Raw genomic sequence first — 41,151 nt, 5'->3', positions numbered from 1 at the left:
GGGTTGGGGGCGTGGAACGGGCGCCGCCCGGCCAGCGCCTCGTAGAGCGTCACGCCCAGCGCGTACACGTCCGCCGCGGGACCGGCGGGGCGCCCGGCGACCGCCTCCGGCGCGATGTAGGCGGGGGTGCCGACGAGCTGCGACGCCCGGGTCAGGACGGCGCCGTCCGCGATCCCGGCCAGCCCGAAGTCGGTCAGCAGCGCGAACGGCTCGGCGCCGCGCCGGGTGACGAGGACGTTCTCCGGCTTGATGTCGCGGTGCGTCACCCCGGCCGCGTGGACGGCGGCGAGCGCGCCCGCGGCCTGGCCGAGGACGGTGAGGAACTGGTCGGGGCGCAGCGTCCCGGCGGCCAGGACGCGGCGCAGGTCGTCGCCGTCCACCAGGTCCATCACGATCGCGAGGACGTCCCCCTCGGCCACCAGGTCCCGCACCCGGACCAGATGGGGGTGGGCGAGGCCGCGCAGGACGGTCTTCTGCCGCAGGAAGCGGGTGACCGCGTCCATGTCGTCGGCGAACTCGCCGCGCAGCACCTTCACCGCGAGCAGGGCGTCGTCGGCGCGGCGGCGGCCCTGCCAGACCCGCCCGGTGGCGCCGCTGCCGATCACGTGTTCCAGGAGGTAGAGGCTGCCCAGCGGGCTGGCGGACGAGGCCGCCGCGGTGGGCGGCAGGGTGTCGATCCGCTCCGGATCGGTGCTGAAGGCCCCGGCCTCGGCATCGGACAATGTGGCGACCTTCCCGGTGTCAGAGGGTGCCCATTTCGCTGCCGTACGATAGCCGCGCAGGCTCGGCACCTTGTGGCGCTTTGCGGAATTAGCCATACGTCGCGGTCCCCTTTCCCGACCCGGGGACGTCCGGAATGCCGCCCGCGTCGCGGACGCCGGGGACGGGTGCGTCGGGGACGGGCACCTGGACGGCGGTGAGCCCGCCCCGCCAGGCCAGCAGCCCCCGTCCCGGCGGCCAGCCGCCGCAGGTCGAGCGGGGTAGCCGGGCGTCCAGGATCTCGCCGTCCAGGTGGGAGACGGGGTTGAGCAGGATCCCGCAGCGCCCGCGCCGGATCCGGGCGAGCCAGCCCCGGTAGCGGTGGGGGGCGAGGTCCTCGGTGGTCCCGGCGGCGATGACGAGGGCGCCGCCGTCCCTGGCGGCCGCGGTCAGCCCGTCCAGCGGGCCCGCGAGGCGGTCGTCGGCGAGCAGCTCCGCGTCGTCCACGAGGACGGCGACGGGACGGCCGTCCAGCGCGTCCAAAGCGTCGGAAAGGTCCCGGGCGGGTTCGGCGGCGGTGATGACCGCCGACACCCCGGGCAGGTCCGCGATGCCGCGCAGCGGGGAGCGGCGCGGGCAGACGGCGACGACCGCGAGGGTGCCGTCGCGGCGGCCCGCGAGGGAGGTGGCGATTGCCACGAGCGCCGCGCTCCGGCCCGAGCGGGGCGGCCCGCTGACCAGCAGGGTCCCGCCCGCGTCGGCGATGTCCACGTCCACGGGGGCGAGGTGGTCGCCGCCCGCGCCGACCGTGCAGACCGCCGGTCCCGGCGGGGGCGCGGACGAGCGCAGCGCGGCCAGTTCCGCCGTCGTGATCGACTCGGGCAGCGGGTCCACGCGGTGCGGTCCCGCGGCCGGGTCCAGGCCGTCCCACCGGCGTTCCAGGGCGGTGCGGAGCCGTTCCAGCGCGGCCGTCTGCGCCGCCCCGCTCGGATCGGGGTCGAGCAGGGCGATCTGCAGTTCGACGGGGCCGGGCAGCGCCAGCGCGCGGCCGTCGGGCATCGTGGTGGGCACCTCGCGGGGGTGCAGGCCGAACGCGGTGGCCTGCTCGGCGTCGGTCTGCCGCAGCACCAGCCGGGTGGCGACGGCGCTGCCCAGCCGGTGCCCGAACCCGGCCCGGTCGGTGGACACCACGGGCAGGATCCCCACGGCCGGGCCGCGGCGCAGCAGGCCCTCCAGCGCCTCGACCAGGCGGCCGCCGTCGACGTCGGAGTAGCGGGCGGCGAACGTGTCGTACTGGTCCACGAGCAGGACGAGGTAGGCGGGGCGTTCGGCGGACGGCACGGCGGCGCGCATCTCGCCGAGCGAGCCGTACCCGCCCGCGCTGAGCATCCGCCGCCGCCGCGCCTCCTCGGCGGTCAGCAGGGCGACGAGCCGTTCGGCGCGGTCGGGCTCGTCGGCGTCCACGCGGGCACCGCAGTGCGGCAGCCCGGCCAGCGGCGCGAGGGTCCGGCCGCCGTAGTCCAGCGCGTACAGGTGCACGTCGGCGGGGCTCGCCCCGGCGGCGAGGGCGGCGGCGAGGGTCCGCAGCGCGGTGGAGCGGCCGCTGCGCGCCATGCCCGCGACGGCCACCGGGCACGACCGCTCCAGGTCCAGGACGAAGGTGCGGCGCCGCTGCCGTCCGGGTTCGTCGGCGAGCCCGATCGGGACGGCCACGGGCGAGCCGGCGGGGGCGTGCTCCAGCTCGGCGAGCGTGACCTGGGCGGGCAGCGGCGGCGGCCACGGCCCGGGCGGCGCGGCGATGCCGAGGTCGGCGGCGGCGCCCCGGACGGCGGCGACCAGCGCGGTGAGGTCGGTGGCGCCGTCGTGGCCCTGGTCGCCGGGGTCTTCGGCGGCGGGCCTGGCCGCGCCGAGGTCGGTGACGTGCCGCCGCCGGACGGCCACCGTGCCGTCCTCGCCGGGGCCGGTGGGCTCCTCGGTGCGGGGGCGGCCGATGCGGGCGCACTGCATGGTCTCCAGGTCGGCGTGGCCGGTCCGCATGTACGCGCGGCCGGGGTGGTGGCGGGACAGCCGCGCGGCGTCCGGCACCTCGATGACGTCGGTGCTGTCGGCCGGGCTGGTGACCCGCAGGCAGATCCGCAGGTTCACGTTCGCGCGCAGCTCGGCGGTCACCGCGCCGCCCGGCCGCTGCGTCGCCAGCACCACGTGCACGCCCAGGCTGCGCCCGCGCATCCCGATCCCGACGACGCCCTGGACGAACTCCGGCACCTCCTCCACCAGCGAGGCGAACTCGTCGATCACGATGACCAGGCGCGGCAGCCGCCCGCCGGTCAGCGCCCAGTAGTCCTCGATGTCCTTGGCGTCCGCCTCGGCCAGGATCGCCTCCCGGCGGCGCAGCTCGGCCGACAGCGAGGCCAGCGCGCGGTCCACCATGTGGCCGTCCAGGTCGGTGACCATCCCGACGCAGTGGGGCAGGTCGCGGCATTCGGCGAACGCGCTGCCGCCCTTGTAGTCGACGAGCACGAAGTTGAGGGCGTCCGGGGCGTTGCCGAGCGCCAGCGACGCCACCAGCGTCTGGAGCAGCTCGGACTTGCCCGCGCCGCTCGTCCCGGCGATCAGGGCGTGCGGTCCGTCGCGGCGCAGGTCGGCCACGACGGGGCCGGACGGTCCCACGCCGAGCGGCATCCGCGTGCTGCGGCCGTCCGGCATGGCCGCCCAGCGCGCGGCGATGTCGTCCGGGCCGGGATCGGGGCCCAGCCCGGTGAGGTCGAGGTGGCGGACGGCCTTCGGCATGCCGTCGTCGTCGCCGAACCGCGCGCCCAGCACCCGCAGCGGCGCGAGCGCGCGGGCCAGCTCGCCGGCCGCGGCGGCGCCGAGGCCGTCCGCGAGGACCTGTTCCGCGGGTTCCCGGTCCGGCCTGCTGACGGTGACCCGGGTCCCGGACGGGCCGGCGACCACGATCGTGGCGGCGCACTCGCCGGGCAGGTCGTTCTCGGCGCCGTCCAGGCACAGCGCGTACACCCCGGCGCCCGGGCCCTCGGCGAGCAGGTCGGCGAGCCCCGCCAGGTCGCGCAGCCGCCGCGCCCCGTCCAGGACCAGCAGGATCCGCCGCCCGGCGGGGACGCCGTCGCGCAGCCCGGCGCGCTGCTCGCCGCGCCGCTCGGCCACCAGGCGGCCCAGCTCGGCGATCCGCGCCTCCGCCTGCGCCAGGTCGGTGGCGAGCATGCGGCGGCACGCCTGCCCGGGACGGTCCGGCAGGGTGTGCGGGAGCCAGCTCGCCCATTCCCAGTCCGCGGCCGTGTCCGTCCCGGTGATCACGGTGATGCCGAGGTCGTGCGGGGCGTGCAGGACGGCGGCCTGCGCCAGCACGGCGCGGGCGCAGGCCAGCGCGGACGGGCGCGGACCGGCGATCCCCAGCACCCCGGCGGCGGCCAGGTCGATCGGGACGGGAACGGCGTGGACGGTCGGCGGCGCGGCCGCGTCCGCGCCCGGCCCGGTCAGCCTGATCGAGGCCGGACGGTCGGCCAGGCCGGCGCGGAGCCGCAGGAAGTCGGGGTCGGACGGGAGGCGCTCGAACAGCCGCCCGCCGGGCCCGGTCGCGATCCTGACCAGCGCGGCCGGATCGGGCAGCGCCGCGCGGACGGCGTGTTCCTCGGCGGCGGCCAGCTCGGCCATGCGCGCGTGGGCGGCGGCCAGGTCGGCGCGGTACGCGCGCGTCTTGTCCCGGTGGTCCTTGCGCCCGCCCCGCCGCTCGGTGGCGAAGTGGGCGACCGCCATCAGCGGCGACAGGGCCAGGAACAGCAGGTAGAAGCGCGAACCCGGCATGAACAGGTACAGGGCCCCGGCGGCGGCCAGCGGCACCAGCACCATCGCGAGCGGGAACCGCAGCCCGCGCGGCCGGTCCGGCTCGGCGGGGATCGCCACCTCCGCGCGCACGGCGGGCGGCAGGATCCGCGGCGGCCGGTTGAACCGCCGCACGCCGTGCCCGGGATCGGCGGACAGCTGCGCGTCGGCGGCCGGGACCGGGCGGGGGGCCAGCACCGTCTCCCCGATCTGGAACGTCTCGCCCAGCTTCAGCGTCGCGGCCTCGTCGATCCGGAATCCGCGCCGCACCGTCCCGTTGCGGGAGCCTGCGTCGGTGAGGGTGAACGCGCCGCTGCCGTCGGTGCGGAGCTCGGCGTGGCGGCGGCTCACCTCCGGGTCGTCCAGGCGGAGATCGCAGGCGGAGGACCGGCCGAGCAGCACGGTGCCCGAGGCGGGCAGCGCGATGCCCGCCCCGGCGGCGGGCCCGCCGATCACGGCCAGCTCCCGGTCGCCGGGCCTCCCGCCGGGCCGCACGGACGCGGCGGGGAGCGGGCCGCCGAAGCAGAGCACGGCACCGTCCCCCCAGCCCTCGCCCACCAGATCGGCCAGCGGCTCGGCGTCGTCCAGCGGTCGCGCGCCGAGGTACGGCGGGCCGTCCGTGCGCGGCGGGTGCCCGTCCGCGCCGGACGGGCCCGCCAGGACTCCGCCCGGCGAGCCCGCCAGAATCCCGCCGGACGCATCGGACGCGTCGGCCAGGGCCCGGCACAGCGCCCCGACCGTCGCGGCCGGGCCGGCCTCGACGACGACGGGCATGGACCGGCCCCACCGGTCCGCGACCGTGATCTCCCATTCCATGCCGGACGGCTCCCGGGTCTCGACTGCCGGAGGTCTAGATCTGTCCGTCCGCTGCGGCGACACGGCCGGCGAAGGCCCGCATGGCGGGCGACAGGTCGTGTTCGAGGGAGTCGCGCATGCGCTCCAGCATCGGCCGGTACTCGGCGTGCCACGCCTCGTCGAACCGGCTCGCGCTCCGTCCCTCCCAGTCCATGCTGGACACCGCCGAGGCCAGCACCCCGACCAGCCCGCCGATGACCGCGCCCTGCTCGTCCACCTTCCGCGCCAGCGCCTCGACCTGCGCCGGATCCGCCTTGACCCTGCTCATCACGTGCTCCTCTGTCTCGGGTGCAGGGCGAACGTAGGCGAGGCGGCGGGCCCCGGGGAATCGGAAGCCCTTCCCATACCGGACGGGACGCGCGCCGCCCTAGCGTCGGGCCCGTGCCGACATCGGAAGCACGCCTACGGGACCTGCACCGCACCCTCGTCCAGGCCGCGGAACGCCTGGAGCATGTGCGCGAGGAGCTGCGCCGCGAGGCCGGCGGCTCGCACGCCTACTGGCGGGGCAACGCCGCCGACACCTTCCGCGACCACATCGGCGGGCACTACCGGCTCCACCACCTCGCCGCCGCCCGCCGCCACCTGCTCGACGCCGCCGCGCTCGCGCAGGCCGCCGCGGACAGGGCCGCCGGCGGGACCGCCAACGGCGGCGCCGCGGCGCCGCGAGGGGTGATCGCATGATCGTCACGATCGACGAGCTGAGAGCGCTGCGGCGGATCGCGTACCTGAGCCTGCCGTCCTTCGTCACGGCGGGCGACACCGGGGACCTGGCCGTGGACGCGGCGGCGATCCGCGGCCTGGCCGCCCGCGACCTCGTCGCGCTGCCCGAGGCCGAACCCCTTGACGGCGTCCGGGTCGCGGGCGGCCTCCGCCGCCTGCTCGGCCCGTGCGCGTCGCCGCGGACGCTGGCCGAGATCGTGATCGAGCGGGAGCCGGGAGGCCGGACGGCCCGGTACTCGGTGGCCGCCGGAGACGCCCCGCCCGTGACCCTGCTGACCGCGCTGCCTGCCGGGCTCGGCTCCGTCGAGCTTCTCGACACCGACGCCGGGACGCTGCTGCCCCGCCTGTGCGGCCTGGACGAGGGGGCCGCCGCGACGCCGTCCAGGGTCACGCTGAGCGTGGCGCACCGGCTCGGCGAGGGCGGCCCGGACGGCCGTTTCGCGGCGGGCGAGCTGCGCTGGCTGATCGCGTGCGACGGCACCACGGCCCTGCTCACCGAGCCCGCCGGGGTCGCTGAGTCCGCCACGGCCGTCGGCGAGGCGGACGGGGCGACCGTCCCGGTGGACGTCGGCTCCCTGCGCCGGGACGTGCGCGAGCTGATCGAGGGCAAGGCGGTGGAGCTGTGACGGCCATGAGCCCAGGCGAGATCGCGGACGTCGCGGCCAAGGCCGGGTTCCGGGGACGCGACCTGGAGGTGGCCGTCGCCGTGGCGCTGGCCGAGTCCAGCGGGCGGCCCGGGAGCAACGCGGCGGGCCCGGAGGACTCGCGCGGCCTCTGGCAGATCAACAGCGCCCACTTCGGCGGCCTGGACGAGGACCGGCTGTACGAGCCGCTCTACAACGCCAAGGCCGCCCACCGGGTGTGGGAGGAGTCGAAGTCGTTCCGGCCGGACCCGTGGAACGCCTGGTCCACGTACCAGAACGGCCTGCACAAGCCGTTCCTGGACGACGCGCGGCGCGCGATCGTCCGGCACGGGCAGGCGCACGGCAAGCCGTCGCACGGCGGCGGTCCCGGCGCGGGCGGCGGGGAGAAGGCGGGGCTGCGTCCGTGGCGGGTCCCGGCGCGGCCCTTCGGCGGAGGGATGCGGAAGGTCCTGGTGGACGGCGAGCAACTGCACGCGCTGACCCGCCGCCTCACCGAGCTGCTCGCCACCGTCGAGACGACCTACCACCGCTGCCGCCGCGAGCGCGACGACCTCGGGACCCTCGACCTGGGGGACGACCTTCTGGAGAACAAGCTCCGCCATCGGCTCGACGAGGCCCTGGACGACTGGGACGGGCTGCGGCGCCTGCCCTACCTGATGAGCCGCGACATCGGCTACGTCGTCGAGGCATGGCGCAGGTTCTCGGGCGCCGACCGGGGCGAGGCCCGCACCACGGTGGAGTCGCTGATCCGGTCGCTGCGCGAGGAGCACGGCTCCAAGGGGTCCGCCGCGCATGTCGCCGCGCTGCTCCGTGCCCTGTACGGCCCGGACCGCGGCCCCGGCGTCCGCCACCACCTACCGCCGTCCGGCCCGAAACACGGCCCGAAGCACGGCCCGAGACACGGCTCGGATCGCGGCTCGGATCGCGGGGGCGGGCACAAGCCCGGCCACGGGCCAGGGCATGCGCGGCCTCACACGCCCGAGCGGATCTCGCTGCGTGGGCTCGCCGAGATCGGGCAGCGTCGTTTCAACCTGACCATCCGCGAGATGGAGCCGTTCGACAAGGTCGACCCGGTGCACGCCCAAGGGTCCTGGCACTACCGCAACCGGGCGTTCGACGCCAGCGGCTCGCCCCAGGAGATGTCCCGCTTCGCCGACTGGGTGTCCGACCACTACGGCAGGCAGCTCAAGGAGCTGTTCTGGAACGGCCCGGGCGCCCGCAACATCAAGAACGGCGAGCAGGTGGGCAAGGGCTTCGTCTCCGGCCACACCGACCACGTGCACGTGGCCATGTGACCCCAGCTCACCGCCATGTGACCCGAGCTCACCACGGCGCCACGCCGTCCCAGGGGGTCGCCTTGTCCGCGCCCTTCGCGACCTCTCCCGCAGCGTCCCCGACCTTGCCCGCCGTCCAGAGGGCGCCATCGGCGACCTTGGGGGTGAGGTTGAACTTGGCGTCCGCGATCGTCCAGGCGAGGCCGAGAGTGATCCCGGCCGGGCCGCCCGCCAGCATGACCACGCGCCCGGACACCAGCTTCGCCGCCGCCCTGGCCGCCAGCCGGGTCCCGCCGCGCTCCAGCTCCCTGGCCGCCGCGCGCCGGCCCGCCGCCGCGCCGAGGGCCTGGGCCGCCTTGGCTCCGCCGACGTCCGCACCGGCCACGGCGGTGACGCGCACGGCGCCCCTCGCCACCTTCCGGTCAGTCCCGAGATAGGGATTGGAGAGGTCCGAGATAAGGGACGGCACTTCGGCGGCATAGCCGAAAACCTTGAGGCCGGTGACCCATTTCGACAGGCCGATGACTTCCAGCTGGTATTTCAGCGGCTCCGCGATTTTCGCGCCCAAAGCGATGCCGTTGGCGATCTGGGCGAAGCGGGCGCAGGAGGCCATGCCGCGGTCCAGGCCGTCGACGCGCGCGGCGGCGCGGCCCGTCTCAGCGGCGGCGGCGTGGACGGCGGCGCGCACCCTGGCCCCCACGTCCGGCGGCATGTCCGCGCCGACGTCCAGGCCCGCCAGCCGGGCGGACGCCCTGGCGAGCACGTGGTGCAGATCCGCGACCTCGGGCGCGGCCTTGGCCAGCTCGTCGAAGTCGATGGTGATCGGACCGGCGGCGGGCGGCTTGGTCATGGCGGGGCCTCCCCGGTGAGGTCGGTGTAGCGGCGCGCCCAGCGTCCCCGGGCGGCGACGAGCTCGGCGGCCTCCTGGTCCAGCAGGCGGGCGGCCCGTCCGAGGTCATGGGAGACGTCCGACGCCGTGCGGGCGGCCCCGGCGATCCTGGCCTTGGCCTCCCGGGCGCGGCCGGAGTCCCAGTGCTCGATCCGGATCCGCTGGACGGAGCCCAGCTCCCGGGCGATCCGGCGGAGGTCGTCGGCCAGGCGCCGCATCCCCTCCGGGTCCCCCGGCGGGCGCGCGCCGATGCCGGCGACGGCCTCGGCATGGCTCATGGTCTCCATGGGCCCGACCGTACGGAACGGCCCGTCCCGGCTGAATGGGAAGCCCTTCCCAGCGCCGGGGTCAGCGGTCGCGGCGGACGCGGCGCAGGTCGTCCTTGGTGATCAGGCCGCGGGACAGCGCGTACTCGGCCAGGTTCGTCAGCGCGTTCCAGCCGGTCATGTTGGGCACGCCGGCCTCGTCCAGGCGGGTGCGCAGGTACTCGATGCGCTTGACCAGCGTCGTGCGCGGCCAGCCGAGGCGGGCAGCGGCGGCGGCATAGGTCCTCGGGTGCGGGTCGTGGCGCGGCGGCTCCTCCAGGTAGCCGGCGAACAGCGCCAGCATCGCGTCCCGGTCGGCCTGGCTGATCAGCACGTTCTCGCCGACCGCGGTGGGGTCTCCGGCGGGCGTGGCGGACTCGGCCGCCCGGTCGGCGGCGGCCTCCGGCACCTCGACCCGCAGCGTGTGGCTGCCGCGCGCCCCGGCGACGACGATCCGCGTGACGGCGTCGAGCGCCGTGCGGCGGCCGGGCACGAGCACGCTGCGCAGCCCCACCTCGTCGATGACGGAGAGCGGGTGCGCGGAGGACCGGTTGACCAGCCACCAGGCGCCGCGCTCGTGCACGATCTCGCCGGCCCGCCGGGAAATGGCGGTGTCCTCGGCGTCGAGGCAGATCGTGCATTCCGCGGACCGTCCGAAAAAGAGTCGTTCCGCCGGGTCCACGCAATAGATCCGTTCGCCGGAGAACACGGTCGCCGCCGTCATCGCCTCTCCCCCATTCCGTCCAGCCGAAAGGCCGCAGGCTCGCCCGCGAACCGGCCCCGGGATTGGGGAGCCCTTCCCACGCACTCGGCTGCGGATTTCGCCTCGGCCGTCCTATTGTCGTCCGTGGCGGCGCCGACCCGCCACCGAATCCCCTATGCCGCTCCGCCGTTCCACCGTTTTCCGCCCGCAGCCGGAAAGGATGAACGATGACCGCGTCCACCCGGGAGAGGCTCCTGCGCGGGCTGCTCGTCGTGGCCCTGCTCGCGGGCGTGGTCGCGGTCACCTTCGGCGGCGGCTACCGCGCCTCGCACGCCATGCTCGACGACGCCAGCGCCCACGTGCAGAAGAAGGGCACCGTGGTGCGCGTCAACGCCGAGGCCAAGAGCGTGGACGCGCGGGCGGTGCGCAGGCTGGCCAAGGGCGGGCAGCGCCTTGAGGTCGTCCAGATGTCCCCGGGCGTGCTGTACGTGGTGAACAACGTGACGGGCGCGGTGTGGCGGCTGCCGACCGACTCCCTCGACCCGCAGCTGGTCAGGGCCGCCCAGCGGAAGGAGGGGCCGAGGCCGCGGGTGGCGGCGGGCGGCGGCAACGCCTACGTGCTGGACCCGGACGGCCGCGTGACCCTCCTCGAAGGACCGTCCGGCAACCGCGGGGCGCAGGCCTCGCTGCCCGCCCCGGCCACCCAGCTCGTGGTGGACGGCCGGGGCACGGCTTGGGCGCTGTCCGGCCACACCGGCGAGCTCTTCGCGGTGTCCGGGGGCCGGTTCGTGTCCGGGCACCGGGTGTCGGCGGGAGGCGAGGTGGTCGCGCTGGTCCTCGCGGGCGGGCGGCCGGTCGTCTACCGGCCGGAGCGCGGCGAGGCCACCATGATGAAGGCCGACGGCACCCCGGAGCGCACCATCGGCCTGCCGCGGCAGGACCCGTCCGATGTGAAGGCGGCCGCGCCGGGCGCCGACAGCCCCGTCCTGGTCGTCGTCACGCGGCGGCTGGCCACCCTGATCAAGGCGGACTTCGGCACCGGCGCCGTCCGGACGAGCCGCCTGGCCGGACGCGAGCGCCACCGTTTCGGGCCGCCCGTGGTGTCGCGGGGCCGCGTGTACGTCCCCGACTACCGGAGCCGCCACGTAGTGGTGCACGACCTGCGCTCGATGCGCCCGACGGGCGAGCCCCGGCACGTCCAAGGGAAGGGCGGTGACGATTTCGAGTTGTTCGCCAGGGACGGCCGCGTCTGGGTGAACGACCCGGACCAGAAGGAGCTGATGTCGTTCGACCGTGAGGGCAAGGTGGTGACCTTCGCCCCGGACGACCTGAGCAACGGGCCGGAGGGCGGCCGCTCGCAGCGTCCGGCCACGGGCGTGCCCCCTGTCACGCGCCGCCCGTCCCCTGGCACCGACATCGGCGACCCGACCGGGCGCCCGAACACTACCCGCAACGGCGGCGATGACGGCGGCAGCACCGGTCAGCGCGGCGGTGACGGCCAGCGCGGCACCGGTGAGGGTGAGGGCGGGACCCCGGCCCGCGAGCCGGACGACCCGCCCCGGCCGCTGGTCGTGGTGCCGCCGGTGGTCGGGCAACCGGCCGCCCAGGCCGAGGCGGAGATCAGGCGGGCGAGGCTGCGTGCGCGGTCGGTATCGCTCCCCGGCAACTGCGTGTCGGGGACGGTCACCGCGTCCGATCCCGGTGCGGGGACGCGGGTCAAGCGGGACTCCCTGGTCGTGCTCCGAGTCTGCGGCCCGGCGCGGGTCCCGCCCGTCACCGGCCTGACGATCGACCAGGCCCACCAGACCCTGCAGAACGCGCGGTTCCAATGGCGGGACGTGCCGGGCGGCGTCGCGCAGAACCCCGCCGACATCGGACGGGTGATCGCGCAGGACCCGCGCGCGCCGCGTGAGGCGAACACCGGCACCACGATCACGCTGACGTACATCGATCCGGCGCGGGGCAGCGGGGTCGTCGTGCCGTCCGTGCAGAGCATGAACCCCGACCAGGCGTGCCAGACCCTTCAGGCCCTCTCCCTCGCCTGCGCCGGGAAGCCGGACGAGGTCACCTGGCAGACCAATGTCGTGCACGGCCAGAGTCCGAACGCGGGAACGCAGGTGCCCGCCGGAACCGGCGTCGAATACATCTACGAGACCGTCGCGCCCAGCGGGCTGAGGCGGTACAAGGCGCGCGGCAACGAAGCCCGCCATCTGAGCGTCAACGGTGCTCATCCAGGCGAGGACAAATGGGCCGACATGCAGGTCATCGGCGGCGCCTACAGCGCGGGCGAGCGCGGCGTCCCCGGCCTCGTCGACATCTACCAGTTCGTCTGCGACAGCAATTGCGGCGACCCCAAGCGCGACATCGGCCGCTACTACTCGCGCAACGCGGCACCGCCCAATGCCCGGTGGCAGGCGACCGGCCCCGCCTTCGCCTGCCTGACGGATCCGGTCCCGGGCACCAAGCCGCTGGTGACCATGCGGAGCGAGCAGCTGAACAGCTGGGCGTTCGCACCGAAGGACAGCGAGGAGTACAACTGGCACGCCGATCCCAACCACGGCGCGTACACGGAGGTAAGCACTCTGTGCCACATCTGGTTCGGTGTCGGAGGGTTCCGCGGCTAAGGGGGGTCCGGTCCTGGCCACTGCCTCGTCAGGAGGTGCGCTCCGCGCGATCGGGCGTGTCGGCGCTCCAGCTCGTCAGGAAGTTGAGCGCCTCCTCCGAGGGTGACCCCGCCTCGGCGGTGTAGGTGACCAGGACCTGGTCGGGGTCGGACGGCAGGCGCAGCGTCTCGAAGTCGAGCACGAGGTCGCCGGCGACCGGGTGGCGCAGGTGCTTGCGGCCGTGGGCTTTGTCGTGGACCTCGTGGCTCGCCCACCAGTGGCGGAAGTCCCCGCTCTTCACCGACAGCTCCCCGACCAGCGCGGCCAGCTCGGTGTCGTCGGGCCGGCTGCCCGCCTGCATGCGCAGGTAGGACACCGTCTCGCGCGCCTTGACCGTCCAGTCGTCGAACAGGTCCCGGATCTCCTGCTCCAGGAAGATCATGCGGGCCCAGTTGCGGCCTCCGGGCGGGCGCGCGGCGAAGTCGGTGAACAGCGCGCAGGCCGCGCGGTTCCAGGCGAGCACGTCCACCCGGCGTCCGACCACGTACGCCGGGACGCTCGCGCTCATGTCGAGCAGCCGCTGCAGCCCGGGGCGCACCCGCTCGGGGCGGGCGGGCCGCCGCCGCGCGGGCACGGGCTTGGCGATGTTGCGCAGGTAGGCGTACTCGTCCTCGTTCAGCCGCAGCGCCTGGGCGACGGCGTCGAGCACGGTGGCCGAGGCGTTGCGGGCCCGGCCCTGTTCGAGCCTGACGTAGTAGTCGACGCTGACGCCCGCGAGCTGCGCCAGTTCCTCCCTGCGCAGCCCGGGCACCCGGCGCTTCCCGAGGGCCGCGGGGAGGCCGACGTCCTCGGGCCGCAGGCGGGCGCGCCTGGACCGGAGGAACTCGCCGAGTTCGGTTCGCTGGTCCATTGGTCCAGTGTCACCTCTTTCCCGTCTCGGTGCCTGTCCCTGCTGAACCTAGGTAACAGAGTCCTAGGGACGTCAGGACACTGGGCAACATCTCGCCCAAGGAGGATGATTCGAGCCATGCACCGGCGGGATGATGATGAAACGCACCGATCCCGGCGGTGTCCCCGGCAATGTCCCGGCGCCAGGACCGGTGACGCAGACGCTGTGCGGGGTGTCGGCCTCTCCCCGGCATCCCGCACGGCTTTCTCCTTCGTCAGCGCGCCTTCTTGGGGCCGGCGGCCACCTCGGTCAGAACGCCGGAGCAGCGGCCGAGGTATTCGATCAGCTGGTCCGCCTCCTGTGGCTTGAACTTCGCGCTCAGCCGCAGTTCGACCTTCACCGCCTCGGCGTCCGCCTCGGCCAGCACCGACTTCGCTTTCCGCGTCAACCGGACTTCGAGGATGTGGGTGTGGATCGGATGCGGCGTCCGCTCCACCAGCCGGCGCGATTCGAGCGTGGTCAGGACGGAGGACATCGTCTGCGGGGTGACCAGGCAACGCCGCGCCAGCGCCGCCCCGGAGAGGCCGGGTTCATGCGCGAGGACGAGGAGGACCGTGTACTGCGGGACGTTGAGGCCGTACGGCCGCAGAGCCACGGTCTTGGCGGCGATGAGCTCCTGCTCGACCCGTTTGAGATGGTGGCCGAGCCGCTGCTCGATCGGAAGTGCACTCATTGTGCCATCATAGACAAGATACTACTACGGTGTCTGATTCTGATAAGAGGCATGAGCGTCCGTTCCGGCGAGCGTCGCACACAACTCCGCTCGCAATCGGTCGAGATCCCCCTCGTGGCCGTGGGCCGCGAGGTGCCCGTCCGGCCGTACGAGGAAGTAGGATGGCCGTGCACACGCCCACGCGCGCGCGCCGGACCGTTCGTCGAGATGAACCTGGGGCCACGGCGCCACGACTTCCTCCAACGCGCCACGCCACGCCGAGTCGCCCCGCGAGACCGCGACCAGCGTCCACCCTGCCGGCTCCGTCGCCGCGTCCTCGCGAGGGAAGACCCCGCCGATGCGCAGGCCGCCTCCCGGCAGGCATCCGCGCGCCAACCGGCAGCCCGACCGCTCTGACGGCTCCTGCCCGGCGCGCGCCTGCGGATAGGCGAGCCGGCGTCCGGCCATGACGGGGACGTAGTGCCGCGCCATCACGCCGGATCGGTCCAGCAGGCGGAACGCGGTGTCGCGCGCGGCGACCTGGAGCGGGTGCTTGAGCATCCAGCCGCGCGTCTGGATGTCGGTGTCCCGGACGACGCGGCGCGCCACCGCCTTGCGTTCGGGCTCGTAGGTGGAGAGCAGGCCGGGCGGGGCCTCGCCGTGGAGCACCGCCGCGATCTTCCATGCGAGGTTGTGCGCGTCCTGGAGACCGGTGTTGAGCCCCTGCCCGCCCGCCGGGCTGTGCACGTGCGCGGCGTCACCGGCGATGAACACGCGGCCGAGCTGGAAGTCGGCGGCGTGCCGCCGGTGGACCCGGAAGACCGCCTCCCATACCGGATCGACCAGCTTCACGCCCGACGGCCCCTGCTCGTCGACGATGCGCTGCAGCAGCGGAACGCTCACCCGCTGCCCCGGCGGAAGGCTGGAGAAGAAGCGGTACACCCCCTTGGGCAGCGCGACCACGACCAGCGCCCCGGCGGGCGACTGGTAGTACAGGGCCCGGTCCGGCGGAAGCTCGCCTTCGATATGCGCGTCGACGAGCGCGAACGCGTTCTCGTAGGTGGCGCCGGTGAAGGCCGTGCCCATCTGCGCGCGGACGGCGCTCCCGGCTCCGTCCGCCCCGATGACGAACCGGTGCCGGACACGTTCGACCCGGCCGTCCGCGGGGTGTTCGAGGATCGAGGTGACCGACTCGGTCGCGGTCACCTCGCCCGAGTAGTCCAGCCCGTCGAAGGCGAGCAGCCGCACGCCGCGTTCGATGGTCCCGCCCAGCGCGTGGAGGGCGCCGGTCAGCACCCGCTCGGTCTCGCTCTGCGGGAGGCAGAGCGGGGCGAGATCGCCCGGGAAGTCGAACGTCGCGAGCGGCCGGCCCGCGGAGTAGTAGTCGAAGGCGTTGATCTGAAGGCCCGCCTCGCGGGCGGCGCCGAGCGCGCCCAGGTCGGCCAGCAGATCCAGGCTGCGCGGCCAGAGCAGCAGTGCCTTGGGAAAGGGCGAGGCGGCGGGCGCCCGGTCGATCAGCCGCACCCGGACGCCGCGCCGCAGCAATTCGCAGGCGGCCATCAGCCCGGTCGGCCCCGCGCCGACCACGAGCACGTCGCCGGGCTCGTCCGCGCCGGGCACGGAAGTCATCGAAGTCACAGAACTCGTCTCGGATCTCAAAGAGCCGAACCTCCCTGCGCGGGCCATGCCCCGAACGCCAGAACTTTATGATCATACGTCCACGGATGGGCATAAGGTCTCGAATAGTCGCCTTAGTCTAAACATCGTCGCGGCGCGGCGACAAGAATCCGCACGCCCGGAAGGTGGTCACGCCAGTCCTAGGAAGCGGGAACCCAGGAAAAGCAGAACCCTGGGCACCCGTCACCGCGGCCCACATGATGGAAATGGTCAGGCGGCATCGCGCCGCTTCCCCTCACCGGCGCCGAGGAGAGGTACGGCGATGAACTCCAAGATCAGCGTCGCGGGCGCGATCGGCGTGTCGCTGTGCGCCATCGCCCTGGTCGCGTCCAGTTGCGCCGGGACACCGGACGGCGCGGGGACGCACGGCCACGGGACGGGCGGCGGTGCGGTCACGCTCGGGCCCGAGGGCGCGGGCGACCCGGCCGCCGCGGCCGGCGCGCCGGTGTTCCGGCTCGCCGCGCGGAGCGACGGCTCGCACGCCTTCGACCACGACCGGCACACCGCCTCCGGCGGCAAGATCCTGCTGGCCTTCCAGAACGACTCGGGGATCCCGCACGACATGGTGCTCGAACGCGACGGCCGGGTGGTCGGCCGCACCCGCGTGATCACCAAGGGCGAGACCCGCGCGCTGGTCACCGGGCTCACCCCCGGCCGTTACACGTTCTTCTGCTCGGTCGGAGGGCACCGGAGCGACGGCATGGAGGGGCTCCTGGAGATGACCGGCGGCTGACCTGAACCCATCGAAAAGGAGACCGACGTGTCCAGGAACCTCTCTCTCGGCGCCGGTGCCGGCGCCGCGCTCGTCACCGCCTTACTCGCCACCGCGGCGTGTTCGAGCGATGGGGACGATGCCCGGGCGGCGGCCCCGTCCGCCGTGTCCTCATCGGCCGCGCCCTCGGCGACGGCCTCCGCCGGGGGCGCGAAGCCCGCGGCGCCGAGCGTGGTGGGCACCTGGGCGAGCGACGACGGCGGGCTGCGCCTGGTGCTCAACGCCGACGGCACGTTCGTCGAGGACTACAACGGCCAGAAGGCCGCCTACGCCGGCAAGTACACCGTCAGCGGCTCGACGCTGACGCTCAATGACAAGACCGGCGTCACCGCCAACGGGACGATCAATGGCGGCTCCATCTCACTCAGCGGATCGACGCTCGCCAAGAAGGGATGACCAACCGTGCAGCAGAGGACTCTCGGATCGACCGGACTGGCCGTAGGGGCCATCGGCCTCGGGTGCATGGGGATGAGCTTCGCCTACAGTCCGGCCAAGCGCGATGACGAGGAGTCGATCCGCGTCATCGGCGCGGCCATCGACAAGGGCGTCACGCTCATCGACACCGCCGACGTCTACGGCCCGTTCACCAACGAGAAGCTGGTCGGCCGCGCCCTGCGCGCCCGCCGCGACGAGGTGGTGCTCGCCAGCAAGTGCGGGCTGGTGGTGCGGGACGGCGCGATCGTGCCGAGCGGCCGCCCCGACCACATCCGGGCCGCCGCGGAGCATTCGCTCCAGCGGCTCGGCACCGAGGTCATCGACCTCTACCAGCTCCACCGGGTGGACCCGGACGTCCCCGTCGAGGACAGCTGGGGCGCCATGGCCGAGCTCGTCACCGCGGGCATGGTGCGCCACATCGGCATGTCCGAGGCGACGGTGGACCAGCTCGCCGCCGCGCACGCCGTCCACCCGGTCGCCACCGTGCAGAGCGAGTTGTCACTGTGGAGCCGGGACCAGCTGGACAAGGTGGTGCCCTGGTGCCGGGAGCACAACGCGGCGTTCATCGCCTACTCGCCACTCGGCCGCGGCTACCTCACCGGCGCGCTGACCAAGGCCGACCAGCTGGAGGCCGATGACTGGCGCCGGGGCAACCCGCGTTTCCAGGCCGAGACGATCGCGCGGAACCAGCGCATCCTCGCGGCCATCGACGACGTCGCCCGGGCGCGGAGCGCCACGAAGGCCCAGGTGGCGCTGGCCTGGGTGCTCGCGCTCAGCGAGGACATCGTGCCGATTCCGGGCACCAGGCGCCTGATCCATCTGGAGGAGAACCTCGCCGCGGCCGACCTGCGTCTCACCGACGCGGATCTCAGGGCACTGGACCCGATCGCCGACCACGTCGTCGGCGACCGCTACTGAGCCCCGGGCCGCCTGCCCGGCCTGCGGCGAGCCGTTCGCTCATACCCCGGAGTGAACGGCTCGCCGCGACCCGGCACGAGGTTCCGCGTTGACGGCCCGGGGCGGCACCGGAGTGAGCCGGTGCCGCCCCGGTGCCCTTCACACGGATCGCGCTCCCTCTCCCGGAACGCCATCCGCCGGAACCGCGCGTCAGCGGCACGCCGCGACCCGCCTCCCGTGACCGGCCCTCACGATACGAGGCCATATCTCGATCAGGCAACTTATCATTTAGCGCGACTCGGCGGTCCGAATACCGCATGAACTTGAGCTCGTTCACATACGGCTGAAGGCTATCCCCACATCGGGTATTCACCCTGCGCTGGCTTGCACCCCGACTGTAAGAGAGCTTATAGTCTGTCGGCAACTGATGGTAGTTCGTCCTCATAGAGAGGCGCTCTGGCCGTATGTCTGCCGGCACGGAAACTGAAATTCTCAAACCCAGACCGCAGGAACGGGTGCACGCCGTTCCCACCCTGGCCGCCATCGCCCTCGCGAGCATCACGCTCCCGCTCACCGTGACGGGCCCGGCCGTCGCCCTTTCGGACATGGCCGCCGACCTCGGCTCCAGCGTGGCCGCGGCCCAATGGGTCCAGAACGCCTACGGCGTCACCTTCGCCGCCTGCCTGCTGGCCGCGGGCGGGCTCGCCGACCGCTTCGGACGCCGCCGGGTGCTGCTGAGCGGCCTGATGGTCTTCTGCCTCATGTCGGTGGTCTGCACGGTGGCGTCGAGCATGCTGCTCATCGACATCGCGCGGGCCGTCCAGGGCATCGGCGCGGCGGGCGTGCTGACCAGCGGCGCCGCGATCCTGGCCGCCTCGTTCCAGGGGCCCGCCAGGGCACAGGCGTTCGGCGTGCTCGGCGGCTCGTTCGGCTGCGGGCTGGCGCTCGGACCGCTCACGGCGGGCGCCCTGGTGAGCGCGGGGAGCTGGCGCGCGGTCTTCTTCGTCAACGTGGTGATCGGCCTGGTCGTGCTCGCGCTGGCCCGCTTCATCCCCGAGTCCCGCAACCCCGCCGCCACCAAGGTCGACTGGGGCGGCGCGGCCACCTTCAGCGGCAGCCTGGGCCTGCTCGCCCTGACGTTCGTGGAGGGGCCCGAAAGCGGCTGGGTCACCCTGCCCACGCTCGGCGCGCTGGCGGGCTCGGTCGCGCTGATGGCCGCGTTCGCGGTCGTCGAGCTGCGGGTGGCGCACCCGATGTTCGACCTGTCGCTGTTCCGCCGTCCGACGTTCATCGTCGTGGTGTGCCAGCCGTTCACGATCACCTTCGGCTTCGTGGTGCTGCTGGTGTACCTGCCGCCCTACTTCCAGGGCGCCGGCGGGCACTCGGCGACCGAGGCCGGGGCGCTGCTGCTCCCGCTGACCGTGCCGGTCTTCCTCGTGCCCCTGGTGGCCGGGCGTATCGCCGCCAAGGTCCCGCTGCGCGTGATGCTCGCCGCCTCCTCGACGCTGATCGCCGCCGGCTCCCTCTGGCTGATGACCCTGCGGCCCGACTCGTCGTGGGCGGAGCTCGCCGGTCCGCTGCTGGTCTTCGGCATCGGCGTGGGCAGCGCGTTCGGCGTCATGGACAACGCGGCGGTGAGCGTCGCGCCGGTCGAACGCGCCGGCATGGCCTCCGGGATCTTCAACACGATGCGCATCACCGGCGAGTCGGTCGCCATCGCGGGCGCCGCCGCCCTGCTGGCGAGCCTCACCCTGCGTGACCTGAACGACCGCGCTCCCGCGCTTTCGGGGAACGCGCGGGCCCTGGCCGGAGAGGCCACCCAGGGCCGCATCGAGGGAGCGCTCGACGCCGTGCCCGCCGACCGGCGGGAATTCGCGCTGGACGCCGCCGCGCACGGCCTCACCTCCGCGATGCACACCGTGTTCCTGGTGCTGGCCGTGCTCGCCCTGCTGGGCGCCATCACGACCTACGCGGTGATCCGCGACCGAGAGCTGGACGACTCCGCATCCACGGATCCGCAACAAGGGAAGGAACCGCAATGAGGTACCGCTACATGGGCGACACCGGCCTGATGGTGTCAGAGCTCTGCTACGGCTCATTCAACTTCGGCGGCAACGCCCCGTTCCTAGGGGCCCCCGACAGGGACTGGGCCGAGTTCGGAACGGTCGAGGAGCAAGAGGTCTTCCGGCTGGTGAACACCGCGCTCGACGCGGGCGTCAACTTCTTCGACACCGCCGACGTCTACAAGAACGGGATGGGCGAGCAGTTCCTCGGCGTCGCGCTGAAGAACGTGCGGGACCGGGTCGTCATCGGGACGAAGGGGCGCTGGCGGATCACCGACGACCCGAATGACCTCGGCTCGTCGCGGCACCACCTCTTCGCCGCGGTGGACAGCAGCCTGCGCCGCCTGAACACCGACTACATCGACATCTACCACCTGCACGGCTTCGACCCGCGCACCTCGCTGGAGGAGACCCTGCGGGCGCTGGACGACCTGGTCAGGTCGGGCAAGGTCCGCTACCTCGGCGTGTCCAACTTCGCGGCCTGGCACCTGATGAAGGCGCTGTCGGTGTCCGAACGCCGCAACTTGGCCCGGGTCGTGTGCTACCAGGGCTACTACAATCTCGCCGCCCGCGAGCTGGAGCGCGAGATCGTCCCGTTGGGCGTGGACCAGAACGTCGGCATCACGGTCTGGTCGCCGCTGGCCGGCGGCTTCCTCACCGGCAAGTACAAGCGCGGCGAGGGCCGTCCGGAAGGCAGCCGCCTCTCCAACGCGACCGCCGCCGAGTCCGCGCCGCTGACCGATGAGGAGCAGGCCTACGACATCGTCGACGCGCTCGCCGACATCGCCGGCGAGCGCGGGGTGACGGTGCCCCAGGTCGCGCTCAACTGGGTGCTGGCCAAGCCCGGCATCACCTCGGCGGTGGTCGGCGCCAGCAAGCCGAGCCAGCTTGAGGACAACCTGAACGCCATGGACTGGACGCTGACCACGGACGAGGTCGAGCACCTCGACAAGGTCAGCGAGACCCCGGCCCCCTACCCCTATTGGCACATCCGGACGGTCGGCACCGACCGCAGGCTTCCGGGCGACGTCTACCCCTGATAGCGCATCCCCATCACCGGCCGACCCGCGGGCGGGACGCATCGCACAGCCGACGAGTCCCGCCCCTGGTCGTGCCCATTTCCACAGCCTGCTTGTGCTCCCCCGCGCCGGTCCCAGCGAAAAGGCGCACGCCGCTGAGCCGCATGCCGAAGGCCCGGCGCGACGGCACGTCCGCCGCTGAACTCCGGCGTGCCATGAAAGCGCGCGGCGCGCCCGGCGCCGCCAGAACATCGAACGACCGTGAAGCCCCGACGCCCTCCGGCCGGTCCGAGGCCGCGGCAACGCCGAGCCGTGCCTGATCCACGTCGGTTCCCGCTCATCCCGATGGCCGCCGGCCGCGAATGAAGAGGACGGCGCGACCCGCGCGCCGGAAAGGATCGCTTCACTGCACACGATCGAACTCGGGCGGGCCGGGCCCGGCGGTCCCCGCCCGAGGACCAGGGGATCCACCTCGGCCGGGGGCCGCGCCTGATCCAGCATTCACGCCTCGCCCGGAGAGCCGCCATTCCCCGCGGACCGGGCATTTTGGCGACCCATTTTATTGACCATTCAAAAACGGCGACTCTCTGGATGCAATTCCGTTGACAAGCCCTTCGATAACTCAATAGCCTTATCCGGCAAGATCATTCGATAGCTGATGCCGTCACCATGGTCGATTGGAGAGGATGACACCATGGCAACAACGAAAATCAGCCCGCACACGACCGAGCTCGAATTCGCGCGCACCATTGACAGGACGCTGGTGCACCGTGAATCGCTCGCCGAGGTATTCCTGACCGACAGCCGCCGGCTCGACGAGGACACCTATGCCGTGGCCGCGTTCCTGCCCCGCTCCCACGCCTACTACGGCGACCACCTGCTCAGCCCCGCCACCTACGATCCGATGCTGCTGCTGGAGGCCTGCCGTCAGGGGGCGATCCTCGGCGCGCACCTGCACTACGACGTGCCGCTCGACCACAAGTTCGTCCTGACCCGCCTGTCGATCCGGATCGACCGGCCGGAACTGCTCAGGGTCGGCGCGAAGCCCCGCCGGATGACGATGGTCGTCTCGGTCCGCCGCCGGATCCGCGACGGCCGCGTCACCGGCGGCGACTACACGATGCGGCTGGAGATCGCGGGGGTCGAGGTGGGCACGGCCGGCATCGGCATGCGCTTCAAGTCCCCGGAGGACTACCTGGCCATGCGGTACCGCGACCGTGACGGCGGGCCGCTCCGGTCGACGTCGGTCCTGCCCGTGCAGAGCCCCGGCACACCGGTCGCTCCCCACCTGGTCGGCCGGGCCTCCCCCGAGAACGTCGTGCTTCTCAACGGCAGGGCGGAACACTCCGGGGCGAGCGCGCTGCTGCGGCTAACGGCCAACCACCCGAGCCTGTTCGACCACCCCCAGGACCACGTCCCGGGCATGGTGCTCGCAGAGGCGGCCCGCCAGGTCGTGCACTACGGCGCCCTGGAGGTCCGCGGCCTCTCGGCGGTCAAGACCTACCTCACCGAGCTGACCGCCACGTTCAGCGCGTTCGGCGAACTGGAGCGCGACATCACCCTGCACTCCTCCATCAGCGCGCCGGTGACGGGGTCCGCCGATCCTGAGGACGGCATCACCTACACCGCCGCCGGACCCGGGGAGATCGGGAGCGGCGCGGACGACTCGACGCCGACGCCGCTGTACTCGGTGATCTCGGACGTCGACGTCCGGCAGACCGGCCGGTCGATCTGCTCGGTCGGCTGCGTGCTCACGGGGGTCCACTGCCGATGAGCACGCGCGCGCCCGCCCCGGCAGCGGCCGCGTTCTTCGACGTGGACGAGACACTCGTCCGCTTCAAGAGCATGTTCCGCTTCCTGCGCTACTTCCTGGAACAGCGGGGCGAGCCCGCCGGCACCTACGAGCGCCTGACAGGCGAGCTGCACGCCGCGGCGGCGAGGGTGCCGCGGGCCGAGGTCAACCGGCGGTACTACCGGCTGTTCGCCGGGCAGGACGCGCGGCGGCTGGCCCAGGCGGGCGCCTCCTGGTTCGACTACGAGTCGGTCAGCGGCTCGCCCTTCCTGCCCGAGACGCTGCGCGAGTACCGGCGGCACCAGGCGGAAGGGGCGCTCACCGTCCTGCTGTCCGGCTCGTTCTTCGCCTGCCTCGACCCGATCGCCGACGCGCTGGGCGGCCGCTGCTGGGCGCTCGGCACCCGGCCGGTCGTCCGGCGCGGCACGCTGACGGGCGAGGTGCTCACCCCGCTGATCGGCGTCGCCAAGGGCCGGGCGGCCCGGGCCACCGCGGCGGTCCGCGACCTGGACCTGGCCCGGTGCAGCGCCTACGGCGACCACGCCACCGACCTCCCTTTCCTGGAGGCCGTGGGCGACCCGGTCGTGGTCGGTGACGACCCGGTCCTGATGGAACGCGCGGTCCTCGGGGAATGGCGCAGGCTGCGCCCCGGGACCGCTCCCGCGCGGCGGCCGGTCTGACGTACGGCCAACCCAAGAACTGGAGTGACCCCTTCAATGGTTTGCATAGGCATTCTCAGCACGGGCTCCTATCTGCCCGCGCGCGTCGTCGGCAACGACGAGATCGCAGGTTCGGCCGGAGTGTCGGCCGAGTGGATCGTCCGCAAGACCGGCATCGCCGAACGGCGGCGGGCCGCCACGCACGAAGCGTCCTCCGACCTCGCGGCGACCGCCGCCCTGCGGGCACTGGACCAGGCCGGGCTGTCGCCGGCGCAGGTGGACTACGTGGTCGTCGCCACGTCCACGCCCGACCATCCCCAGCCCGCGACCGCGAGCATCGTGCAGCACCTGATCGGTGCCGAGAGCGCGGGCGCCTTCGACATGAACGCCGTGTGCAGCGGCTTCGTGTACGCGTTAATGGTGACCGAGCGGCTGCTGCGCGGCGACGGCGGCGGCGGTTACGGTGTGGTCGTCGGCGTCGACATCTACTCGCGCATCCTCGACTACTCCGACCGCAGGACGGCGGCGCTCTTCGGCGACGGCGCGGGCGCGGTCGTGCTCGGCCCGGTGTCCAACGGGGCCGGGCTGGCCGACGCGCTGCTGATGAGCCGGGGCGACCTGCACTCCCTCATCCAGGTCCCGGCGGGCGGGAGCCGCCTTCCGGCGTCGGAGAGCACGCTGGAGCAGGGCCGGCACTTCTTCACGATGGACGGGCGGGGCGTGCGGGACTTCGTGCGCGAGCAGTTGCCCGGCGCCGTCCGGGAGCTGCTGCGGCGCGGGCGGGTGCGGGCCGACGAGGTACGGCACTTCATCCCGCACCAGGCGAACGGCGCGATGCTCGCCGACCTCGTGCCGACCCTCGGGCTGACCGCCGCGCACACCCACCTGACCGTCGACCGGTACGGCAACACCGGGGCGGCGTCGATCCCGATCACGCTGGACGCCGCGTACCGCCGCGGCTCGATCGGCCCCGGCGACCTGGTCCTGCTGGCCGGGTTCGGCGGCGGCATGTCGGTCGGCGCGTCGCTCGTCCGCTGGACGAGCGCGCGCCAGTCCCCGCCCGTCCCGGCACCGGCCATCGCACAGAGCGTCGCCTAGGCCATCACCGTCCCGGCGGTCCCGGCGCAGAGAGCGCCGGAACCGCCGGGCGCGGCGCGCCGTGGACGTCGTGCCCGTGGGGCGTCAGTCGGAATCCCTCTGGTGCGGCCGGGCAACCGTGCCGCGTTGCAGCCTCCCGTGCTGGACATGCCAACGGCCCCGTTCCAGGGGAACGAGGCCACAGGCTTGGGCCGGTTAGGCGTTGAGGTCGTCCGCCTTGATGCGGCTGACGAGCTGGGCGAAGCTCGCCGGGGAGAGATTGAGGTGTCCGAGATCAGGGGTCTTGCTGTCACGTACGCCCACCACACCTGACAGGGCCGCGACCTCTACGCACTCCTGACCGCCGGTACCGCCGGTACCGCTGCGGCTGGACTTGCGCCACACGATTTCGCTCACTGCATGGCCTCCATCACCTTAGTGATCAGACTCCGTGTGGAGTCTCGCGACAGGGCGTCAGCCCCGATTCGCTCGTAACGTACACGGTACTCGGGGAGCTTCGCCGGATCAGAGACCAGTCGACCTCCTGCAACAGCCTCGGACCAGGCATGTTCACCCTTGGAAGTCGTGAGCAGCGTAAATGATCCATCGATGCCGGGATGGGCGCCGAGGGACCTCGGAACCACTCGGATCATAGTGTTCCGCTTGTGGCTCAGGCCCAACAGATGAGCGAGTTGGGCGTGCATGACCTCGGGTCCACCAACCGGATCCCAGAGGACGGATTCCTTGATCAGAACCCACAGATTCGGAGGCGGATCCTCGACGAGGATCTCTTGCCGAGCAATGCGCTCTTCCACCGCGCGGTCGATGTCGTCCACGACCTGACCGCCCACGAGCAAGGCACGAGCATATGCGGGAGTCTGCAACAAGCCATGCAATGCGAGCGCGGAATATGGCTTGACGGTGCTGGCCTGGCGTTCGTAGCGCGTGTACGCGTCGAACCAGTTTGGATCATGGGCCGACTCGGCATACCGCCGAATCCGGGCGAAGTGTCCCCGAGTCCTCCAAAGCCGGTCAAGAATTTCGGCCTTGTCCAGAGGGAGCTTTGTGGTAGCCGATTCGTAATTCGAAACCGTAGAACCATCAACCTCCAATATCTCGGCTAGCTGGGTCTGTGACAGGTTGCGTTCAAGGCGCCACACTCGCAGGTCAGCGGCTAGCCAGTGCCACGGGTTGTTGTCTGGATCAAGCGTGTCCGCCTTCGCCATTCAAGATCCTTAAGCTTGAAGTTCTTTACCGAAAGAAGACAAGCGTACTGCGCGTTAGCAAGCTGGCACCAGAGCAATCGACGAAGGGCCACCCATGAAACCCGCGACTGACACAGTCCTAAGCATCCCAAATCTGTACTTTGTCGGGTTTCATGGCTATAAGGAAAACGCCCATCTCGCCCGCGATCTGGTGGGTCAGGCGTTCGAAGCCTGGGGCATGAACGGCACGCCGGCCGAGGACGATGCAACGTCTATCGTGGGGGAAATTGCGGCGAACGCAATCGAGTGGACGCCTGGGAAGTCGATCGGACTATGGATCCATCGTTTCCCGACCTGCATCGAGTTCCGCATGTGGGACGAATGCCGTGACCTGCCCATCGTGCGGCCAGAAGACAGCAGCAGTGAGCGCGGTCGTGGATACCTCATTATCGCCGCCTTGGCCACCCGCGGCTTCGGCGCGTTCCGTAACCCAGTAGGAAGGGGAAAGATCGTATGGGCAAGACTGGCAATACAGAGCTAGGCGCCACGCGGGATGATCGACGACGCCCCGATCCCATCGGACGCCGAGACGAAGGCCACCCTCGCACACCACCCGCACGCCTACCTGCGTCTTGCGGCTCTACAGAGCCGCATGGAGACCTATCGGCTGGGCAGCCGTGACCATCGCCGGATGCCTGCGTGTCCGTCAGGACGTCTCATGAACGAACCCCCATAGACCGCCCCCGCCCTGCGACAACGCTACGTCGCCCCCCGGATGTAGCACCCCACCGCAGGGCGGGGGTGTACCACTTGATCAGAGGGCGTTAAAGCCACCCGCGAGGGCCCTCATATCCGTGCTCTCGCAACAGGGAATGCCAAGGGCGGCCCATTCCGGGGAAGCACCGTTCCCCCCGGCGCCGTGGGACCGCGCGGCCGGCGACTTACGGGTGCCTGTGCCGGCGGTCCGTCCTGCGTCCAGAATGATCAAGCTAGTCCCTCCGGGCGGTCAGCGCGCGGCAGCCGAAAGGTAGACCGCCCGGAGGGTCGCTGGAAGCTCCCCTTAGTTTCGTTGGTGGCGTGTGAATGCCGCTGGTTCCTGGGCACTACCGCCGCCCGGCCAAGGTGGGTCCGTGGGATCTTGCCCGGCCGCGCCCCCGCCGAGCACAGTGATCTTCAAGCGAGATCAGCAGGAGGATCTGTGAACGGACTCATTCGCACGAGCGGCAAGGCGCTGGTCGCACTGTCCACCGGAGGTCTCCTCGGCTTCACGGCCCTGACGGGAACGGGAACGGCCGAGGATCGGCCGCCTGCCGCGGCCACGCCGCCCGCGGCGACCACGCCGTCCGCCGGTCCGAGGACGTACGGGAAGGGGGCGACGGCGGAGCAGGCGCTGAAGGCCGAGATCGCCAGGCGCGGACCAGGGGCGGCCGCCGCCCCCCTCGTGTGCTACCGGGCCCACGTCGCCACCAAGGGCTGGCAGGAGTCGGTCTGTCACGGTGAGCCGACCGGCACTATCGGGCGGGGCCTAGCCATCGAAGCCGTGAATGTCGCGGTGACGGGAGTGGGGCGATTCTGCGCCAAAGCCCACATACGGGACTTGGACTGGCAGGAGAAAAGGTGCAGTAACGGCCAGGGCTCGGTCTACGTGGGCACGGAAGGACAGAACCGGCCTATGGAAGCGTTCTACCTTGAGCTCACCGATAACTGGGCGGATACGGTGTGGGGGCAGGCCCATGTCCAAGACTATGACTGGATGCCCGTCAGAGAGGCCCCCAACAACATCACCATCGGTATGACGGGCGCTGGTAAGCGGCTGGAGGCCATCAGACTCGCGGTGTACAGGTAGGCAGGCGCCCGGAGAATCCCGCCGCGAGGCCCGGCGTCAGTCGGTGACGATGCCGTCGCGGCGGGCTTCGCGGTACAGGTCGAGACGGGTCGGGACCTTGCGTCCGGCCTTGGCGTACTTCTCCCGGGCTCGTTCCAAATACTGCTTGACCGTGTGCTCGCTGATACCCATCTGACGGGCTACTCCGGCGCGGGTGAGGCCGCCCAGCCACAGGCGCATCGTCCGCAGTTCCTGATCGGAGAACCTGGGTTTGCCGTTGCAGGTACCGCTGGCGGCGAGCATGGCGCCCGCCTGCGAGGGAGTGGTGTACCGCCCGCCGGCGGCCACCGCGAGGATGGCCTCGATGAGGTGGCCCCGGCCCTCGTTGGACTCCTTGGTGATGTAGGCGCGGGCACCGGCCATCTCGGCGCGGTGGATGACGGCCGGCTCGGTGTGCTGGGAGAACACCACGATCCGGCGGCCCTGCTCGGTGAGCTCGGCGATCTTGTCGAAGACGAGCTCGCCGTCGATGCGCAGGTCGACGACCAGGACGTCGGCCTTGGCGGCCGCCCCGTCGTCCAGGTCGGCGAGGGCCGTGCCGGTGTGGACGATCTCGACCCGCCGCTGCGGGTCCTCTGCCACCCAGGTCTTGATCCCCGTCAGCACCACGTCCTGGTCGTCGATGACCGCGATGGTCACGGCCTGGCCCATCGCGCCTCCACCCAGAGCAGGTCCCCCTCATGGTCGATGGTGAGGTCGACGTCGCCGGTGTCGGTCTCCCCGACGGTGACGTCGCCGTCGGTCAGCACCGAGACGCTGACCTGGTCGGCGGCCGTCGAGACGACGGTGATGCGCGCGTACGTCCGCGTCCCGGCCAGCACGGCGAGCGGCACCTGCGCGAGCGCCGAGGTGGTGGCCTGGTCCATCACCGGCGGCTCGCCGACCCGGGCCATGTCGACCACCACCCCGCGGCGCAGCGCCTTGTCGATGCCGGGCTGCAGGAGCCCCAGCAGCGGGTCGCAGAGGTCCGCGTGCTCGGCCAGGAGCTGCCGCAGCATCGCCTCGGCGGTGGCGCACTGGTGCCGCAGGCGCGGGTCGGACGGGTTCGCGGTGCCGTCGGCCAGTCCCCGCAGGATGGGCGCGATGAGCCGGCCCGCCTCCTGGTACCGGTTCTGCCGGGTCGCGGCGACCTCCTCGATGACCATCTCGCGGGTGGCCATCTCCCACCGCTCCGCCGCCGCGGCGGCCGCGACGCCGCCGTTGAACCGGAACACCCGGGCTCCGCCGACCATCGTGAGCTGGGTGCTGACCGAGGCGTACAGCAGCACCACGAACCCCGCGGCGACGTGCCGGTTCAGGTCGCCGGTGAGCACCAGCGCGGTCAGGACGACGCCCGCGTTCACCGCCAGGAACGCCAGGAGCTCGCGAACGGGACGGTGCATGAGCAGCAGCACGCCGATGAGACCGACCGTGGTCCAGGCCCAGTTGATCCTGAGCTGCTGGCCGCCCGGGCAGTTGGCCGCCATCGCGATGCCGGTCGCCAGGTCCGCCGCGACCAGGGACAGGGTCCAGCCGGTGCCGCCCCTGCGGCGGAGCAGGAGGACCGACGCCGCCGCGATGATCAGGCCCTGCGCCGCGTAGAGCGCGACGGCCGCGGCGGCCGAGCGGTAGTCGTCCAGATAGGCCAGCAGGGCCATGCCCGCGGCGCCGACCTGCCACAGGGCGACCGTGACCACCATGGCGGCGTCGAACGCCCGGTTGAAGCGGACGGCGAACGAGTTCCGCGCCGATGCCTCAGCCACGCGGCCACCGCAGCGTGATCCCGGTCCCGGCACCGGGGCGCGAGGTCACCGTGGCGCGGCCGCCCGCGACGGCCATGCGTTCGACGATCGAGTACCTGATGCCGTGCCGGGCGGCCGGCACCCGGGCGGGCTCGAAGCCCCGCCCGCCGTCGAGGACGGTCACCGTCACCGAGCCGTCGTCCTGCTCGGCCCGCACCCACGCCCGGGACGCCCCGGAGTGGCGGGCGACGTTGCGCAGCGCCTCGGCGGCCGCATCGGTGATCGCCACCGCGACGGCCTCCGGGACCTCGATCCCGCCGGCGTCGCCGCCGCGGGCGAGGACGAGGTCGACCCGGACGCGCGTCGACTGGTCGGCGATGAGGCCGCGCAGCCGTTCGGACAGGTCGACCGGTGCGCCGTCGCCGTCGAGCGCGTCGCCGGAGAACCGCTCCATGACCCGCAACGCCCTGCGCGCGTCCTTGCGCAGGCCGGGCGAGTCGGCCGGCACGGCGCCCGAGGCGACCATGGTGAGCGTCGACAGCACCGAGTCGTGCACCTGGGAGCGGTAGGTGCGCTCGTCGGCCCGGCGGGCCGCCTCCACCATCGCCTGCCGCCGCTCGCGGTCGCGGTCCGCGACGATGACGTCGGCGCGCCGCCCGCCGCGGCGCAGCAGCCACATGATCGCGCTCACCCCCACGGCCTGGACGATCAGGCTGCGCACCTGGCTGGTCTCCGCGGGGACGCCGGTCATGTAGGCGGCGATGACCGCCGACGCCAGCAGCAGCCCGGTCACCTGCCCGGCCGCGAGCAGCGCCACGTAGACGGCCGTCCCGGCCAGCATGATGGCCCACGTGGTCTCGTCGACGACCGCGGAGACGGGGACGAGCCTGGGCTGGGCGAGCAGCGCCAGCGACACCGCGGCGGTGTCGCCGGCCACCAAGGGGAGCGTCAGCCCGCGCCGGGCCACCGTCACGGAGAAGAGGCCGGCCCACACGACCAGCCCGCCGAACACCGCGAGCTGCCAGGTCCGGGAGATCCCGGTGCCGTCGTCGACCGCCGCCGCGACGATCGCCGCCGCCACACCGCCGCAGCGGAGCGCGACCGTGAAACCGCGGGTCGCCCAGGCCAGAGCGTGCTCCGAAGGCCCCTCCCCCGGCCCGGACCAGCCCGCCACACCGCGCCCCCTGCTCGGCACCGCCATCGCCCCACGTTCGAAAGAAAACATCGTCTCAGGCAACTGGCATTATCGCCGATCGGCATCCCGCCCGAAAGACGAACGCGAACATCGAGCAGCGGACACGCCCCGGTCAAGGCGCGGCCGAAAGTGGTCATCGGGGTTTTCCGGCGGCCTGCCGACAGGACGGCAAACGCGGCGGCGGCGCCGGGCTTATTGCCGCGGGCTGATCATCCGATGAACCGGATCAGCGTTCCGATACCACATTCCGCGTACGGACGGATGTGCCCCCGGCCACCGGGTCCGCAGGCGCCGCCGCAAGGCCGGCGTCTCCGATCGAAGCGACGATGGAGTCGGCGATCTCGCCGCTGCGGATGGCCGTGTTCGACAGCAGCGACGAGGTCAGGCCGTGGCTGTGCTCGGTGCCGCCTTGCAGGTAGATGCCGCAGTTGAACCCGGGGGCCGTGACCAGCCGGTAGTCGCGCCGCACCTGGTAGCGGCCCGCGTCGTCGCGCAGGCAGTACCGGTCGAGATCGCCGAGAAGGGCCGCCGGCTCCATGGAGTCATAACCCGTGGCGCACACCACCGCGTCGACTTCGAGTTCCCGCGAATCGCCGTCGAGCAGCGAGGAGATCGACAGGCATGTTCTCTCGCCGGCCTGCTTGACCTCGTCGACCCGCGTCAGATTGAGGAAATGCAGCCGTTTGTCGCCGGACACCTCTTCGTCATACGAGCGCTGATAGAGGTCGGTGATCACCTCGCTGTCGACCACCGAGTAGTTGGTGTTGCGGTGGTACCGCCAGAACGCCTCTCGCGTCCGCTCGCTGCCGAAGTAGTACTCGTCGACGGCGCCGGGGTCGAAGACCTGGTTGGCGAAGGGGGTGTCGTCGGCGATGGAGTAGCCGTAGGACGGGATGACCGAGGTGACCTGGGCGTGCGGGAGGCTCTCGTGCAGGAACCGGGTGATCTCGGCCGCGCTCTGCCCGGCGCCGACCACCGCCACCCGCGCCAGCTCCCGGGGGTCCGTCCGGCCGTACCTCTCCAGGAACTCCGAGCTGTGCCAGACCCGCTCGTCGCGTGCCACCCCGGCCGGCATGCGCGGAACCAGGCCCGTCGAGATCGCCACGTTGCGGGCGCCGACCACCTTCGTCCCGGACGCGGTCCGGACGTGCAGCCGCAGGTGGTCGATCCCCTCGGGGCCGCTGTCGGACGGCAGCCGGATCTCCTCGACCGTCGCGCCGTAGGAGACGCGGTCGGCGAAGCCGGAGGCCGCCCATTCGAGGTACTGGTGGAATTCCCGGCGCGTCGGGAAGAAGCTCTGGTTGTTGGCGAACCGCGCCAGCCGCCCCGCCTCGTGCAGGAACGACACGAAGCTGTACCGCGACATGGGATTGCGGAAGGTGGCCAGATCCTTCAAAAAGGTCACCTGCATGGTCGTCGACGGCAGCAGCATGTTGCGATGCCAGCCGAACGAGGGCTGCCGTTCGAAGAAGACGGCCTTGGGCGGACGCTCGGAAGCGTTGGCCCAGTGTTCCTCCAGGGCGATGGCGAGCGACAGATTCGACGGGCCGAATCCGATGCCGACCACGTCGTACGCCTCGTAACCGGTATGCACAGACATCTCTCCCGCTAGCGCTGTCGTGACAGGGAGTCCGGCGCTTTATCCGGGCCAATTCCCGCGATCCCTGCCACGGATACCGCCGGGTCTTGCCGGACCGGGGCCTCAGGCCGCACATTCAGTGTTGCGCCGAAGAATACCTGAGGCCAACTTAGAGGGAATGCCCGACCCCTTCAAGAGGTGCCGCGGCGCGGGGCGCTGTCCTGCCGACAGGACAGCGACAGGACGGCAATGCGCGCGGCCCGAGCAACGAGGAGATGAATTCACAATGTTCGTTCCCAGCTTCTACCGCGAACCGGACGGCGCGTGGATGGCCGAGCTCGTGCGCGGCAACCCGCTGGCCCTGGCCGTGATCAACGGTGGCGGCGCGGACGGGCCGTTCGCCACCCACCTGCCGGTGATCCCGGACCCGGCGGCGCACGGCGAGTGGCCCGCCGACCTGGCGGGGGCCACCCTGCTGGGGCACATGAACAGGATGAACCCGCACTGGGAGGCCCTGAAGACGGACGATGTGATCCTGCTGGCGTTCACCGGCCCGCACGCCTACGTCTCGCCGGCCGTGTACGAGGTGACGCCCGCCGCGCCCACCTGGAACTTCACCGCCGTGCACGTCCGCGGCGTGGTCGAGCGGATCGAGTCGGCCGAGGAGACGCTGCAGGTGGTGCGGTCCACCGCGCTGGCCTTCGAGGGCGATTTCGGCGCCGGCTGGGACCAGTCGGAATCGCTCGACTACTTCCGCCAGATCGTCTCGGGCGTGGGCGCGTTCCGGATCGCGGTCACCAGCGCAAAGGGCATGTTCAAGCTCAGCCAGGAACAGCCGGCCGAGGTCTTCGACCGCGTCCAGAAATCCTTTGACGGACGCGAATGCACCCGGCACCGTGAAACGGCGCGACTCATGGGACGGCTGCCGCGCTGACCCGGCGCCGGCATAAACGGCGGCACCCATCGGGTTGTACTGAGGGACGCACAGCACATAGATTCCGGCATTGTCTGCCCCCAAAACACCCAATCCCTCTTGAGACAGGATGGTTCCGTGAGTGTGGACGGAAAGTGGCGGCTCACCGTGGACACCCCGATGGGAAAGCAGCACGCCAATCTCGAACTGAAATCCGACGGCGCCGCGATCAGCGGCACCGTCACCGATGACCAGGGCACCTGGAACGCCCCGATCTTCGACGCCAGCGTCGAGGGGGACCGGCTCAAGTTCAAGGTGAAGTTCACCAAGGCGATGCCGATGACGATGAAGTTCGACGCCGCCTTCGACGAGAACTCCCTGACCGGCAAGGTGAAGATGGGCGTGTTCGGCCATCGCGACGCGACCGGGGTCCGGGTCTGACCTGACGGCGGGCGCCAGGCGCGCCCACCCGGCGCGCCCGTCCGTCCCGTCGACAGGACAACCGGGGCGTACGCCGCCCGGCGCGGCCTCGTCCGCGCGTCCTGTGCCGAGGCTCCCTTTCGGCGTCCCCCGTCCGCGCTCCCCCATTCCCGCGCGGCACGGGTGGATCACGCCTGCACGCAGACCGCGCGTCCGGCGGGGCGCCCCGAACGAACCCAGCAGGAGGAGAAGCGATGACCCACTCCGCGGCCGACAGGCCGCCCGTCTCGGCGCGGGCGGCACGGATTCCGATCACCGGACTGGCCGAGGTGTTCATCCTGGCGCTCACCGGCGCCGAGGTCGATCTGGCGATCGGCACCCCCCGCCACCCCGAGACCCCGGGCGAGCTGATCGAGGAGGCGGCCCGGGCGCTGCGCTCCGGGCACAACCAGTACGAGCACCCCTACGGCGACGTGGTGCTGCGGCAGCGGATCGCCGAGTCGCTGGCCGCCCCCACCGACCCCGACGCCGAGCTCACCATCACCGCCGGGGCGACCGAGGCCCTCTTCGTCGCGCTGCTGGGCACCGTCGACCCCGGGGACGAGGTGATCCTGTTCAACCCGGGCTTCGAGCAGTTCTCCGAGGCGATCACGCTGGCCGGCGCCGTCCCCCGGCACGTGCGGCTGCACCCGCCCGAGTGGCGCTTCGACCCCGCCGAGTTGGCGGCCGCGTTCACCTCCCGGACCCGGGCGGTCCTGCTGAACACGCCGAGCAACCCCACCGGGCGGGTGCTCACCCGGGAGGAGTTCGACGAGATCGCCGAGCTGTGCGAGCGGTGGAACGTCACCGCGATCTGCGACGAGGTCTACAGCGCCTTCGTCTTCGACGGCCGCGCCCACCTCTCGGTCGCCGACGTGCCCGGGCTCGCCGAGCGCAGCGTCGTCATCGGGTCGATGTCCAAGAGCCACGCGGTGAGCGGGTGGCGGCTGGGGTTCCTGAGGGCCGACCCGGCGCGCACCGCGGCGTTCCGGAACGTCAAGTCGCTGACCACGCTGACCGCCGCGGTGCCCCTCCAGGTGGCGGCGGGGCGGGCGGCGCCGTCGGTGGACCTGGCGGCCGCGGCGGCGGAGATGGCCGAGCGGCGCGACGTGGCGCAGGAGATCTTCTCCCGGATGGGCATGAAGTTCGCGCCCGTGGAGGGCGGCTGCTACCTGTTCGCCGACATCAGCCCGCTCACCGGCGGCGAGGGGGGCGGCATGCCGTTCGTCCGCGACCTGTTCGAGCGTTCCGGTGTGCTGCTCGCCCCCGGTTCCGCCTTCTACGCCGATCCCGCCCAGGGAGAGCAGTACGTCCGCGTCGCGTTCAACCGGCCGATGGAGACCTTGCGCGACGCCGAACGCCGGCTGCTGGACGCCTGACCCGCCGACCACGATGGGGAGCGCACGCATGGACCACGTCGAGACCGACCGGTTGGGCCCCCTCCCGGGGTTCCTGGAGAGGCAGGGGGACGAGGGCGTCGTGCCGATCGTCACCCCGGCCGGAGACAAGATGTGGCTGGTGTGCGACCACGCGCTGGGCCGCCGGGTGCTCACGGACAAGAGATTCAGCAGGGCCGAGGCGGTCCGGCCGAACGCCCCGAAGATCATCGACGCACAGCCCGTGCCGGACTCCATCATGAGCATGGACGGCGCGGAGCACGCCCGGCTGCGCCGCATCGTGGCCGGCGCCTTCACCACCGGCAAGGTCGGCGCGATGGCCCCGGTGATCGAGCGGCTCGCCGACCGGCACCTCGACGCGATGGCGGCGGCGGGGCCGGGCGCCGACCTGATCGAGGGGCTGGCCACGCCGCTGCCGCTGGCCGTCCTGTGCTCGCTGCTCGGCGTCCCGCCGAAGGACAGCGGCCGCTTCCGCGGCTGGGTGGAGGTGCTGTTCGACATCTCCGCGAGCACCCCGCAGGAGAAGGCCCGGCACCGTCTGGAACTCGTCGACTACATGGCGGGCCTGATCCAGCGCAAGCGCCGGCGGCCCGGCGACGACCTGCTCACCACCATGGTCGGGGCGCACGAGCGGGGCGAGATGTCGATGGCCGAGCTGCTCACCATGGGCCTCGCCCTGCTGATGGCCGGCTACGAGACCACGATCGGGCAGATCGGCCTGTCGGTGCTGACCCTGCTCACCGACCAGTCCGCGTACGCCGGGCTGCGCGAGCGGCCCGACCGGCTGATCCCGACGGTCGAGGAGCTCCTGCGGGTGAACCCGTCCACCCCCGGAAGCTTCCCGCGCGTCGCCGTGGAGCCGGTGGACCTCGGCGGCGTCACCGTCCAGCCCGGCGAGGCCGTGATGGTCTCGCTGCTGCACGGCAACCGGGACGGCGCGGCGTTCGCCGAGCCGGAGCGGCTGGAGCCGGACGCGCGCGACGCCGTCCATCTGACGTTCGGCCACGGCGTGCACCGCTGCCTGGGCGCGCCGCTGGCCCGGCTCCAGGTGCAGATCGTCCTGGACCGCCTGCTGCGCCGGTTCCCGGCGCTGCGCCTCGCGGCCGGTCCCGGCGCGGTGGTCTGGAAGGACGGCCTGGGCACCCGTGGACTGGCACGGCTGTCGGTGGAGTGGTAGGGCCTTCGGCCACGAAATGACTGGAGTCGAGATGTCGCAGACCGAGCCTGTCGCCGTCGTCGGAGTGGCGTGCCGGTTCCCCGGGGGCGCCGACCCCGGGGCGTTCTGGGAGCTGTTGCGGCGGGGAGGCGACGCGGTCGGGCCCGTCCCGCCGGGACGCGATGGGCTGACCGGCCCGGGCGGCTTCCTCGACGAGGTCGCGGCGTTCGACGCGGGCTTCTTCGGGGTGCCGCCGGGCGAGGCGGCCGCGATGGACCCGCAGCAGCGCCTGATCCTGGAGCTGGCCTGGGAGGCGCTGGAGGACGCGGGCGCGGTGCCGGACCGGCTGCGGGGCGAGCGCGCCGGGGTCTTCATCGGCGCGATCCTGGACGACTACGCGGCCCTGTCGCACCGGCGCGGCCTCGACGACATCACCTCGTTCACCGCGACGGGCCTGCACCGCAGCATCATCGCCAACCGGGTGTCGTACCTGCTGGAGTGGCGCGGCCCCAGCCTCGTGATCGACTCGGGGCAGTCGTCGGCGCTGGTGGCGGTGCACCAGGCGTGCGAGAGCCTGCGCAAGGGCGAGTCGTCGCTGGCGCTGGCGGGCGGGGTGAACCTCATCCTGGCCGCCGAGAGCACCACGACGATGACCCGGTTCGGCGCGCTGTCCCCCGACGGCCGCTGCCACACCTTCGACACCTGGGCCAACGGGTACGCGCGCGGCGAGGGCGGCGGCCTGGTCCTGCTCAAGCGGCTGGCGGACGCCGAGGCCGACGGCGACGACGTCCTCGCGGTGATCTTGGGCGGCGCCGTCAACAACGACGGCGGCGGCGCCTCGCTGACCGCGCCGCACCGGGCGGCGCAGGAGGAGGTGCTCCGGCTGGCCTGCCGGAACGCCGGGGTGGACCCCGGCGCGGTGCAGTACGTGGAGCTGCACGGCACCGGCACCAAGGTCGGCGACCCCGTCGAGGCCGCCGCGCTGGGCGCGGTCTTCGGCCCGGCCCGCCGGGACGGCGACTCGCTGGCCGTCGGCTCGGTCAAGACCAACATCGGGCACCTGGAGGGCGCCGCCGGCATCGCCGGGCTGATCAAGGTGGTGCTCAGCGCCCGGCACCGCATGATCCCGGCCTCGCTGAACTTCCAGGACCCCAACCCCGAGATCGCCTTCGACGACTGGCGGCTGCGGGTGGCGACCGAGACCCGGCCGTGGCCGTCCCCGGAGGCGCGGCTGCTGGCCGGGGTCTCCTCGTTCGGCATGGGCGGCACCAACTGCCACCTCGTGGTGGAGGCGGCCGCCCCCGAAGCGGCGCCCGCGCACGAAGGGCCGGTGGAGGGCCCGCTGCCGTGGGTGGTGTCCGGGCGTTCCGCGGCCGCGTTGCGCGCGCAGGCCGAGCGGGTTCACGCACACGTGCGGGAGCGGCCGGAGCTGGATGCCGCAGCGGTGGGCGCGGCACTGGTCTCGGACCGTTCGGTGTTCGAGCATCGCGCGGTGGTGGTGGGCGCTGACCGCGACGAGCTGCTGGAGGGTCTGGCGGCGGTCGCCGAGGGTCAGGCCCCGGCGCCGCGCGCGACGACCGGCAAGACCGTGCTGGTGTTCCCCGGACAGGGATCGCAGTGGGTCGGCATGGCCAACGACCTACTGCAAACCTCACCGGCGTTTGCCCAACGCCTCGACCAATGCGCCCAAGCCCTCGCCCCATTCGTCGACTGGAACCTGCACGAAATCCTGCACGACGAAATAGCGCTGGAACGCGTCGACGTCATCCAGCCGGTCCTATGGGCCGTCATGGTCTCCCTCGCCGAACTCTGGCGCTCCCACGGCATCCAACCGGATGCGGTCGTCGGCCACTCACAAGGTGAAATCGCCGCCGCCTGCGTCGCCGGAGCCCTGAGCTTGGACGACGGCGCACGCGTCGTGGCGTTGCGCTCACGCACCCTGGAGGCGCTGGCCGGGCAGGGCGGCATGATCTCCATCGCGCTGCCCGCACACCAGCTCAACGACCATCTGACCTCTGGCGAGTTGTCCATCGCCACCATCAACGGCCCCAACTCCACCGTCGTATCCGGCACCATCCCCGCCCTCAGCACACTCGCCGACCAACTCACCGAACAAGACATCCGCGTCCGCTGGATCCCCGTCGACTACGCCTCCCACTCCGCCCAAGTCGAACAGATCGAGCAGCCCCTGGCCGAGCTGCTTGCGCCGATCGTCCCGCGCTCCGGGCAGATCCCGTTCTACTCCACCCTCACCGGCACACTCATCGACACCACCGAGCTGGACGCCGGGTACTGGTACCGCAACCTCCGCCACACCGTCCAATTCGAACAAGCCACCCGCGCACTCCTCACCAACGGACACACCCACTTCATCGAATGCAGCCCGCATCCGGTTCTCGCCGTCGGGCTGGCCGAGACCTTCGAGACCACCGAAACCACCGCCACGGCCATCCCCACCCTCCGCCGCGACCACGGCGACCTCCGCCAGGTGTTCGGCTCCCTCGCGCTGGCCTTCGCCCATGGCGTCGAGGTGGACTGGTCCACCGTTCTCCCCGTGGACCGCGCCCAGGGCGTGCGGCTCCCCACCTACGCGTTCCAGCGCAAGGAGTACTGGCTCGGCGCCGTCCCGCAGAGCGCGGAAGCCGACGAGGCGCCCCCGGGCTGGACGGTCGACGGCCTGGACGGCGCGGTCGCCGAGGTGCGCCGGGTAGTGCGCGAGGTGCTCGGCGAGCCCGGCGCGGAGGTGGACGCGGCGGCCACGTTCAAGAGCCTCGGTCTCACCTCGCTCGCGGCGGTCGAGCTGCGCAACCGGCTGGTGGCCGAGTCGGGACTGGCGCTGCCCAGCTCGCTCGTCTACGACCACCCCACCCCCGAGGCGCTCGCGGAGCGGCTGCTCACCCTGCTCTCCGCCCCCGGAGACGACACCGGAGCCGTGGACGTCCCGGGCGAGGTGGCGCGCGACGCCGGCCGCGCCGATGACCCGATCGCGATCGTCGCGATGAGCTGCCGTTATCCGGGCGGCGTGGCCTCCCCCGACGACCTGTGGCGGATCGTGGCGGACGGGGTGGACGCCATCGGCGAGCCGCCCGCCGACCGCGGCTGGAACATCGACGACCTCTACGACCCCGAGCCTGGGACAGTCGGCAAGACCTACGCGCGCCACGGCGGGTTCCTCGAACACGCCGACCGCTTCGACGCGGAGTTCTTCGGGATCTCGCCGCGCGAGGCGCTGGCGATGGATCCGCAGCAGCGGCTCCTGCTGGAGACGGCGTGGGAGACCTTCGAGCGGGCCGGGCTCGCTGCGGCGTCGCTGCGCGACAGCGACACCGGGGTGTTCGTGGGGGCGATGCAGCAGGAGTACGGGCCGCGGCTGCACGAGGAGGCCCAGGGCACCGAGGGCTTCCTGCTGACCGGCGGCACCGCCAGCGTGGCCTCGGGCCGGATCGCCTACACCTTCGGGCTGCGGGGCCCGGCGGTGACGGTGGACACGGCGTGCTCGTCGTCGCTGGTCGCGCTGCACCAGGCGGCGCAGGCGCTGCGGGAGGGCGAGTGCTCGCTGGCGCTGGCGGGCGGTGTCACGGTGATGGCCACGCCGGGCATGCTCATCGAGTTCAGCCGCCAGCGTGGACTGGCGCCGGACGGCCGGTGCAAGGCGTTCGGCGCGGACGCCGACGGCACCGGCTGGGCCGAGGGCGTCGGGCTCGTCCTGCTCGAACGGCTGTCGGACGCGCGGCGCAACGGCCATCGGGTGCTCGCGGTGGTGCGGGCCTCGGCGATCAACCAGGACGGCGCGTCCAACGGGCTGACCGCGCCCAACGGCTCGTCCCAGCAGCGGGTGATCCGGCAGGCCCTGACCAAGGCCGGTCTCGGCCCCGGCGACATCGACGCCGTCGAGGCCCACGGGACCGGAACGCGCCTTGGCGACCCCATCGAGGCGAACGCGCTCCAGGCCACCTACGGGGCGGGGCGCGACCCCGAGCGCCCGGTGTGGCTCGGATCGCTGAAGTCCAACATCGGGCACGCCCAGGCCGCCGCCGGGGTGGGCGGTGTCATCAAGATGGTGCTGGCCATGCGGCACCAGGTGCTGCCGCGCACGCTGCACGCCGACGAGCCCACGCCGCACGTCGATTGGACGGCCGGGGGGCTGCGGCTGCTCACCGAGGAGCGTCCCTGGCCCGCCAACGATCGCCCCCGCCGCGCCGCCGTCTCCTCGTTCGGCATCAGCGGCACCAACGCCCATCTCATCATTGAGCAGTCCCCCGACCCCGAGCCGACGTCGGCCCCGGCTCCAGCTCCGATCGCCGAGGCGCCGGGCCCGGTGTCCCTCGTGCTGTCGGGCAAGACCGCGCAGGCGGTGCAAGAGCAGGCTCAACGGCTCAGCGACCATCTGGCCGCCCGTGACGAGGCTCCGGTAGCGGGTGTCGCCGCCGCTCTGGCGCGACGTTCGGTGTTCGAGCATCGCGCGGTGGTGGTGGGCGCGGACCGCGACGAGCTGCTGGACGGTCTGGCGGCGGTCGCCAAGGGTCAGGTCCTGGCGCCGCGCGCGACGACCGGCAAGACGGTGCTGGTGTTCCCCGGACAGGGATCGCAGTGGGTCGGCATGGCCAACGACCTACTGGATACCTCACCGGCGTTTGCCCAACGCCTCGACCAATGCGCCCAAGCCCTCGCCCCATTCGTCGACTGGAACCTGCAAGAAATCCTGCACGACGAGACCGCACTGGAACGCGTCGACGTCATCCAGCCGGTCCTATGGGCCGTCATGGTCTCCCTCGCCGAACTCTGGCGCTCCCACGGCATCCACCCCGACGCCGTCGTCGGCCACTCACAAGGTGAGATCGCCGCCGCCTGCGTCGCCGGAGCCCTGAGCCTGGACGACGGCGCACGCGTCGTGGCGTTGCGCTCACGCACCCTGGAAGCCCTGGCAGGCCAAGGCGGCATGATCTCCATCGCGCTGCCCGCACACCAGCTCAACGACCATCTGACCTCCGGCGAGTTGTCCATCGCCACCATCAACGGCCCCAACTCCACCGTCGTATCCGGCACCATCCCCGCCCTCAGCACACTCGCCGACCAACTCACCGAACAAGACATCCGCGTCCGCTGGATCCCCGTCG

Annotated in this window: 34 protein-coding genes; 19 read left to right on the top strand and 15 right to left on the bottom strand. The window is 72.4% G+C overall.

Going from position 1 to position 41,151, the window contains the following annotated elements; genetic code table 11:
* The 3 genes from E1298_RS10855 to E1298_RS10845 all read right to left on the bottom strand — a co-directional run.
* The coding region (locus tag E1298_RS10855; protein ID WP_165975410.1) for a serine/threonine-protein kinase at positions 1-722 on the bottom strand (722 nt) is incomplete at its 3' end.
* An 88-nt stretch (positions 723-810) separates the two neighbouring features.
* Complete coding sequence (locus E1298_RS10850) at positions 811-5,355, bottom strand: FtsK/SpoIIIE domain-containing protein (RefSeq protein WP_131891930.1); 4,545 nt, start codon at positions 5,353-5,355, stop codon at positions 811-813.
* A 34-nt stretch (positions 5,356-5,389) separates the two neighbouring features.
* Positions 5,390-5,662, bottom strand: coding sequence for a WXG100 family type VII secretion target (locus E1298_RS10845; protein WP_131891928.1), 273 nt, complete (start codon positions 5,660-5,662; stop codon positions 5,390-5,392).
* Positions 5,663-5,775: 113 nt separating this feature from the next.
* On the opposite strand from E1298_RS10845, the gene E1298_RS10840 reads away from it, so the two are divergent.
* Genes E1298_RS10840 through E1298_RS10830 form a run of 3 tightly spaced genes read left to right on the top strand, consistent with a single transcriptional unit; the run spans position 5,776 to position 8,053 of the window.
* Positions 5,776-6,075 carry a hypothetical protein gene (locus tag E1298_RS10840; RefSeq protein WP_131891926.1) on the top strand — a complete coding sequence of 100 codons (300 nt, stop codon included), beginning with the start codon at positions 5,776-5,778 and terminating at the stop codon, positions 6,073-6,075.
* On the top strand, positions 6,072-6,740 hold the full coding sequence (locus E1298_RS10835) for a hypothetical protein (RefSeq protein WP_131891924.1): 669 nt from the start codon (positions 6,072-6,074) through the stop codon (positions 6,738-6,740). The genes E1298_RS10840 and E1298_RS10835 overlap by 4 nt, the downstream gene beginning before the upstream one ends.
* A gap of 5 nt (positions 6,741-6,745) precedes the next feature.
* Positions 6,746-8,053 (top strand): transglycosylase SLT domain-containing protein, encoded by a 1,308-nt coding sequence (locus E1298_RS10830; protein WP_131891922.1) that lies wholly within the window; start codon positions 6,746-6,748, stop codon positions 8,051-8,053.
* A 28-nt stretch (positions 8,054-8,081) separates the two neighbouring features.
* Here E1298_RS10830 and E1298_RS10825 read toward each other — a convergent pair whose 3' ends face one another.
* From E1298_RS10825 to E1298_RS10815, 3 genes are all read right to left on the bottom strand, one after another.
* Positions 8,082-8,882, bottom strand: a complete 801-nt coding sequence (locus tag E1298_RS10825) for a hypothetical protein (protein ID WP_131891920.1) — start codon at positions 8,880-8,882, stop codon at positions 8,082-8,084.
* Entirely contained in the window at positions 8,879-9,208 is a 330-nt protein-coding gene (locus tag E1298_RS10820; RefSeq protein ID WP_131891918.1) for a hypothetical protein, read from the bottom strand. The genes E1298_RS10825 and E1298_RS10820 overlap by 4 nt, the downstream gene beginning before the upstream one ends.
* 61 nt (positions 9,209-9,269) lie before the next feature.
* A complete protein-coding gene (locus E1298_RS10815; RefSeq protein ID WP_131891916.1) occupies positions 9,270-9,950 on the bottom strand; it encodes an FHA domain-containing protein in 681 nt (226 codons plus the stop codon).
* 206 nt (positions 9,951-10,156) lie between these two features.
* Between E1298_RS10815 and E1298_RS10810 the strand changes: the two genes are divergently transcribed.
* Positions 10,157-12,553, top strand: a complete 2,397-nt coding sequence (locus E1298_RS10810; RefSeq protein WP_131891914.1) for a PASTA domain-containing protein — start codon at positions 10,157-10,159, stop codon at positions 12,551-12,553.
* Between the two features lie 28 nt (positions 12,554-12,581).
* On the opposite strand, the gene E1298_RS10805 is transcribed toward E1298_RS10810, so the two are convergent.
* The 3 genes from E1298_RS10805 to E1298_RS10795 form a co-directional block, all read right to left on the bottom strand.
* Positions 12,582-13,442 (bottom strand): helix-turn-helix domain-containing protein, encoded by an 861-nt coding sequence (locus E1298_RS10805; RefSeq protein WP_131891912.1) that lies wholly within the window; start codon positions 13,440-13,442, stop codon positions 12,582-12,584.
* 253 nt (positions 13,443-13,695) lie between these two features.
* Positions 13,696-14,154 (bottom strand): MarR family winged helix-turn-helix transcriptional regulator, encoded by a 459-nt coding sequence (locus tag E1298_RS10800; protein ID WP_131891910.1) that lies wholly within the window; start codon positions 14,152-14,154, stop codon positions 13,696-13,698.
* Positions 14,155-14,178: 24 nt separating this feature from the next.
* A complete protein-coding gene (locus tag E1298_RS10795; RefSeq protein ID WP_131891908.1) occupies positions 14,179-15,762 on the bottom strand; it encodes an FAD-dependent monooxygenase in 1,584 nt (527 codons plus the stop codon).
* Positions 15,763-16,072: 310 nt separating this feature from the next.
* Here E1298_RS10795 and E1298_RS10790 point away from each other — a divergent pair, with 310 nt between their 5' ends.
* The 8 genes from E1298_RS10790 to E1298_RS10755 all read left to right on the top strand — a co-directional run bounded on the left by E1298_RS10790 (position 16,073) and on the right by E1298_RS10755 (position 24,545).
* Positions 16,073-16,543: a plastocyanin/azurin family copper-binding protein gene (locus E1298_RS10790; protein ID WP_131891906.1), complete on the top strand. Its 471-nt coding sequence runs from the start codon at positions 16,073-16,075 to the stop codon at positions 16,541-16,543.
* A 27-nt stretch (positions 16,544-16,570) separates the two neighbouring features.
* The gene (locus tag E1298_RS10785) at positions 16,571-16,978 is read left to right on the top strand and encodes an Atu4866 domain-containing protein (RefSeq protein ID WP_165975409.1); all 408 of its coding nucleotides are present in this window, start codon (positions 16,571-16,573) and stop codon (positions 16,976-16,978) included.
* Between the two features lie 6 nt (positions 16,979-16,984).
* A complete protein-coding gene (locus tag E1298_RS10780) occupies positions 16,985-17,935 on the top strand; it encodes an aldo/keto reductase (protein WP_131891902.1) in 951 nt (316 codons plus the stop codon).
* Positions 17,936-18,429: 494 nt separating this feature from the next.
* Entirely contained in the window at positions 18,430-19,956 is a 1,527-nt protein-coding gene (locus E1298_RS10775; protein WP_243725505.1) for an MFS transporter, read from the top strand.
* Positions 19,953-21,017, top strand: coding sequence for an aldo/keto reductase (locus E1298_RS10770; RefSeq protein WP_131891900.1), 1,065 nt, complete (start codon positions 19,953-19,955; stop codon positions 21,015-21,017). The genes E1298_RS10775 and E1298_RS10770 overlap by 4 nt, the downstream gene beginning before the upstream one ends.
* Before the next feature lie 673 nt (positions 21,018-21,690).
* On the top strand, positions 21,691-22,770 hold the full coding sequence (locus E1298_RS10765; protein ID WP_165975408.1) for a ScbA/BarX family gamma-butyrolactone biosynthesis protein: 1,080 nt from the start codon (positions 21,691-21,693) through the stop codon (positions 22,768-22,770).
* Positions 22,767-23,468: an HAD family hydrolase gene (locus E1298_RS10760; RefSeq protein WP_131891896.1), complete on the top strand. Its 702-nt coding sequence runs from the start codon at positions 22,767-22,769 to the stop codon at positions 23,466-23,468. The genes E1298_RS10765 and E1298_RS10760 overlap by 4 nt, the downstream gene beginning before the upstream one ends.
* A gap of 36 nt (positions 23,469-23,504) precedes the next feature.
* Positions 23,505-24,545 carry a 3-oxoacyl-ACP synthase III family protein gene (locus E1298_RS10755; protein ID WP_131891894.1) on the top strand — a complete coding sequence of 347 codons (1,041 nt, stop codon included), beginning with the start codon at positions 23,505-23,507 and terminating at the stop codon, positions 24,543-24,545.
* Positions 24,546-24,740: 195 nt separating this feature from the next.
* On the opposite strand, the gene E1298_RS10750 is transcribed toward E1298_RS10755, so the two are convergent.
* Positions 24,741-24,941, bottom strand: coding sequence for a DUF397 domain-containing protein (locus E1298_RS10750; RefSeq protein WP_131891892.1), 201 nt, complete (start codon positions 24,939-24,941; stop codon positions 24,741-24,743).
* Positions 24,938-25,750, bottom strand: a complete 813-nt coding sequence (locus E1298_RS10745; protein ID WP_131891890.1) for a helix-turn-helix domain-containing protein — start codon at positions 25,748-25,750, stop codon at positions 24,938-24,940. The genes E1298_RS10750 and E1298_RS10745 overlap by 4 nt, the downstream gene beginning before the upstream one ends.
* A gap of 94 nt (positions 25,751-25,844) precedes the next feature.
* On the opposite strand from E1298_RS10745, the gene E1298_RS10740 reads away from it, so the two are divergent.
* Together E1298_RS10740 and E1298_RS10735 are read left to right on the top strand one after the other, a co-directional pair.
* The gene (locus tag E1298_RS10740) at positions 25,845-26,270 is read left to right on the top strand and encodes an ATP-binding protein (protein WP_131891888.1); all 426 of its coding nucleotides are present in this window, start codon (positions 25,845-25,847) and stop codon (positions 26,268-26,270) included.
* Positions 26,271-26,927: 657 nt separating this feature from the next.
* Positions 26,928-27,575 (top strand): polysaccharide deacetylase, encoded by a 648-nt coding sequence (locus E1298_RS10735; RefSeq protein WP_131891886.1) that lies wholly within the window; start codon positions 26,928-26,930, stop codon positions 27,573-27,575.
* 36 nt (positions 27,576-27,611) lie between these two features.
* Here E1298_RS10735 and E1298_RS10730 read toward each other — a convergent pair whose 3' ends face one another.
* From E1298_RS10730 to E1298_RS10720, 4 genes are all read right to left on the bottom strand, one after another.
* On the bottom strand, positions 27,612-28,265 hold the full coding sequence (locus E1298_RS10730) for a response regulator (protein ID WP_131891884.1): 654 nt from the start codon (positions 28,263-28,265) through the stop codon (positions 27,612-27,614).
* Positions 28,250-29,356 carry a hypothetical protein gene (locus E1298_RS48000; RefSeq protein WP_165975406.1) on the bottom strand — a complete coding sequence of 369 codons (1,107 nt, stop codon included), beginning with the start codon at positions 29,354-29,356 and terminating at the stop codon, positions 28,250-28,252. The genes E1298_RS10730 and E1298_RS48000 overlap by 16 nt, the downstream gene beginning before the upstream one ends.
* Positions 29,349-30,536 (bottom strand): sensor histidine kinase, encoded by a 1,188-nt coding sequence (locus tag E1298_RS10725; RefSeq protein WP_131891882.1) that lies wholly within the window; start codon positions 30,534-30,536, stop codon positions 29,349-29,351. The genes E1298_RS48000 and E1298_RS10725 overlap by 8 nt, the downstream gene beginning before the upstream one ends.
* Before the next feature lie 220 nt (positions 30,537-30,756).
* A complete protein-coding gene (locus E1298_RS10720; RefSeq protein WP_131891880.1) occupies positions 30,757-32,124 on the bottom strand; it encodes a lysine N(6)-hydroxylase/L-ornithine N(5)-oxygenase family protein in 1,368 nt (455 codons plus the stop codon).
* Positions 32,125-32,395: 271 nt separating this feature from the next.
* Between E1298_RS10720 and E1298_RS10715 the strand changes: the two genes are divergently transcribed.
* The 5 genes from E1298_RS10715 to E1298_RS47995 form a co-directional block, all read left to right on the top strand.
* A complete protein-coding gene (locus tag E1298_RS10715; RefSeq protein WP_131891878.1) occupies positions 32,396-33,043 on the top strand; it encodes an FMN-binding negative transcriptional regulator in 648 nt (215 codons plus the stop codon).
* A 117-nt stretch (positions 33,044-33,160) separates the two neighbouring features.
* The gene (locus E1298_RS10710; protein ID WP_131891876.1) at positions 33,161-33,463 is read left to right on the top strand and encodes a hypothetical protein; all 303 of its coding nucleotides are present in this window, start codon (positions 33,161-33,163) and stop codon (positions 33,461-33,463) included.
* Between the two features lie 233 nt (positions 33,464-33,696).
* On the top strand, positions 33,697-34,860 hold the full coding sequence (locus tag E1298_RS10705; protein WP_131891874.1) for a pyridoxal phosphate-dependent aminotransferase: 1,164 nt from the start codon (positions 33,697-33,699) through the stop codon (positions 34,858-34,860).
* 28 nt (positions 34,861-34,888) lie between these two features.
* Positions 34,889-36,055 (top strand): cytochrome P450, encoded by a 1,167-nt coding sequence (locus E1298_RS10700; RefSeq protein WP_131891872.1) that lies wholly within the window; start codon positions 34,889-34,891, stop codon positions 36,053-36,055.
* Positions 36,056-36,086: 31 nt separating this feature from the next.
* On the top strand, positions 36,087-41,151 hold a 5,065-nt coding region (locus E1298_RS47995; protein WP_165975407.1), incomplete at its 3' end, for a type I polyketide synthase.

The organism is Actinomadura rubrisoli (genome assembly GCF_004349215.1).
In the GTDB taxonomy this organism is placed as follows: domain Bacteria; phylum Actinomycetota; class Actinomycetes; order Streptosporangiales; family Streptosporangiaceae; genus Spirillospora; species Spirillospora rubrisoli.
The sequence above is the reverse complement of the archived record's forward strand: the minus strand, read 5'-3'. Positions and strand labels throughout refer to the sequence as shown.

What these genes read in the sequence shown, in the direction of transcription:
- E1298_RS10850 (WP_131891930.1), bottom strand. Translation starts at nt 5,355, where the DNA reads ATGGAATGGGAGATCACGGTCGCGGACCGGTGGGGCCGGTCCATGCCC.
- E1298_RS10845 (WP_131891928.1), bottom strand. Translation starts at nt 5,662, where the DNA reads ATGAGCAGGGTCAAGGCGGATCCGGCGCAGGTCGAGGCGCTGGCGCGG.
- E1298_RS10835 (WP_131891924.1), top strand. Translation starts at nt 6,072, where the DNA reads ATGATCGTCACGATCGACGAGCTGAGAGCGCTGCGGCGGATCGCGTAC.
- E1298_RS10830 (WP_131891922.1), top strand. Translation starts at nt 6,746, where the DNA reads ATGAGCCCAGGCGAGATCGCGGACGTCGCGGCCAAGGCCGGGTTCCGG.
- E1298_RS10825 (WP_131891920.1), bottom strand. Translation starts at nt 8,882, where the DNA reads ATGACCAAGCCGCCCGCCGCCGGTCCGATCACCATCGACTTCGACGAG.
- E1298_RS10820 (WP_131891918.1), bottom strand. Translation starts at nt 9,208, where the DNA reads ATGGAGACCATGAGCCATGCCGAGGCCGTCGCCGGCATCGGCGCGCGC.
- E1298_RS10815 (WP_131891916.1), bottom strand. Translation starts at nt 9,950, where the DNA reads ATGACGGCGGCGACCGTGTTCTCCGGCGAACGGATCTATTGCGTGGAC.
- E1298_RS10810 (WP_131891914.1), top strand. Translation starts at nt 10,157, where the DNA reads ATGACCGCGTCCACCCGGGAGAGGCTCCTGCGCGGGCTGCTCGTCGTG.
- E1298_RS10805 (WP_131891912.1), bottom strand. Translation starts at nt 13,442, where the DNA reads ATGGACCAGCGAACCGAACTCGGCGAGTTCCTCCGGTCCAGGCGCGCC.
- E1298_RS10800 (WP_131891910.1), bottom strand. Translation starts at nt 14,154, where the DNA reads ATGAGTGCACTTCCGATCGAGCAGCGGCTCGGCCACCATCTCAAACGG.
- E1298_RS10795 (WP_131891908.1), bottom strand. Translation starts at nt 15,762, where the DNA reads ATGACTTCCGTGCCCGGCGCGGACGAGCCCGGCGACGTGCTCGTGGTC.
- E1298_RS10790 (WP_131891906.1), top strand. Translation starts at nt 16,073, where the DNA reads ATGAACTCCAAGATCAGCGTCGCGGGCGCGATCGGCGTGTCGCTGTGC.
- E1298_RS10770 (WP_131891900.1), top strand. Translation starts at nt 19,953, where the DNA reads ATGAGGTACCGCTACATGGGCGACACCGGCCTGATGGTGTCAGAGCTC.
- E1298_RS10765 (WP_165975408.1), top strand. Translation starts at nt 21,691, where the DNA reads ATGGCAACAACGAAAATCAGCCCGCACACGACCGAGCTCGAATTCGCG.
- E1298_RS10760 (WP_131891896.1), top strand. Translation starts at nt 22,767, where the DNA reads ATGAGCACGCGCGCGCCCGCCCCGGCAGCGGCCGCGTTCTTCGACGTG.
- E1298_RS10755 (WP_131891894.1), top strand. Translation starts at nt 23,505, where the DNA reads ATGGTTTGCATAGGCATTCTCAGCACGGGCTCCTATCTGCCCGCGCGC.
- E1298_RS10745 (WP_131891890.1), bottom strand. Translation starts at nt 25,750, where the DNA reads ATGGCGAAGGCGGACACGCTTGATCCAGACAACAACCCGTGGCACTGG.
- E1298_RS10740 (WP_131891888.1), top strand. Translation starts at nt 25,845, where the DNA reads ATGAAACCCGCGACTGACACAGTCCTAAGCATCCCAAATCTGTACTTT.
- E1298_RS10730 (WP_131891884.1), bottom strand. Translation starts at nt 28,265, where the DNA reads ATGGGCCAGGCCGTGACCATCGCGGTCATCGACGACCAGGACGTGGTG.
- E1298_RS10725 (WP_131891882.1), bottom strand. Translation starts at nt 30,536, where the DNA reads ATGGCGGTGCCGAGCAGGGGGCGCGGTGTGGCGGGCTGGTCCGGGCCG.
- E1298_RS10715 (WP_131891878.1), top strand. Translation starts at nt 32,396, where the DNA reads ATGTTCGTTCCCAGCTTCTACCGCGAACCGGACGGCGCGTGGATGGCC.
- E1298_RS10705 (WP_131891874.1), top strand. Translation starts at nt 33,697, where the DNA reads ATGACCCACTCCGCGGCCGACAGGCCGCCCGTCTCGGCGCGGGCGGCA.
- E1298_RS10700 (WP_131891872.1), top strand. Translation starts at nt 34,889, where the DNA reads ATGGACCACGTCGAGACCGACCGGTTGGGCCCCCTCCCGGGGTTCCTG.